The organism is Natronococcus sp. JC468, assembly GCF_012163165.1.
Taxonomy (GTDB): Archaea; Halobacteriota; Halobacteria; order Halobacteriales; family Natrialbaceae; genus Natronococcus; species Natronococcus jeotgali.
Genome location: NZ_JAAVUO010000003.1, coordinates 55,395 through 109,849, shown reverse-complemented (window position 1 = coordinate 109,849; position 54,455 = coordinate 55,395). Strand labels below are relative to the sequence as shown.

General features: G+C 67.7%; 57 protein-coding genes and 1 tRNA gene (2 of these 58 cut by a window edge). 28 read left to right on the top strand and 30 right to left on the bottom strand.

What is annotated here, in order from left to right; all coding sequences use genetic code 11:
• Together GWG54_RS03065 and glpK are read right to left on the bottom strand one after the other, a co-directional pair.
• Positions 1-252, bottom strand: the 5' end (the start) of a protein-coding gene (locus GWG54_RS03065; protein ID WP_167936374.1) for a hypothetical protein. The gene continues 822 nt to the left of window position 1, outside the view; 252 of the gene's 1,074 nt are visible here — the first part of the coding sequence; its start codon is at positions 250-252; the stop codon falls past the left edge of the window.
• A gap of 3 nt (positions 253-255) precedes the next feature.
• On the bottom strand, positions 256-1,797 hold the full coding sequence (gene glpK, locus GWG54_RS03060; RefSeq protein WP_167936373.1) for a glycerol kinase GlpK: 1,542 nt from the start codon (positions 1,795-1,797) through the stop codon (positions 256-258).
• A gap of 308 nt (positions 1,798-2,105) precedes the next feature.
• On the opposite strand from glpK, the gene glpA reads away from it, so the two are divergent.
• The 4 genes from glpA (at position 2,106) to GWG54_RS03040 (ending at position 7,719) form a co-directional block, all read left to right on the top strand.
• Positions 2,106-3,818 (top strand): anaerobic glycerol-3-phosphate dehydrogenase subunit GlpA, encoded by a 1,713-nt coding sequence (gene glpA / locus GWG54_RS03055; RefSeq protein WP_167936372.1) that lies wholly within the window; start codon positions 2,106-2,108, stop codon positions 3,816-3,818.
• Between the two features lies 1 nt (position 3,819).
• Positions 3,820-5,106, top strand: coding sequence for a glycerol-3-phosphate dehydrogenase subunit GlpB (gene glpB / locus GWG54_RS03050; RefSeq protein ID WP_167936371.1), 1,287 nt, complete (start codon positions 3,820-3,822; stop codon positions 5,104-5,106).
• Positions 5,107-5,197: 91 nt separating this feature from the next.
• On the top strand, positions 5,198-6,559 hold the full coding sequence (locus GWG54_RS03045) for an anaerobic glycerol-3-phosphate dehydrogenase subunit C (protein ID WP_209438234.1): 1,362 nt from the start codon (positions 5,198-5,200) through the stop codon (positions 6,557-6,559).
• A complete protein-coding gene (locus GWG54_RS03040) occupies positions 6,559-7,719 on the top strand; it encodes a Cdc6/Cdc18 family protein (protein ID WP_167936370.1) in 1,161 nt (386 codons plus the stop codon). Before GWG54_RS03045 ends, GWG54_RS03040 begins: the two co-directional genes overlap by 1 nt.
• Before the next feature lie 36 nt (positions 7,720-7,755).
• On the opposite strand, the gene GWG54_RS03035 is transcribed toward GWG54_RS03040, so the two are convergent.
• Complete coding sequence (locus GWG54_RS03035) at positions 7,756-10,680, bottom strand: oligosaccharyl transferase, archaeosortase A system-associated (RefSeq protein ID WP_167936369.1); 2,925 nt, start codon at positions 10,678-10,680, stop codon at positions 7,756-7,758.
• 151 nt (positions 10,681-10,831) lie between these two features.
• Here GWG54_RS03035 and aglG point away from each other — a divergent pair, with 151 nt between their 5' ends.
• On the top strand, positions 10,832-11,788 hold the full coding sequence (aglG, locus tag GWG54_RS03030) for a glucosyl-dolichyl phosphate glucuronosyltransferase (RefSeq protein WP_167936368.1): 957 nt from the start codon (positions 10,832-10,834) through the stop codon (positions 11,786-11,788).
• A gap of 147 nt (positions 11,789-11,935) precedes the next feature.
• Here aglG and GWG54_RS03025 read toward each other — a convergent pair whose 3' ends face one another.
• Positions 11,936-12,241 carry a hypothetical protein gene (locus GWG54_RS03025; RefSeq protein ID WP_209438233.1) on the bottom strand — a complete coding sequence of 102 codons (306 nt, stop codon included), beginning with the start codon at positions 12,239-12,241 and terminating at the stop codon, positions 11,936-11,938.
• 138 nt (positions 12,242-12,379) lie between these two features.
• Between GWG54_RS03025 and GWG54_RS03020 the strand changes: the two genes are divergently transcribed.
• A complete protein-coding gene (locus GWG54_RS03020; protein ID WP_167936367.1) occupies positions 12,380-13,537 on the top strand; it encodes an MFS transporter in 1,158 nt (385 codons plus the stop codon).
• A 29-nt stretch (positions 13,538-13,566) separates the two neighbouring features.
• Here GWG54_RS03020 and GWG54_RS03015 read toward each other — a convergent pair whose 3' ends face one another.
• Positions 13,567-14,049, bottom strand: a complete 483-nt coding sequence (locus GWG54_RS03015; RefSeq protein WP_167936366.1) for a hypothetical protein — start codon at positions 14,047-14,049, stop codon at positions 13,567-13,569.
• 108 nt (positions 14,050-14,157) lie between these two features.
• Complete coding sequence (locus tag GWG54_RS03010) at positions 14,158-15,075, bottom strand: glycosyltransferase family 2 protein (RefSeq protein WP_167936365.1); 918 nt, start codon at positions 15,073-15,075, stop codon at positions 14,158-14,160.
• Between the two features lie 72 nt (positions 15,076-15,147).
• Here GWG54_RS03010 and GWG54_RS03005 point away from each other — a divergent pair, with 72 nt between their 5' ends.
• From GWG54_RS03005 to aglJ, 4 genes are all read left to right on the top strand, one after another.
• Positions 15,148-16,065, top strand: coding sequence for a glycosyltransferase family 2 protein (locus tag GWG54_RS03005; protein ID WP_167936364.1), 918 nt, complete (start codon positions 15,148-15,150; stop codon positions 16,063-16,065).
• Positions 16,066-16,181: 116 nt separating this feature from the next.
• On the top strand, positions 16,182-16,913 hold the full coding sequence (gene aglF, locus GWG54_RS03000; protein WP_167936363.1) for a UTP--glucose-1-phosphate uridylyltransferase AglF: 732 nt from the start codon (positions 16,182-16,184) through the stop codon (positions 16,911-16,913).
• 957 nt (positions 16,914-17,870) lie between these two features.
• Positions 17,871-19,250 (top strand): AAA family ATPase, encoded by a 1,380-nt coding sequence (locus GWG54_RS02995; RefSeq protein ID WP_167936362.1) that lies wholly within the window; start codon positions 17,871-17,873, stop codon positions 19,248-19,250.
• Positions 19,251-19,319: 69 nt separating this feature from the next.
• Entirely contained in the window at positions 19,320-20,324 is a 1,005-nt protein-coding gene (gene aglJ, locus GWG54_RS02990) for an S-layer glycoprotein N-glycosyltransferase AglJ (RefSeq protein WP_167936361.1), read from the top strand.
• Here the strand turns inward: aglJ and GWG54_RS02985 are convergent.
• Positions 20,321-20,650 (bottom strand): hypothetical protein, encoded by a 330-nt coding sequence (locus tag GWG54_RS02985; RefSeq protein ID WP_008424129.1) that lies wholly within the window; start codon positions 20,648-20,650, stop codon positions 20,321-20,323. The genes aglJ and GWG54_RS02985 overlap by 4 nt on opposite strands.
• 112 nt (positions 20,651-20,762) lie before the next feature.
• Between GWG54_RS02985 and GWG54_RS02980 the strand changes: the two genes are divergently transcribed.
• Positions 20,763-20,972 (top strand): ribbon-helix-helix domain-containing protein, encoded by a 210-nt coding sequence (locus tag GWG54_RS02980; RefSeq protein ID WP_167936360.1) that lies wholly within the window; start codon positions 20,763-20,765, stop codon positions 20,970-20,972.
• A gap of 40 nt (positions 20,973-21,012) precedes the next feature.
• Here the strand turns inward: GWG54_RS02980 and GWG54_RS02975 are convergent, their stop codons facing one another.
• Positions 21,013-21,441: a hypothetical protein gene (locus GWG54_RS02975; protein WP_008424125.1), complete on the bottom strand. Its 429-nt coding sequence runs from the start codon at positions 21,439-21,441 to the stop codon at positions 21,013-21,015.
• A gap of 38 nt (positions 21,442-21,479) precedes the next feature.
• On the bottom strand, positions 21,480-22,163 hold the full coding sequence (locus GWG54_RS02970; RefSeq protein ID WP_167936359.1) for a hypothetical protein: 684 nt from the start codon (positions 22,161-22,163) through the stop codon (positions 21,480-21,482).
• Positions 22,164-22,351: 188 nt separating this feature from the next.
• Between GWG54_RS02970 and GWG54_RS02965 the strand changes: the two genes are divergently transcribed.
• On the top strand, positions 22,352-23,056 hold the full coding sequence (locus GWG54_RS02965; RefSeq protein WP_167936358.1) for a VOC family protein: 705 nt from the start codon (positions 22,352-22,354) through the stop codon (positions 23,054-23,056).
• Positions 23,057-23,091: 35 nt separating this feature from the next.
• Positions 23,092-23,382: a HalOD1 output domain-containing protein gene (locus GWG54_RS02960; RefSeq protein WP_167936357.1), complete on the top strand. Its 291-nt coding sequence runs from the start codon at positions 23,092-23,094 to the stop codon at positions 23,380-23,382.
• Between the two features lie 35 nt (positions 23,383-23,417).
• On the opposite strand, the gene GWG54_RS02955 is transcribed toward GWG54_RS02960, so the two are convergent.
• Complete coding sequence (locus GWG54_RS02955) at positions 23,418-23,708, bottom strand: DUF5779 family protein (protein WP_008424118.1); 291 nt, start codon at positions 23,706-23,708, stop codon at positions 23,418-23,420.
• A 119-nt stretch (positions 23,709-23,827) separates the two neighbouring features.
• On the bottom strand, positions 23,828-24,283 hold the full coding sequence (locus GWG54_RS02950) for a ferritin-like domain-containing protein (RefSeq protein WP_008424115.1): 456 nt from the start codon (positions 24,281-24,283) through the stop codon (positions 23,828-23,830).
• Positions 24,284-24,874: 591 nt separating this feature from the next.
• On the opposite strand from GWG54_RS02950, the gene GWG54_RS02945 reads away from it, so the two are divergent.
• The 7 genes from GWG54_RS02945 to leuD all read left to right on the top strand — a co-directional run bounded on the left by GWG54_RS02945 (position 24,875) and on the right by leuD (position 32,285).
• Positions 24,875-26,083, top strand: a complete 1,209-nt coding sequence (locus GWG54_RS02945; protein ID WP_209438240.1) for a LeuA family protein — start codon at positions 24,875-24,877, stop codon at positions 26,081-26,083.
• Positions 26,084-26,409: 326 nt separating this feature from the next.
• Positions 26,410-28,230 (top strand): biosynthetic-type acetolactate synthase large subunit, encoded by a 1,821-nt coding sequence (ilvB, locus tag GWG54_RS02940; RefSeq protein WP_167936356.1) that lies wholly within the window; start codon positions 26,410-26,412, stop codon positions 28,228-28,230.
• Positions 28,227-28,892 (top strand): acetolactate synthase small subunit, encoded by a 666-nt coding sequence (gene ilvN, locus GWG54_RS02935; RefSeq protein WP_167936355.1) that lies wholly within the window; start codon positions 28,227-28,229, stop codon positions 28,890-28,892. Before ilvB ends, ilvN begins: the two co-directional genes overlap by 4 nt.
• Positions 28,885-29,937, top strand: coding sequence for a ketol-acid reductoisomerase (ilvC, locus tag GWG54_RS02930; protein WP_167936354.1), 1,053 nt, complete (start codon positions 28,885-28,887; stop codon positions 29,935-29,937). The genes ilvN and ilvC overlap by 8 nt, the downstream gene beginning before the upstream one ends.
• 1 nt (position 29,938) lies before the next feature.
• A complete protein-coding gene (locus GWG54_RS02925) occupies positions 29,939-30,235 on the top strand; it encodes a hypothetical protein (protein ID WP_167936353.1) in 297 nt (98 codons plus the stop codon).
• Entirely contained in the window at positions 30,232-31,653 is a 1,422-nt protein-coding gene (gene leuC / locus GWG54_RS02920; protein ID WP_167936352.1) for a 3-isopropylmalate dehydratase large subunit, read from the top strand. The genes GWG54_RS02925 and leuC overlap by 4 nt, the downstream gene beginning before the upstream one ends.
• On the top strand, positions 31,650-32,285 hold the full coding sequence (gene leuD, locus GWG54_RS02915; RefSeq protein ID WP_167936351.1) for a 3-isopropylmalate dehydratase small subunit: 636 nt from the start codon (positions 31,650-31,652) through the stop codon (positions 32,283-32,285). Before leuC ends, leuD begins: the two co-directional genes overlap by 4 nt.
• Before the next feature lie 76 nt (positions 32,286-32,361).
• Here the strand turns inward: leuD and GWG54_RS20750 are convergent, their stop codons facing one another.
• The gene (locus GWG54_RS20750; protein ID WP_245242736.1) at positions 32,362-33,039 is read right to left on the bottom strand and encodes a hypothetical protein; all 678 of its coding nucleotides are present in this window, start codon (positions 33,037-33,039) and stop codon (positions 32,362-32,364) included.
• On the opposite strand from GWG54_RS20750, the gene GWG54_RS02910 reads away from it, so the two are divergent.
• Both GWG54_RS02910 and GWG54_RS02905 read left to right on the top strand, forming a co-directional pair.
• Complete coding sequence (locus GWG54_RS02910; RefSeq protein WP_245242735.1) at positions 32,950-34,668, top strand: S8 family serine peptidase; 1,719 nt, start codon at positions 32,950-32,952, stop codon at positions 34,666-34,668. The genes GWG54_RS20750 and GWG54_RS02910 overlap by 90 nt on opposite strands.
• 69 nt (positions 34,669-34,737) lie before the next feature.
• The gene (locus GWG54_RS02905) at positions 34,738-35,718 is read left to right on the top strand and encodes an isocitrate/isopropylmalate dehydrogenase family protein (RefSeq protein WP_167936350.1); all 981 of its coding nucleotides are present in this window, start codon (positions 34,738-34,740) and stop codon (positions 35,716-35,718) included.
• Positions 35,719-35,778: 60 nt separating this feature from the next.
• On the opposite strand, the gene GWG54_RS02900 is transcribed toward GWG54_RS02905, so the two are convergent.
• Positions 35,779-37,689 (bottom strand): polysaccharide deacetylase, encoded by a 1,911-nt coding sequence (locus GWG54_RS02900; protein ID WP_167936349.1) that lies wholly within the window; start codon positions 37,687-37,689, stop codon positions 35,779-35,781.
• A gap of 135 nt (positions 37,690-37,824) precedes the next feature.
• Positions 37,825-38,598 carry a diphthine synthase gene (gene dph5, locus GWG54_RS02895; RefSeq protein WP_167936348.1) on the bottom strand — a complete coding sequence of 258 codons (774 nt, stop codon included), beginning with the start codon at positions 38,596-38,598 and terminating at the stop codon, positions 37,825-37,827.
• Between the two features lie 87 nt (positions 38,599-38,685).
• On the opposite strand from dph5, the gene GWG54_RS02890 reads away from it, so the two are divergent.
• Positions 38,686-39,717 (top strand): class I SAM-dependent methyltransferase family protein, encoded by a 1,032-nt coding sequence (locus GWG54_RS02890; protein WP_167936347.1) that lies wholly within the window; start codon positions 38,686-38,688, stop codon positions 39,715-39,717.
• A gap of 509 nt (positions 39,718-40,226) precedes the next feature.
• Here the strand turns inward: GWG54_RS02890 and GWG54_RS02885 are convergent.
• The 3 genes from GWG54_RS02885 to GWG54_RS02875 are packed head-to-tail and all read right to left on the bottom strand — an operon-like array spanning position 40,227 to position 42,576.
• Positions 40,227-40,751, bottom strand: coding sequence for a hypothetical protein (locus tag GWG54_RS02885; protein WP_167936346.1), 525 nt, complete (start codon positions 40,749-40,751; stop codon positions 40,227-40,229).
• Positions 40,752-42,440 (bottom strand): sodium/proline symporter, encoded by a 1,689-nt coding sequence (locus tag GWG54_RS02880; protein WP_167936345.1) that lies wholly within the window; start codon positions 42,438-42,440, stop codon positions 40,752-40,754.
• Positions 42,430-42,576: a hypothetical protein gene (locus tag GWG54_RS02875; protein WP_167936344.1), complete on the bottom strand. Its 147-nt coding sequence runs from the start codon at positions 42,574-42,576 to the stop codon at positions 42,430-42,432. Before GWG54_RS02875 ends, GWG54_RS02880 begins: the two co-directional genes overlap by 11 nt.
• Positions 42,577-43,275: 699 nt before the next feature.
• On the opposite strand from GWG54_RS02875, the gene GWG54_RS02870 reads away from it, so the two are divergent.
• Positions 43,276-43,349 (top strand) — tRNA-Thr (locus tag GWG54_RS02870).
• 243 nt (positions 43,350-43,592) lie between these two features.
• Here the strand turns inward: GWG54_RS02870 and GWG54_RS02865 are convergent.
• From GWG54_RS02865 to GWG54_RS02845, 5 genes are all read right to left on the bottom strand, one after another.
• The gene (locus GWG54_RS02865; protein ID WP_167936343.1) at positions 43,593-43,868 is read right to left on the bottom strand and encodes a hypothetical protein; all 276 of its coding nucleotides are present in this window, start codon (positions 43,866-43,868) and stop codon (positions 43,593-43,595) included.
• Positions 43,869-43,965: 97 nt separating this feature from the next.
• Positions 43,966-44,670 (bottom strand): energy-coupling factor transporter transmembrane protein EcfT, encoded by a 705-nt coding sequence (locus GWG54_RS02860; protein WP_167936342.1) that lies wholly within the window; start codon positions 44,668-44,670, stop codon positions 43,966-43,968.
• On the bottom strand, positions 44,664-45,392 hold the full coding sequence (locus GWG54_RS02855) for an energy-coupling factor ABC transporter ATP-binding protein (protein WP_167936341.1): 729 nt from the start codon (positions 45,390-45,392) through the stop codon (positions 44,664-44,666). Before GWG54_RS02855 ends, GWG54_RS02860 begins: the two co-directional genes overlap by 7 nt.
• A 6-nt stretch (positions 45,393-45,398) precedes the next feature.
• Positions 45,399-45,986 (bottom strand): biotin transporter BioY, encoded by a 588-nt coding sequence (locus tag GWG54_RS02850; protein WP_167936340.1) that lies wholly within the window; start codon positions 45,984-45,986, stop codon positions 45,399-45,401.
• Between the two features lie 89 nt (positions 45,987-46,075).
• Positions 46,076-46,366, bottom strand: a complete 291-nt coding sequence (locus GWG54_RS02845) for a hypothetical protein (protein WP_167936339.1) — start codon at positions 46,364-46,366, stop codon at positions 46,076-46,078.
• A gap of 107 nt (positions 46,367-46,473) precedes the next feature.
• Between GWG54_RS02845 and GWG54_RS02840 the strand changes: the two genes are divergently transcribed.
• Positions 46,474-46,614 carry a hypothetical protein gene (locus tag GWG54_RS02840; protein ID WP_167936338.1) on the top strand — a complete coding sequence of 47 codons (141 nt, stop codon included), beginning with the start codon at positions 46,474-46,476 and terminating at the stop codon, positions 46,612-46,614.
• 3 nt (positions 46,615-46,617) lie between these two features.
• Here the strand turns inward: GWG54_RS02840 and GWG54_RS02835 are convergent, their stop codons facing one another.
• The 4 genes from GWG54_RS02835 to GWG54_RS02820 form a co-directional block, all read right to left on the bottom strand.
• On the bottom strand, positions 46,618-47,079 hold the full coding sequence (locus GWG54_RS02835; RefSeq protein WP_167936337.1) for a DUF5799 family protein: 462 nt from the start codon (positions 47,077-47,079) through the stop codon (positions 46,618-46,620).
• 75 nt (positions 47,080-47,154) lie between these two features.
• Positions 47,155-47,655: a gamma carbonic anhydrase family protein gene (locus GWG54_RS02830; protein WP_167936336.1), complete on the bottom strand. Its 501-nt coding sequence runs from the start codon at positions 47,653-47,655 to the stop codon at positions 47,155-47,157.
• A gap of 467 nt (positions 47,656-48,122) precedes the next feature.
• Positions 48,123-48,518 (bottom strand): OsmC family protein, encoded by a 396-nt coding sequence (locus GWG54_RS02825; RefSeq protein WP_008424068.1) that lies wholly within the window; start codon positions 48,516-48,518, stop codon positions 48,123-48,125.
• Positions 48,519-48,649: 131 nt separating this feature from the next.
• On the bottom strand, positions 48,650-49,378 hold the full coding sequence (locus GWG54_RS02820; RefSeq protein WP_167936335.1) for a metal-dependent hydrolase: 729 nt from the start codon (positions 49,376-49,378) through the stop codon (positions 48,650-48,652).
• Between the two features lie 159 nt (positions 49,379-49,537).
• Between GWG54_RS02820 and GWG54_RS02815 the strand changes: the two genes are divergently transcribed.
• The 3 genes from GWG54_RS02815 (at position 49,538) to GWG54_RS02805 (ending at position 52,644) form a co-directional block, all read left to right on the top strand.
• Positions 49,538-49,801 carry a hypothetical protein gene (locus tag GWG54_RS02815; protein WP_167936334.1) on the top strand — a complete coding sequence of 88 codons (264 nt, stop codon included), beginning with the start codon at positions 49,538-49,540 and terminating at the stop codon, positions 49,799-49,801.
• Positions 49,802-49,902: 101 nt separating this feature from the next.
• Entirely contained in the window at positions 49,903-52,026 is a 2,124-nt protein-coding gene (locus tag GWG54_RS02810) for a DHH family phosphoesterase (RefSeq protein ID WP_167936333.1), read from the top strand.
• A 153-nt stretch (positions 52,027-52,179) separates the two neighbouring features.
• Positions 52,180-52,644 (top strand): SHOCT domain-containing protein, encoded by a 465-nt coding sequence (locus GWG54_RS02805; protein ID WP_167936332.1) that lies wholly within the window; start codon positions 52,180-52,182, stop codon positions 52,642-52,644.
• A 38-nt stretch (positions 52,645-52,682) separates the two neighbouring features.
• Here the strand turns inward: GWG54_RS02805 and mnhG are convergent, their stop codons facing one another.
• The 4 genes in view from mnhG to GWG54_RS02785 are tightly spaced (each overlapping or abutting the next) and all read right to left on the bottom strand, a layout consistent with a single transcriptional unit that may run on beyond the window.
• Positions 52,683-53,039 (bottom strand): monovalent cation/H(+) antiporter subunit G, encoded by a 357-nt coding sequence (gene mnhG / locus GWG54_RS02800; protein ID WP_167936331.1) that lies wholly within the window; start codon positions 53,037-53,039, stop codon positions 52,683-52,685.
• Positions 53,036-53,323 (bottom strand): monovalent cation/H+ antiporter complex subunit F, encoded by a 288-nt coding sequence (locus GWG54_RS02795; RefSeq protein ID WP_008424058.1) that lies wholly within the window; start codon positions 53,321-53,323, stop codon positions 53,036-53,038. Before GWG54_RS02795 ends, mnhG begins: the two co-directional genes overlap by 4 nt.
• The gene (locus GWG54_RS02790; protein ID WP_167936330.1) at positions 53,316-53,939 is read right to left on the bottom strand and encodes a Na+/H+ antiporter subunit E; all 624 of its coding nucleotides are present in this window, start codon (positions 53,937-53,939) and stop codon (positions 53,316-53,318) included. The genes GWG54_RS02795 and GWG54_RS02790 overlap by 8 nt, the downstream gene beginning before the upstream one ends.
• Positions 53,936-54,455, bottom strand: the 3' end of a protein-coding gene (locus GWG54_RS02785) for a complex I subunit 5 family protein (RefSeq protein ID WP_167936329.1). It continues 1,097 nt past the right edge of the window; the window shows 520 of its 1,617 coding nt (coding positions 1,098-1,617); its start codon lies off the right edge, out of view — the gene reads right to left on this strand; its stop codon occupies positions 53,936-53,938. Before GWG54_RS02785 ends, GWG54_RS02790 begins: the two co-directional genes overlap by 4 nt.

The window sequence follows — 54,455 nt, the reverse complement described above, 5'->3', positions numbered from 1 at the left end:
CGCGCCGAAGCCGATCGTCCCGGTGATGCCGGTCGCGATGTCTCCGGCCGCGACGGCATCGAGCCCGCCCAGTTCTCCCTCGAGAATGGCGAGGCCCTCGCCGAGGAAGACGACGAAGCCCGTGAAGACGAACGCGGGCAGCGCGCCGAGGGCCGCCCCGAACGCACCGCCGGCGAGGGCGGCGATCAGCAGGACGACGAACGCCTCGAGCTCCATGCCGACGATCGGAACTTGCAGCAGGGTCCCGATCATGGCTCACTGCTCACCGTCCGTCGCCCAATTCCGCGCTCGATCGAGCGCATCGTCCCAGCGGTCGTACTTTCGATCGGCCTCGGCGCGATCCATCTCGGGATCGAACTCGCGGTCGATCTGCCAGTTGTCGCGCAGCCCCTCGACGTCCTCCCAGTAGTCGACGGCCAGCCCGGCGGCGTAGGCCGAGCCCAGCGCCGTCGTCTCGTCGACCTTCGGGCGGACGATCTCCGAGCCGATGATGTCCGACTGGAGCTGACAGAGGTAGTTGTTCTTGACCGCGCCGCCGTCGACCCGGAGGCTGGTCATCTCGATGCCCGAGTCGGCCTCCATCGCCTCAGCGACGTCGCGGGTCTGGTAGGCGATCGACTCGAGGGTCGCCCGGACGACGTGTTCCCGCCGGGTTCCCCGCGTCATCCCGACGATCGTGCCGCGGGCGCGCTGGTCCCAGTGGGGCGCACCCAGCCCCGTGAAGGCGGGCACGACGTAGACCCCGTCGGTCGAATCGACGCTGCGGGCCAGCTCGGCGGTCTGGGCCGGGTTGTCGATCAGCGTGAGATCCTCGAGCCACTCGATGGCCGCGCCGGTGACGAAGATCGATCCCTCGAGGGCGTACTGGACGGGTTCGCCCGAGCGCTGGAAGCCGATCGTCGTCAGCAGGCCGTGGTCGCTCTCGACGGCCTCGTCGCCGGTGTTCATCAGGAAGAACGAACCGGTGCCGTAGGTGTTCTTGGCGTCGCCGGCGTCGAAGCAGGTCTGGCCGAACAGCGCGGCCTGCTGGTCGCCCAGCGCCCCGGCGACGGGGACCTCGGCCTCGAGGAACCCGTCGGGATCGGTCGAGCCGTAGGTCTCGTCGTCGCTCGAGGGGCGGACCTCCGGAAGCATCTCCCGGGGAATGCCGAACTCCTCGAGCAGGTCGTCGTCCCACTCGAGGTCGTGGATGTTGTACAGCATCGTCCGCGAGGCGTTCGTCACCTCGGTGATGTGCTCGCCGGTGAGGTTGTAGATCAGCCAGGTGTCGATGGTCCCGAACAGCACGTCGCCCTGGGCCGCCCGGTCGTTGATGTCCGCGGGGCGGGTCCGCTCCATCTTGATCGGGTCGGCGTTCTCGAGGAGCCACTCGGCTTTCGTCGCCGAGAAGTAGGCGTCGGCCTCGAGGCCGGTCTTCTCGCGGACCGTCTCGACGAGGCCGTCCTCCTCGAGTTGCTCGACGCGGTCGGTCGTCCGTCGGTCCTGCCAGACGATGGCGTTGTGGACCGGCCTGCCGGAGTCGGCGTCCCACAGCAGCGTCGTCTCGCGCTGGTTCGTGACGCCGATGGCCTCGAGCTGGTCGGGACTGATCCCCGCCTTACCCAGTGCCGTCGTGATAACGTCTTTCGTGTTCTCCCAGATCTCTATCGGGTCGTGTTCGACCCAGCCGGGCTCCGGATAGATCTGCTCGTGTTTCTCGTAGGCGTTGGCGACGACCTGCCCGCCGTGGTCGAACACCATAAACCGCGTCCCTGTCGTTCCCTGATCGACTGCGCCGACGTACGTCTGTCCTGTCATTGGTGGTCACCCCGTCTCGCTCCGAGCGATGTCTTTACTGACGATCGCATTCTACTGGTAAACATTTCCTACGATCATTATAAACGTTGCCGAAGTTATAATATAGCTGTTACGTTAGCGTCGAAGTAATATGTACGATCCGACCTGAATCGTCTCAGTATCCGTGCGATTGTCGATATACCGTCGGAATCTCCTCGTGGAGCGGATATCGATCCGTCCCGCACCGATCGGCGGTTGGTCGGGCGTTACTGCCGGTACGAGGTCTGCGATAAAATAAAGAGACAGGAGCGCGAGGTACGGACGAAGGGATGGCACACGACACCGAGGTTCTCGTACTCGGGGGCGGCTCGACCGGCTGCGGTATCGCCAGGGATCTGGCGATGCGCGGCGTCGAGGTCACGCTCGTCGAGCGAGGCAATCTGACCGACGGGACGACGGGCCGGATGCATGGCCTGCTACACAGCGGCGGACGCTACGCGGTTTCGGATCAGGCCAGCGCGGTCGAGTGCATCGAGGAAAACGAGATCCTTCGGGAGATCGCCGGCCACTGCGTCGAGACCACCGGCGGGCTGTTCGTTCAACGCCCCGAGGACCCGGACGACTACTTCCGGGAGAAACTCGAGGGCTGTCGCGACTGCGACATCCCCGCGAGAGTCCTCTCGGGGCGGGAGGCCCGCGAGGTCGAACCCTACCTCGCGGAGGACGTCAAGCGGGCGATCCAGGTCCCCGACGGCGCGGTCGATCCGTTCCGCCTGTGCGTCGCGAACGCGGTCGACGCCGAGAACTACGGCGCGCGCATCGAGACCCACGCCGAAGTGATCGACCTGCTCCGGGAGGGAGACGACATCTACGGCGTCGAGGTGCGCCACGAGTCCGGTCCCGGCAAGCGAACCCACGGGACGCCCGGCACGACCGAGGAGATCACCGCCGAGTACGTCGTGAACGCGACGGGTGCGTGGGCCGGCCAGATCGGCGCGATGGCCGACTTAGACGTCGAGGTTCGCCCCTCGAAGGGCGTGATGACGATCATGAACGTCCGCCAGGTCGACACCGTCATCAACCGCTGCCGACCGAAGGGCGACGCCGACATCGTCGTCCCCCACGAGACGACCGCGATCCTCGGAACGACCGACGAGGAGGTCACGGACCCCGACGACTACCCCGAGGAGCAGTGGGAAGTCGACATGATGATCGACACCCTCTCCGAGCTCGTGCCGATCCTCGAGGAGGCCCGAACCATTCGCTCGTTCTGGGGCGTGCGACCGCTGTACGAGCCCCCGGGCCGGGGGACGACGGATCCCACCGACATCACGCGCGATTTCTTCCTACTCGATCACGAGGAACGGGACGGCGTCTCGGGGATGTCGAGCATCGTCGGCGGGAAGTTCACCACCTACCGGGCGATGGCCGAGGAGATCTCGAACCACGTCTGCGAGCAACTCGGGATCCGGGCCTCGTGTGCGACCGCCGAGGAACCGCTCCCGGGCAGCGAGAACCTCGCCGTCCTCGAGGAGGGGATGGACGACTTCGGACTGCGCTCGCCGATCGCCCGCCGGAGCAAACAGCGGTTGGGAAGTCGGTCGCAGGAGGTGCTCGAGACCGACGAGCCGAACCCCGTCGTCTGCCAGTGCGAGGGTGTCACGCGGGCCGAAGTGCAGGACGCGATCGACCAGTCGGGATCGGACCTGAACGCGGTTCGCATCCGCACCCGCGCGTCGATGGGCAACTGCCAGGGCGGCTTCTGCTGTCAGAACATGGCCAACGAGCTCCACCCCGAGTACGACGAGGCGACGACTCGAGAGGCCCTCGACGAACTCTTCCAGGAGCGCTGGAAGGGCGAGCGCCACGCCCTCTGGGGCGAGCAACTCTCCCAGGCGATGCTCAACTACGCCCTGCACGCGACGACGATGAACCGGGACGGCGATCCCGCGAGCAGCACGGACGACGTCGACTACGGCGCGTTCGATTCGGGCGACTCGAACGCGCGGACCCCGCCGCGTCGGCGATCGGGGGGTGACTGAGATGGCGATCAGCGACGACGTCCTCGTGATCGGCGGCGGGATCGCGGGCGCGACCGCCGCGCTCGCCGCGGCCGAGGAGGGCGCCGACGTTCGACTGGTCACCCACAAGCAGAGCACCCTCAGGAACGCGAGCGGACTGATCGACGTACTGGGGTACACCCACGAGGGCGAGGGCCCGATCGTCGACCCGTTCGAGCGACTCGAGGAACTCCCCGAGAGCCACCCCTACCGACGGGTCGGCACCGAGGCGGTTCGGGAGGCGCTTTCCTTCTTCGACGAGGTCGCCGGCGACGCCTACGCCGGCGACCACACCGACGCGAACGCCCTCGTCCCGACCCACGGCGGGACGGTCAAACCGACGGCCCGGTACCCGGTCTCGACGGCCGCGGGGCTGGCGAGCGATCCCCGAGACACGCTGCTGGTCGGCTTCGAGACGCTGACCGACTTCGACGCGCCGCTTGCGGCCTCCCACCTCGAGGCCGCGGGCGCGCCCTTCGCGGCCCGCGGGGTCACGCTGCAGTTCCCCGGCATCGTCCGGGACGACGCGAAGCTCACGCGGTACGCCCACCTGCTCGACCGCGAGGAGCCGGTTCGGACGAACGCCGGCGAGCTGTCGGCCCGTGAGGCGCTCGCCGCGATCGTCGAGCCCCACCTCGAGGGCGAGACCCGCGTCGGCTTTCCCGCGCTGTTGGGCGACGAGTTCGCCGACGAGGTGCGGGCGGACCTCGCGGACTCGCTGGGTGCCGACGTCTTCGAGGTGCCGATGGGTCCGCCGAGTTTGCCGGGGATGCGCCTCGAGGACCTGCTGTACCGGGCCCTCGAGGACGCCGGCGTACGCGTCGTCTCGGGAGTCCCGGTCGTCGGCTACGAGACGGACGACGGCGGGGCGATCGACCACGTGCTCGTCGACCGCCACGGCCAGGAGATTCCCCACGAGGCGAGCCAGTACGTCCTCGCGACGGGCGGGCTCGTCGGCAAGGGCGTTCGCAGCGAGCGCGATCGCGCCTTCGAGCCGATCTTCGACTGTCGCGTTCCCCACGCCGACGACCGCTACGACTGGTTCGTCGACGACGTCTTCGGCGAGCAACCGTACGCCCGGTTCGGCGTCGTTCCGGACCGGGAGCTGCGCCCCCTCGACGCCGACGAGGAGCCCGAGTTTTCCAACCTGCGGGCGGCGGGGGCGGTGCTGGGCGGCTACGACTACGCGGCCGAGAAATCGGGCGCTGGCGTTTCGCTCGCGACGGGGTACGTCGCGGGCGGGCGAGCCGGCGAGGAGGCGAGCAGATGAGCGCGACCGCAGCGGCGAGTACAATTGTGACGGCCGACTCGAACGACGCGAACGAGACGAACGACCGAACGCGATCTACCCAGGTGATTCGATGAGCGACGCACAACGACCGATGGACGACCACGTACCGGGCGAGGAAGAGGGGTTCGAACCGATCGAGGTGTTCCCCGAGGCCGAGGAGATGGACCTCCGGCCGGGCGCCGACAACTGTTACAAGTGCTCGACCTGCGACACGAACTGTCCCGTCGCCGAGGTCGACGACGAGTTCCCCGGGCCGAAGTTCCAGGGCCCCGAGCAGTGGCGGCTCAAGCGCCAGTCCGACCACGACATCGACGACTCGGTGATGAAGTGTTCGAACTGTATGCGCTGTGACAGCGCCTGTCCCTCCGAGGTACCCCTCTCGCAGATGCACAACACCGCGCGGGCGGAGTACGTCGAGGAGAACATGAGCAAGCTCTCCCGGGAGTACTGGCGCAACCGGATGCTCTCGAACTACCGGAAGCTGGCCCCGCTGGCCGCGACCTTCCCCCGGACCGCGAACTTCGTGATGGGGCTGTCGGTCACGCAGTGGATGGGCGAGAAGGTGATGGGGATCGCGAGCGAGCGGGAGTTCCCCGAGTTCGCGACCCAGACGTTCCGCGGGTGGTGGGCCGAGCGCGGCGGCAACGACACCTCGAGGGAGCGAGCGCGGGCCGCGCGGGCCGAGCGCGGCGAGGACGTCGAGAACCCCCACAAGCGGATCGCGTACTTCCACGGCTGCTACTCGAACTACAACACGCCGGAGGTCGCGAAGGCGCTCGTCCGGGTCTACGAACACCTCGGCTACGAGGTGATGGTGCCCGAGCAGGCCTGTTCGGGGACGCCGATGTTCGCCAACGGGATGCTCGAGGACGCCCGTCGGGCCGCCGAGACCAACGTCCGGGAGCTCGCCGAGGCCATCGAGAACGGCGCCGACATCGTCGCCTCCTGTAGCTCGTGTTCGATGTCGATCCGCCAGGAGTACCCCGAGCTGTTCGACTTCGAGGGCACCGAAGACGTCGCCGCCAATACCTGGGACGCCGTCGAGTACCTCCGCGTCCACGAGGATCTGAAAGGCGAACTCGAGGGGACCGCCGTCGACGGGGAGTTCGCCTACCACGCGCCGTGTCACGCCCGCAACCAGGGACTGGACGGCCAGACCGTCGAGGTGCTGAGCGCGATCGACGGGATCGACGTCGAGGACGTCGGCGACTCCTGTTCGGGCATCTCGGGAACGTACGGCTGGAAGGAGGAGAACTACGACACCTCCATGAAGATCGGCGAGGAGATGTTCGAGCACATGGAGGACGCGGAAGCGACGACCGGTCTCACGGAGTGCCCGACCTGTTCGATGCAGATGGGCCACGGCACCGGCTACGAGATCACCCACACCCTCGAGGTACTCGAGGCCGCGCTCGTCGGCCCGGAGCGATAATGAACCTCGCGGAGCGCATCGCACGACGGCGATCCGCACACCGGACGGACGGGATCGTCGTCAACCGCAACCACCTCAGCCCGGTCGTCCACCGCTCGGAACCGATCGGACGGGGGCCCGTCCTCGAGCAGTTGCTCGACGCCCTCGAGCCGGTGTTCGACGGCGAGCTTCCCGACTCCGCTGCGGTCGTCGGCCCCGCCGGCGCCGGCACGTCGGCGATCGTCACGGCGCTGTTCGACGCGCTGAACGCCCGGCTGGGCGAGCCCACGCGATCGATCGGGACGACGACCAGAGCCGGCAGCTCCGGGGCCGTGACCTGGTTCGTCTACGTCGACGCGCGCCGGGTCGGGAGCCCCTTCGCGTTCTATCGGGCGGTGCTCTCGATGGTCTCGAACGACGCGGTCCCCGAGAGCGGTGTCGGCACCGACGCCCTCCGAGAGCGGCTCCGAACCCGCTTCTCGCGGCCCGATCGGCGGGCCGTCGTCGCGATCGACCACCACGACGAGCCCGAGACGCTCTCGTACGGTCGCGTGCGCGAGCTCGTCGAACCGGTCGACGACGCCGTCACGACGGTCGCCGTTGGCCAGACCGAGCCCGAGGACTGGACGGGGACGACGGTGACGGTACCGGCCTACCGCCACCACGAGCTCGCCGACGTCGTCACCGACCGCACCTCGACTGGGTTGACCGCGGGGACGCTCGACCACGAGACCGTCCGCGAGGTCGCGATCTGGGCCGACGGCAACGCCCACGACGCGCTCGCAGCGCTGTTCGGAGCGACGCTGCTGGCCGTCGAGGACGGCGCGGACCGAATCGAGCGATCGCACCTCGAGGCGGCGATGGAAGACGTTCCCGAGCCCGGCGTCCACGTCGACCGCGCGCTCTCGCTGTCGGAGACCCGCCAGCGGGTGCTGTGCGGGCTGATCGACGTCGACGCCGCCGACCGCCCGATCCGGGAGGTCGCCGCGGAGATCGCGGAGCGGTCGGGGCTCACCGCCGGGACGGTCAAGCGGTTCCTGTACGAACTCGCCGACAGAGGGGTCATCGAGCGGGTCCCGCTGTCGACGAGCGGGAGCGGGCGACGTCCGAGCACGGTCGTCCCCCGGTTTCCGACGATCGCGTTCCGGGCGCTCGCCTCGCCCGACGGCGATCCTCGGTAGGCCGTCCGATAGCGGGGCGGCGAGGCGTCGCCGAACTCAGTCCGCCGCCTGGGCAACCCTGGCGGCGTCGCTTTCGTTTTCGGCGGGTTCCTCGCTCGCGCCCGCGCTCTCGTTCGTGGCAGGTTCGTCACTCGCGCCCTCGTCGGCGGTCTCGTCGCCGGCCGTTTCGTTGCCGTTCGCCTCGGCGTCGTCCCCGCTCGCCGACTCGTCCTCAAGGGTCGTCTCCTGGAGGTCGATCTCGACGGCGTCGCCCTCGACCACGGCGGTTTCGGGGACCGCGGTTTCGGCCCGGTAGTCGGTGTCGCCGTCGACGGTCACGGTGTAGTTCTCGACCGCCTCGACGCTGCTGTCGGTGTACCCGTCCTCGACGCCGAGTTCGTCGTCGGTCGCGTACGGAACCGTGAGCTCGAAGCTGCCGTTCTCGTCGACCTCGACCTCCTGCTCGTAGGTGAACGTGCCGCGGTCGGCGCCGGAGTCGACCTCGAGTTCGGCGGTCGCGGTCGCGTTCTCCCCGACGGGGCCGTCGACGCTTCCAGTGATCGTCGCCCCCTCGACGCGCTCGTAGGTCTTGACCGCCGAGCCGGTTCGCTGGTCGATAATCTCTGCGTTCGGGCTCGCCTCGATCTGGGAGATGGTTTGCGAGCCGGCCATCCGGTTGACCACGACCTGCGGTTGACCGTTCTGGTCCGTCGCCACCTGATCCGTCTCGGGGTTCATCAGCGCGTAGCTGACGAAGCCGACCGTCCGCGCGTCGTTCTCGTGGACGAGCCGGTAGTGTTCGAGCCCCGCGGCGTCGTCGAAGTACAGCCGGGAGATCATCGTGTCGTCGTAGGGGACCGAGCCGAGCCGCTCGTCGACTTCGTCGCGATCGATCGGCTCGGTGGCGTCGACGTTCTGGGGCGTGACGTAGTGGCCGTAGCCGGGGCCCGACCAGGTGGCGATCGCGCTGAACTTCCCGCCGGCCATCTGGTCGTCGATCATCACGTACCGCATCTGTTCGGTGGCGTTCTCCTCGACCCCTGCCTCGAGTTCCTCGGTCGGTCGGACGTTGTCGCCGTCGTCCAGCGGGGACTCGCCGGCTGCGACGTTCTCGAGGATCAGCTCGGCCTCGCGCTCGGATTCGGCGGTGAGAAACGCCGAGGCGGTCTCGGCGTTCTGCTGGAACGGGTTCGCGTGGGGGATCCGCTCGCCCTGGGTCGTGATCAGGTGGCCGTAGTCCCACCAGGACATCACGCCGTAGGCGCCTGCGGGGTAGTCGAAGTCGCCGCCCTCGGGGTAGTCGTAGGTACCGGAGTACTCGAGTTCGCTGGCATTGTCGGCGCCGCCGTAGTTACCGGGCTCGGGGGTGTTCGACTCGAGCCAGTCGTTCGACGCCTCCCACGTCATCGCGTCGGGATGCGGTCCCGTCGCCTGGCCGCGGTCGATCACGGACCCGCCGTCGGCCGCGACGACCGGGAGCAGCGGCGCGAACAGCAGCAGGACGACCACGAGCAAGATGATGACCTGGTAGGTCTCGATCCCGCGCAGCGACCGCGCACTCCGCTGAAGGTCGAGGTCGAACAGCCGCACGACGTCGGCGACGAAGGCGGCGTTGACGACGGCGACCGCGAGCACGAGGTAGTACGAGAACCGAACCTGGGTCGCCGCCATACTGATCAGGAACAGCGACCAGACGAGGATCAGCGTGTACTCCGCGCGGTACTCGCGGCCGAACAGCGGCCGGGCGAGCAGCAGGACCAGCCCGACCAGCATCGTGTAGAAGGCGGTGCCGAACTCGCCGAAGACGTGATCGGCGAAGTTCTCGGGCGGCTGGGCCTCCTGGATCGTCAGCGTTCCCGCGTCCTGGTTGAACGGCAGCAGTCGACCCGTGAGGTTGCCGACGAGGGTGGTGTAGAAATCCGGCAACACGAGCCACATGGCGGCGAACGCGGCGAGGACGAGTCCGAGGATCGCGACCGGGTAGAGGCGACGGTCGAATCCGCGGGCGTTCCATCGGCGGGCGAGCCACGCCATGAACAGGCAACCGACGGCCACGAGCGCCGCGGTTGCGGGCTGGAGGGAGCCGAAGCTCGTGACGCTCGTCCCCGGCGCCTCGATCAGCAGGGCCGTCCCGATCGCGGTTACGCCGAGGGCGACGGCGCCGACGAACGCGACGTGGTCGGGGGAGACGCCGCGGACGTAGTCCAGACAGAGCTGCACGGCGAAAAAGACCGCGAAGATGCCGATCAGGACGACGCCCGACGGCCAGATCCAGATGTACAGCGTGAGCGCGATCCCCGCCAGCGCGGCGTAGACCGCCGGCGATCGGAGGGTGTCCCAGTCCCCGTCGGCGACGAGTTCGTAGATCGGCTGGTCGCGCTCGGCGACCCGCAGTGCGACCATCATCGCGAGCACGGCGATCGCCATGAACAGGACCTCGCCGACGTGGTGATCGAGCTGGCCGACGGTCGATCGCACGAAGAACTGCCCCGGCGCGAGCGCGAGCACGACGACGGCGACGAGGCCGCCGACGGTGCCCCCCAGGCGCCGACCGGCGTAGAAGACGGGGATCGCGACCAGCGCCGCCATCGCCGGCACCGAGAGCAGCGACACCGCGTAGAGCGTGCTCTGTGACGGATCGCCGAGCCCGACAATCATCGCGGCGGTCACGATAAGCTGGTCGAACAGGGTGCCGAACTGGCCGACGTAGCTGCCGGAGGGAAATCCGGTCCAGATATCGTACGGCATCGTGAACGGGTAGTTCTCGGCCGTCCACTGCACGGTTCGCCAGTGGTACCAGGAGTCGACGCCCGCGAGCGCGGGCGTTCCATCCTCGGTAACGAAGGCCCCGTACGACTGGATCCGCGTCCAGAAAATAAACAGCATGGCGACCCCGAGAACGGGGACGTAGTACCACTTCGCCCAGGAGCCGAGGACGGACGATCCCGTCCGCTCCTCGGTTCGCTCGGTCTCCGTACTCATTAGGTTCCACGAGAGGTAAGCCACGAATAAGCTTTCCCATATCACCCAGATCATTTAACTATCACATTCAGTGATTGTTTTGTTCGAGCGAAGCTCGAGCGCGGTCGACGACGGCAAGGTTTATCCTTCGGAGATCGAAACCGAACGTCCGATGAAGGTCTCCGCGGTCGTCTGCACGTACGCGATGGAGCGCTACGACGTCTTCTCGGAGTGCGTCGACAGCGTGCTCGCCCAGACCTACGAGCCGCTCGAGGTCGTCGTCGTCGTCGACGGCAACGAGGCCGTCTTCGAGCGCGTCCGCGAGGAGTACGGGGACCGCGAGGGCGTCGTCCTCCACTGCAACGACGAGAACCGGGGGATCTCCTACAGCCGCACGCGGGGCGCCGAGATCGCAAGCGGCGAGGTCGTCGCCTTCATCGACGACGACGCCGTCGCCGAACCCGACTGGATCGCAGAGCTGGCCCGGGTCTACGAGGAGACCGACGCGATCGCCGTCGGCGGCCACGCCAAACCCGACTGGGTCACCGAGAAACCCGACTTCTTCCCCGCGGAGTTCTACTGGCTCGTCGGCTGCGACGAGCGGGGGATGGGCGATCACATGGAGGAGCTTCGCAACACCTACGGCTCGAACATCTCCTTCCGGCGGGACGTCTTTCTCAGCGTGGGCGGCTACGACGAGAACACGGGCCGAAAGGGCGACCGTCACATCCAGGCCCACGAGGCCCCGGTCTGCATCCGGATGGCCAACCGGTACGGCAAGGGCGTAATCTACAACACCGACGCCGTCGTCAACCACAAGCTGTTCGACTACCGCGGCGACTTCCGGTGGCTCGTCTTCCGGTCGTTCTGGCAGGGGTACTCGAAACGCATCATGGATCTCCTGTTGCCCGAGGCCGCGGGCGACAAGAACGAGTATCTGCAACAGCTCATGCTCGAGTTCGTCCCCTCGCGACTTCGGGAACTCGCCCGCGAGCCCTCGGGCGCGAAGGCCAAACAGCTGGTCGCGATTTTCGTGTTTACGGCCGCGGTTGGCTTTGGCTATCTCTACGGACTCGTCCAGTCGGACGACGCGCTCGTTCGAGCGGACGACGAGGCAGCGACCGCCTGAGACGGCTCGAGACGGATCGACGGAGCGGGAAGTGCCGCGAGGGCCCCGAGAACGAGCGGGACGAGGAACGTTCGAAAGCGATCACAGGAGGATGACCGCGACGGCGGGATCGTCGTCCGTTGGAATCGAAACGCGTCGCTGGCGTCGTTATCGGTCGTTACGCACCCGATCGCTCGTTCTGACCTGGATCTCGAGCTTGTTCGTTCCGCTGATCCAGTCGACGTACCCCTGAAGACGGTCGGCCGACTGCAGGGCCTCGATCGTGTCGTACTCCTCGCGGAGCTGTTCGTTCGTGAACAGGGCGTGAATCTGTTCGTGACAGGGGCGACAGAGCATCACCGTCGGACTCGTGGCCCGTTCCTCGGGGCGGAGGTGGTGCTCCTGAACGACCTGGGGATCGTCGATCCGCTCGTGGGGGACGACCCGTCGACAGAGCGCACACGTCGTCGGCATCGGCTTTAGGGGTTCGGCGACCAAAACGGCTCGCACCGATTCGAAACCGCACTCGTTGATCGTGGGTCGGTGCGCTCGAGTCGCGCGCGGGCGGACCGACTTCGGAACGCTTGAGGCGACCCGTTAGAAACACCGACCGTGACTCGCGCCAAACTGTTCGCGTCTCTCTGCGGACTCGTCTTCCTGGTCAATCTCGCCAGGGTCGTCTTCGCGCCGCTTCTGGACGTCTTCATCGGGGAGTTCGGGATCGGGGAGGCGACCGCGGGCCTCATCGTGACCCTCGGGTGGGTCGGAAGCGCCGCGCCCCGGCTCCCGACGGGGTGGATCCTGACGAAGGTGCCCCGTCACCTCGTCGTCCTCGTCTCGGGGCTCGTCCTCGCGGTCGCCTCGAGCATCGCCGCGACTGCGACGACGGTCGAGCACCTCATGGTCGGAGCCTTCCTCATGGGGATCGCCTCCGGGATCTACTTCGTCTCGGCGAACCCGCTGTTGAGCGAACTGTACCCGGACCGCATCGGTCGGATCATCGGCATCCACGGCGCCGCCAGCCAGGTCGCCGCGGTGATCGCCGCGCCGTTCGTCGCGCTCACCGTCCTCGTCGACTGGCGGCTCTCGCTGTGGGCGATCGCGGTCGGCGCGGCGGCGATCACGGTCGCGACGTGGATCGCGGCGAGGACGACCGAACTCCCGACCGCGGGAGAGGCCGACCGCGACTTCGTCGCCGGCGCGCTCTCGGAGTGGAAGCTGATCGTGACCGCGCTGGCGATCGTCGGCGCGGCGTCGTTCGTCTGGCAGGGGCTGTTCAACTTCTACGAACTGTACATGCAGTCGAAGGGCCTCTCGGACTGGGCGGCGGGGATGATGCTGACGATCATCTTCGCGGCGGGCGTTCCCGCCTTTTACTTCGGCGGCGACCTCGCCGACCGCTTTCCCCACGTCCCGTACCTGCTCGGGATCGTCGGCGCGTTCGCGGCGAGCCTGTTCGCACTGACGCGGGCGGAGGGACTGCTCGCGCTGGTCGTCCTCTCGGCGGTCGTCGGGTTCGTCATCCACACCCTCTTTCCGGCGATCGACACCTTCCTTCTCGACACGCTCCCCGACTCGACGCGGGGCAGCGCCTACGCCGTCTTCAGCTCCACCTGGATGCTGATGCAGGCGCTCGGCTCGTCGGCCCTCGGCTCGCTCGTCGAGCGGGGGTTCGCCTACGACGCGGTGTTCGCGAGCGGCGCGGCCGCGCTGGCCGCGATCGCCCTCGTTCTCGTCGTCCTCGAGCGGGCGGGGCGACTGCCGGGGTAGTCGTTCTCGAGGCGGGCACCCCGCGTCGCTCAGTCGATTTCGGCGTACCGGACGTCGACCCGGATCTCGTCGCCGGTCTCCGGATCGACCAGCGGAACCGCCTCGACGAGACTCGTGCGGACGCACTCTCGCCAGGCCTCCACGGCGGTCTCGTGGTACTCCGCGACGGTCGCCTCGTCGACGTCCGCGCCGCGGTCGCTGCGGGCGATCGATCGCGACTCCGCCCGCGAGGGCGCGGGGATGCGGGTGCGCTCGGGGTCGTACTCGCCGCGGACGTTGACGAACGCCTCCGGGCCGAGGTCGACCGCGGGGGCGTCCGCTCGGTTCGACTCGCCCCCGGAAGCGAACCGGGCGGCCGTCGCTTCGGTCTCGAACGGCGCCGAGACGCGGAGGACGTGGCGTCCGTCGTCGTCGGCGTCACGGTTGCGCTCGAACGTCTCGATGACGGTCTCGGGATCGACGACGAGGGTTTCGATCCGTTCGACCGTCGGACGGGACTCGGTGCTTGTCATCTCCCTCGGAGAGGTGTTCCGCACCGAGTTATAGTCCGGGGTCGGCGCGGCTCTTGACGGGCGAGGACGCGGTCGTCCGCCGCCGCGATCGGACGACGGCACCGGCGATCACGCGGGTTCGAGGTCGGGGATTCCCCGATCGTTCGGCTCGCGCGTGCGCTCGCCGACGAGGTGCTCGCCGAAGATGTACTCGCCGAGGTAGCCGATGCCACGGACACCCGTCAGCGCGGTCTCGAGCGCGCCGAAGGGGAGGCGCTCCCGCGCCTCGAGGTCGGGGTCGGGGCGTTTCACCCCCGACGGCCGGGGCGGAACGCCGGTCGGCCCGTACCGGTTGGGGTAGTACCGCTGGAGCTGACAGAGCCCCCGTCCCACGCGGCGATCCTTCGCGACGAGCGCGCGCAGCGACTCCCGGGCCGGGTGGGTGGCGGTGACGTCGGCCGCGAAGTGCAGGTCGTACCCCGCCTCGTCGACGCGGTTGCCGAACTCCTTGTCGCCGCCGGAGGTGAGCCGGGGATCGAAGAGGCCGACGTCGGCGAAGACCTCACGGCGGACGAACAGACAGCAAGTCGGAGCGAAGCGGTGGTGCTCGAGGTAGCGCTCGATCGGAAAGCCGGAGTGATCGTCGTAGCGAGCCGCGACTGAGGGGTCGTCGGGCGTCGCGAGTTCGACGTTACAGCCCATGTAGTCGGCCTCGGTCGCTCGAAACGTCTCCAGGGCGTCGTCGAGCCACCCTTCGGAAACGGTCACGTCGGCGTCGACGAAGGCGACGACGTCGCCGTCGCTCCTTCGAACGCCGGCGTTGCGGGCCGCGTATGAGGACTGAATCCCGTCCTCGAGCAGAACGGTGCCGTCGAACCGATCCGCGAGGTAGTCGCGGGCGCGCTCGCGGGTCCCGTCGGTCGACCCGTTATCGACGACCGTGTACTCCCAGTCGACGTCCGTCGAGAGCGCCTCGAGGGAGTCGATCGTCGCCCGGAGCCCCGGGAAGTCGTTGTAAACCGGCGTGATGATCGAAACGGTCGCCATCAGTTATATTAATATTGTATTCATTGGTCAAAAAGACTTTCATCGCTGAGGTCCCGATCGGGGACACCACGGATGTCCGCGACCAGCATCGTCATCCCGACGTACAACCGCGCGCCCGTCCTCGGTCGAGCGATCGACAGCGCGCTCGCCCAGACCCACGACGACCTCGAGGTGATCGTCGTCGACGACGGCTCGACCGACGGTACCGACGCGGTCGTCGACGCGTACGACGACGATCGACTGGCGTACGTCGCGACCGGGACGAACGGCGGAGCGAACGCCGCCCGGAACCGTGGCATCGAGCGGGCGACGGGCGAGTTCGTCTCCTTTCTCGACTCCGACGACGAGCTGGCGCCGACCCACGTCGAACGGGCGCTCGAGGCGTTCCGGGCGGGTTCGAGTCGCGTCGGCGGCGTCTACACCGCCTACCGGAAGCGCCGCGACGGCGACGTCTACGACCGGACTCGAGCGTGCGAGCGGGTGACTCTCGAGGATCTCGGACGGGGGAATCCGATCGGCGGCTTCTCGGCGACGACGTTCCCGATCGACGCCTTCGACACCGTCGGAACCCTCGACGAAGACCTTCCCGCGGCCCAGGACTACGAGTTCTACCTCCGGCTCCTGGCGTCGGAGGAGTTCGACGAGATCCGCGGCGTTTCGGACGCGCTCGTGGATCGCCACACCGACGGCGAGCGGATCGGAACCGACCCCGAGCGAAAGCTCGAGGGATACCGCCGGGTGCTCGAGCGACACGGTCGGCGCATCCGCCGCCGGCGGCGAGCCGAGTTCGCGGCCAACGTCGCGTTCGTCCACGCCGAGAACGGTCGGCGGGAACCGGCTGCCCGCTACCTCGAGCGCGCGATCGCGATCGACCCCTGGAACGGTCGCCACTACGTCTACTACTGTGCGGCCGGCGTCAGCTGCCGGGCGCTGCTGGCCGTCCGCGACGCGAAGAGCCGCCTCGCGGTGTACGCGAACCGGCTCGGGTGACGGGTGGAGTATTCTGCCGCGAGGGTGGAGCTCTCGGCGCTGGCGCGGCGGCGGAGCGTGCGTGCGGGTTCGGGGCGCGGCCAAGCTATTTGTCAGTTCGCGGCGCCCGTTCGAACATGCAAGCCGTCGTGTTGGCCGCCGGGAAGGGGACGCGCCTCCGACCGCTCACCGAGGACAAGCCCAAGGCCCTCGTCGAGGTCGACGGCAAACCGCTCGTCGAGGACGTCTTCGACAACCTGCTCGCGATCGGAGTCGACGAGCTGATCGTCGTCGTCGGCTACCGGAAGGAACAGCTCATCGAGCGCTACGGCGACGCCTACGAGGGCGTCCCGATCACCTACGCCCACCAGCGCGAACAGCTCGGACTCGCCCACGCGATCCTCCGGGCCGAATCCCACATCGACGACGACTTCGTGCTCATGCTCGGAGACAACGTCTTCCGGGGAAACCTCGGGGACGTCGTCAATCGCCAGCGCGAGCAGCGCGCGGACGCGGCCTTCCTCGTCGAGGAGGTTCCCGACGAGGAGGCCTCACGGTACGGCGTGCTCGACACTAACGGGTACGGCGAGATCGTCGAGGTCGTCGAGAAGCCCGACGATCCGCCGTCGAATCTGGTGATGACCGGCTTCTACACGTTCACCCCCGCGATCTTCCACGCCTGCCACCTCGTCCAGCCCTCCGACCGCGGCGAGTACGAGCTTCCCGACGCGATCGACCTGCTCATTCAGTCGGGTCGGACCATCGATGCGATCCCGATGGACGGCTGGCGGATCGACGTCGGCTACCCCGAGGACCGCGAGGAGGCCGAACGACGCCTGCGAGAAACCGACGCGTTGCGTTCCGAGTGACCGCGGCGTTCCCGTTCCGAGCGACCGCGACGTTCCGACTCGAGAAACCGACGTGTTCGACGCGAGACGGCGAGGCGCCCCGGCGTCGCTTCCGGTGCGTCGGTCACGGCTGCGAGCGTCGATCGCCGCCGACAACTGGTCGGTCCCGGACCGACACCCCCACACCGGATTTCAGATGAAATCGCTCGAGCGGGGGGCGGGGGAGGGGGCGGATCGCGGCCGACTCGAGCGACGGGATGAGGGGATAAAACGGGACGAGAGTCCGTTAGATTGCATATCGAGAGCGCTATGACGGTAGTCACTGCAGTAGCTCTGATACTTTATTATATATTTTACTCTAGTGGTAATCTAGTAGTAGTAGGGTAATGAGAGAAACAGAGCAAAGCCCGTCTAGGAGGAGTAAGTGTGTGCCCGACTGTGACTCGTCACCTCTTTATAATCTATCTCGTTCCACTCGGCGCGAGAGGAGAAGTCGGGTCGTTCGAACGCCGGTTCGAGGGAGCGGTCGGCACGGCCGGTTCGAGGGATAAGTCAGCGCAGTCAGTTCACCGTTCGGACACCGAATTTCAGATGATATCCCACGATCGGGCACTGAACCCGTCGAAACCGACGGCTGACGAATCTTCCCGCTCTCGCCTCGAGTGCTTCTCGTCTCTCCCCTCACCTTCCCTCGCGACGATTTCATCTGAAATCCGGTGTGGGGGTGAGTTCGCGGCTGCCTCGTTTCCGAGTCATTTCATCTGAAATCCGGTGTGGGTGGGGGAGGAGGAACGCTCCGTCGATCCGCAGCGATTCATCTGAAATCCGGTGTGGGGATCGCAACCAGTGTGCGGACCGACCGTCGCGAGCGTCGACCGAACCGCGGGTGGAACCCGGACGAATCCGGCGCCACACCGTCCGGGCGTCCCCCGTCTGCGGAAGGAAAGAGCTAAGGAAAATTCATCTGAAAGACGGTGTATGCCTTTGCACGCGGAGGGGACGGGGACGCTCGGCGAGTACGCCGCCGAGCACGGCGCGGTCGCCCACTCCCGCTCCAAGTCTCGCGACGATCCGCTCTCGGTGCTGGACGAGGAGGATCGGATCTTCGCGAACGAGGACCTGCTACGGATCGACCACGTCCCCGATCAGAACAAGATCGTCGGTCGGAACAACCAGATCGAGACCGTCGCTCGGCGGCTCAAACCGACGATCACCGGCGGAACGGGCAAGGGGACGCTGCTGCTCGGAAAGTCGGGATCCGGAAAGACCCTCGTCACCCGCTACGTCAGCCGCGAGGTGGTCGAGCGGGGGCGGGAAAACGATGTTCGAATCGGCCGTGCGGTGATCGACTGCGCCCAGCGCCGCTCGGAGGTCCAGACCGTCATCCACCTCGCGAAGAGCCTGAACGAGCCCGAGAGGACGGGGATCACGATCCCCCACTCCGGAATCGCGACGGGCGCGTACTACGATCGACTCTGGTCGGTCATCGACGAACTGTACGACGCGATCATCGTCGTCTTAGACGAGATCGATCGGCTCGCGCCGCCCGACGACGTCGAGAACGTCCCGCCCGAGGAGGCCAACGACAGCAAACTCCTGATGCAGCTCTCGCGGGCGGGCGAGGAAAACGACGTCGACGCGAGCATCACCGTCATCGGAATCAGCAACGATCTGAAGTACGGCGACCGACTCGACACCCGCGTCGAGAGCTCCTTCTCGCCCGACGAGATCGTCTTCCCGGCCTACGACGCCAACCAGCTCGGCGACATCCTCGAGCGCCGTCGCGACGCCTACCGCGAGGACGTGCTGACCGACGACGTCATCCCGCTGTGTTCGGCCTTTTCGGCCCAGGAACACGGCGACGCCCGCCGGGCGATCGACCTCTTCCGGCTCGCGGGCGAGGTCGCCAGGGACAACGACGCCGCCCGGGTCACGGAGAGTCACGTCCGGGTCGCCAACGACGACGCCGAGGTGACCCGGATTCAGGACCTCATTCGTGGCTGTCCGACCCAGGCGAAGATCGCGATCGCGGCGCTTGCGACCATGGACGAGTTCTCCGAGCGCTCGGCGTTCAAGGCGACCGAGATGTACCGCGTCTACCGGGCCTTCGCCGAGGCCATCGACGCCAACGTCCTCGGCAAGAAACGCATCACCGACCAGCTCCGGGAGTACGAGACGCTGAAGATCATCAACATGACCAGAACCAGCGACGGCTACCGCGAGGGGACCTACCTCCAGCTGTCGCTGCTCGACGACTCGAGCCTGTTGCTCCAGACGATCGGCCTCGACGAGCGCTGTGCGAACATTCCGATCGATGGACGGATGCGCCAGCACATCGTCTCGATCGTGGGACCGTAGCGTCGACCGACTATTTTGTAACCGATACGACCAGCATATTTTTGTCTCATGGCCCGGAATTCACGACCGATGGAGCATGACGGGGTTCGCGCGACGGCGATCGAGCGGGAGGCGTTCCTGTCGATGAGCGATCGCACGCGCGACATTTCTGCGGACGACGTCTGTATCCTCGTCCCGACGCTGAACGAGGCGGCGACGATTGGTGACGTGATCGACGGCTTCCGCGAACAGGGGTACTCGAACGTCGTCGTCGTCGACGGCGACTCCGACGACGGGACGCGCTCGATCGCCAGCGACCACGGCGCGGAAGTGTTCACCCAGACCGGCGACGGGAAGGGACAGGCCGTCCGGGAGGCACTCGAGTACGTCACCGTCCCGTACGTGCTGATGGTCGACGGCGACGGCACCTACGATCCGGCCGACGCCGATCGCATGCTCGAGCCCCTCTCGAGGGGGTACGACCACGTCATCGGAAACCGCTTCGCGAACATGGACGACGACGCGATGGCGGCCCTGAACGGGTTCGGAAACCGGCTTATCAACCGCTCGTTTCGGCTGATCCACGGCGCGGAGTACGAGGACATCCTCTCGGGCTACCGGGCGTTTACGACCGACTCGTTCGAGCGGCTCTCGCTGGACGCCGACGGGTTCACAATCGAGACCGAACTCGCCGTCGAGTGCGTCAAACACGGGATCGACACGGCCGTCGTTCCGATCAGCTACAGGGCCCGTCCGGAGGCCTCGGAGACGAACCTCAACCCCCTCCGTGACGGCGGCACGATCGTGCTGACGCTGTACTCGCTGGCGAAGACCAACAATCCGCTGTTTTACTTCGGCAGCTTCGGCGCGGCGAGTATCGTCTCCGGCGGCGTCGTCGCGACGTACGTGCTCTGGGAGTGGATCCAGTACGGAATCGGCCACGAGATCCTGGCGCTGGTGTCGGCGGCCGCCGTGCTGCTCGGGGTGCAGCTGGTCATGTTCGGCGTGCTCTCGGATATGCTCGTGACGCTGCACCGCGAACAGCGCCGTCGACTCGAGCAGATCACGCGCGACGAGCGGGGCCGCGACGACTAGAACGGCAGCATCGAGCGAACCTGCTGAACGACGCCGTTGGAGTGCTGGCGGCGGTACTCCTCGAACGGCTCGTGAAGCGCGTTCAGTAGCTGTTGGCGCGAATCGAACCGCTCCCGGTTCGTCTCCGCGAGCACCTCCCCGAGCGCAACGTCGTTTCCGTGAACGTCGTAGGGGATTCGCTCGTGGCCGAGCTCGGCGTCGACGTCGTCAGCGGTCGCCGGAAACGATAGCTCGGAGTCTCTGAGGCGGGCGTCGAGGGCGGCGATGCCGAAGTCGACGCTTTCCGGGTCGTCGTTGTCGTCGTTGGATGGTGGCCGGACTCCCATACGCGGTACGTAGCACGCCGCAGATCAAAACCGCTGCGGAGACGCTCGCCGGACCCGCGACGTTCCCAGCGAACGGCGATACGTCTTTGGGGCCCGCGCCGGAGTATCCGGTATGGCCGAGTACACCACGGTTTCGATTCCGAAGGATCTGGCCGACCGCGTCGACGAGACGATCGAGGGGACGAGCTTCCAGAGCACCAGCGATCTGGTCCGGTTCCTGCTGCGGAGCATCGTTATCCAGCACCAGCGACGGGGCGAGCTGACCGAGGCCGAGTTCGAGGAGATCGCCGAACAGCTCCGCGGACTGGGCTACCTCGAGTAGCCGATGCCGCTCCGGGACGGCGCGGCTCTCGAAAGCGCCGTTACTCCCGGTCGCGAAGCGACCCCTCCGGCGCCCGCGCGTCGAGGATCTCGAGGGGTTGCCGGTCGCCGACCCGATCGAAGGCGGCGAACGACGCCTCCTCGAGCGTCCACGGCGGAACGGCGACGAAGACCACCTCGGCGAGGTCGTCGCGTTTGGTCACCTCGAGTTCGCCGACGGGATGGGAAACGAACTGGCCCTGGGCCTGTCGGGCCGGCGTCGAGAGGTCGACGCCGAACACCGCGTTGACCGCGTTGCCGGGATCGGGAAGGAAGAAGTCCGTAAAGACCGGCGCCTCGGGCGGAAGCTCCGCGGCCCCCTCGAGCCGTCCCGCCGGCGTCACCGAGACGCCGGTCCGAACCGGGTTCGGATCGGCGTTGCTGGCGAGCTCGAGTAACACCTCGATCAGGGCACGGGTAGCGTAGACCACGGAGGTCGTACGCGCGCCTTGCAGTTAGCTGTATGGCCTCAGAACGGCAGCAGCTTCCACCCCGCTTTGGCGTACACCAGCGGCGCCCGGGTGCGGGACCGGGCCAGCGCCTCCTCGAGGGCCGCCGTCGCGTCGGTCAGGACGCCGGCGCCGTGCCCGACGAGCACCCGATCGGGGGCGAGATCGCCGAGCGCGTTCCGGGGCGGGAGCGCTCGCCGCATCGGGTGGACCCCGAGGCGCTCGCCCCCGGCGAGGAAGTAGTCGGCTGTGCCGACCGACTCCGGGACGACGAGGGTTCCCCGCTCGGGGTCGTAGAGCGCGACTTCCTGCCAGAATCGGCTATCGACGACCGTCCGCGCCTTGATCCCGGTGTCCGCGAGCTCGTCGCCGAAGCGAACGACGGGCGCCTCGAGCTCCTCGGAGACGCCCTCGAAAAAGGCGGGGAGGTAAACGGGGACCCCGTGACGGTCGGCGACCACGGCGGCGTCGCGCTTGTGGCGATCGAGCGCGACGACGACGCCGCGGACCTCGCCCAGCCCCGCGAGCACGTCGTCGATCCCGGGAGCGTCGACGGGGTCGATCACCCAGACGTCGCCGTCCAGCTCGAGGGCGTGGCTGGCCCGCTGCATCTCCTCGTCGGGATGGGCGATCCAGCCGGCGCCGCCGTCGAACCGATCGATCTCGGCGAACTCACTCGCGCGCTCGTCGACCCGAAATGGCATACGCGACGGTACGCTCGCTCGGCTCATAAACCTGGACGAACCCGCCGATTCCGCCGGTTCGGTGCCGAGCGCTCGCTGCCGATCCGTACCCGACGGCGGTCTCGGTGGCGCTTGGTGCTCCGTCGGTATCGGGCGTCGGCGTTCGACGCGGCGACGCTTCTATGCCGCCGGCCGGAGTAGGGGCGACCATGCTCACCGGTCTCTCCTGGCTCGCGCTCGAGGTCAAACACCTCGAGCCCGCGCGGCGGTTCTACGCGGAGACGCTGTCGCTTCCCGTCCGCGAAGACGGCGCCGACGAGTGCGTCCTCGCCGCGGGCGAGACCGACCTCGTTCTCCGGCGACCGGAGGCGGTTCCCCGCGGCGGACTCCATACCCACTACGCCCTCTCGATCCCCGCCGACGAGTACGACGAGTGGTGGGACCGCCTGAGCGAGGAGTACGACCTCGAGGAGGCCCGATTCGGCTCCTCGCGGTCGCTGTACCTCTACGACCCCGACGGCAACTGCGTCGAACTCGGCCAGCGCGACGTCGCGGGACCGGGGATCGACGGGCTCTTCGAGGTCGTCCTCGAGGTCGAATCGCTCGAGCGCGCCCGGGAGTTCTACGAGACGCTCGGCTTCCGGACCGTCGACGTCGGCGCCGACCGCAAGCGAGTGCGGCTGAACGGACCGATGGCCCTCGAGCTCTGGGAGCCCCACCTCGGCATCGCCGACGGCCGCGGCGGCGTCCACGTCGACCTCGGCTTCGAGACCGACGATCCGGGTGCGGCCCTCGAGGCGGTCGCGAACCGCGTCGGCCGGGTCGAGCGCGACGCCGGCGACGAGGTCGTGGTTCGGGATCCGGACGGCCACTGGCTGACGTTCCGCCAGCCCGGGCCTGCAACTGAACGGTGAACTACCTTCGTGTCCGTCGCCGGTATCGTTCCACTATGACCGACGAACCCCGACGCGACGGCGGCGACGTCGTCCACCGAACCTTCGACGTCGAGGAAGCTGACCCGAACGTGAGCGTCGCCCGAACCGTCGCCGAACTCGAGGGGGTCGACACCGACGAGTTGACGCCGCTGTACGACTGCATCGACCACCTCCTCGAACACGTCTTCTCGGATCCGCCCGTCCCCGCTGCGGAAGCCGAGGTCGCGTTCTCCTACGAGGGGTACCGGATCACCGTCGCACAGGACGGACGCGCCGCCTTCAGGAAGCGAGGAAGCGGGGAGTAGCCGTCCGTCGGGGTTCGCGCCGCACTCTCGGTCGACTACAGCCGATCGGCGTCGACGTCGATCCCCGGCGGCGTGACCACCAGGAACCCGCGGAAGTGAACGAGGTTGCCGCCCGACTCCTTGACGTCGCGTGCGAAACCGGACGCCAGCTCGTTAACTTCGCCCTCGACGCAGAGGACGAGGACGTTTCCCGTCGAGACCGCCTCGAGCCACTCGTCGGCGGGCGTCGTCCCGTCGAGGACGCCCAGGACGATTTCGCCGTCGAGCTCGAACTCCTCGTCGATGCGCTCCTCGACGGTTCGCAGGTCGAGATCGAAATCGCTCATACGGGTCCCCTCGAAGCGCGGCGAGAAAAACGTTCGCTTCGGCCGTCTCGCGCGGAGCGCCCCACGCCGGTTTCGGCGAAACCGGGTCGCCCGGGTTGAACCGGGAACGATAGCGCGCCTCAATCCTGCGGGAACTCCTTTCTGAACCCCCGGAACTCGGTGCGGTGGGCTTCCTCGTCGGCGAGGATCGTCACCGCGACGTCCTCCGTGACCGGGTCGTCGGCCTCGCGGGCGGCCTCGAGCAGCGAGCGGTACGTCTCCAGGGCGTCCTCCTCAGCCTCGAGGACGCCGTCGATCACCGACTCGACGTCGGTGGTGTCCTCGGGGGGCTGCAGACTCGACTGGCCGGCCTCGAACGACTCCGATCCCGGCGGGGAGCGATCGAGCTGTTTCAGCCGGTTCCCGAGCAACCGCGCGTGCTCGAGCTCCTCGTCGACGTCGGCCTCGAGGCTCGATTTGACCTCCTCGGCGTGGACCCCGTCGAGGACGATGGCGTTGGTCAGGTAGTTCATCACGGTCTCGAGTTCGTCGGTGTACGCCTCCCGCAGGAGGCTGGTCACTTCGTCTGAGGTCATGCCCGCCGCCCTACCACGGCGGGGGGTTTAGTTCTCACACGCCCGAAACCCTCGGCAACCGGCTTCGGTTCCCCGGTGCTTTCGGGGGTAGGAGTCGCGGCCGATCCCGCCGTCGCCTCGAGCGAGCACCGGCCGCCGGTGGTCGCGACCGCGACGCGTCGCGTGCTGGACGATCGGCCGGTCGCGCCGTCCCGAAATCGCCCAGGTACTCGCAGGCGGGGACTACCTGCCGCCGCGGTTCAGCTACTACGGCGAAGTTATTGGACAATCTGTAACCGCTCGTCGCTATTTCCGACCGTTAGTGACCGACTGTTCATCGGCGAGCGCGCGCCAGCGGATCCAATTTAATTCCAGTCTAAAAAGTACGAATTTTACGAGGGAATCGACGCGTTCCGACGACGGGCCGAGCCGAGGACGGTATGATAATAGGATCTACGTTCGATATTAGGCCGTTGATGTCTTGCGGTTTTCGCCGTCGACTCGAGAACGGGTCAGGTTGTTACTTCGTGTCACCGCTGCTGCCAGCGTCAAGTTTATATACGTCGTCGATCCTCGGATCGGATACAATGTCTTCACAAGGCAACCCGACCTCTGACACCAGTCAGGGGGGTCGAGTTCTTCCAGGGCACGTTAGATTCCACTGACGAAATCGAGTCAGCACGTGTCTTCGATACGACGCTGCGGGACGGCGAACAGTCGCCCGGCACGTCGTTCTCCTACGACGACAAGCGCGAGATCGCCTCCGTCCTGGACGAGATGGGTACCCACGTCATCGAGGCCGGGTTCCCCGTCAACTCCGAGGCCGAGTTCGAGGCGGTCCGGGATATCGCGTCCTCGACGTCGACGACGACCTGCGGGCTGGCCCGCGTCGTCGACGACGACATCGACGCCGCACTGGATTCCGGTGTCGAGATGGTGCACACGTTCGTCAGCACCAGCGACGTCCAGATCGAGGATTCGATGCACGCGACCCGGGAGGACGTAGTACAGCGCGCCGTCGAGTCGGTCGAGCGGATCACGGAGGCGGGGGCGACCTGCATGTTCTCGCCGATGGACGCGACCCGGACGGACGAGGCGTTCCTGATCGAGGTCATCGAGGCGGTCTCCGAGGCGGGAACCGACTGGATCAACATCCCGGACACCTGCGGCGTCGCCACGCCGAACCGGTTCCGGGCGATGATCGAGAAGGTCTGTGCCCACACCGACGCGCGGGTCGACGTCCACACCCACGACGACTTCGGGCTGGCGACCGCCAACGCCCTGTCGGGGATCGAGGCGGGCGCCGACCAGGCGCAGGTCTCGGTCAACTCGATCGGCGAGCGGGCCGGCAACGCCGCCTACGAGGAGTTCGTGATGGCCGTCGAGTCGGTCTACCAGTGCGACACGGGGATCGACACGACCCGCATCGTGGAACTGTCCGAGATCGTCGAGGAGAAGAGCTCGATCGAGACGCCGGGGAACAAACCCGTCGTCGGCGACAACGCCTTCTCCCACGAGAGCGGGATCCACGCCGCGGGCGTCATCGAGAACTCCGACACCTTCGAACCCGGCGTGATGACCCCCGAGATGGTCGGCGCGACGCGTCGGCTGGTCATGGGGAAACACACCGGGACCCACTCGGTCCGCGAGCGCTTAGAGGAGCGCGGGTACGAGCCCACCGACGACGAGGTGCGGACGGTAACGCGCCGCGTCAAGGACTACGGCGCCGAGAAGCGCCGCATCACGGTCGACGACCTGGAGCGGTTCGCCGAGGAAGCCGGCGTCGAACGCCGGCAGGAGCGAGAGGAGGTGCAGATCTGAGGGATGGCCCCCTCGTTCGCTACCGGCCGGGAGCCCCGGCTATCGCGACGGCGTTCCCGCCAGCGTTGCCCGGGACGAAACTATTATGATCGTTCCCGCACCTACGAGTCGAGTGATGACGGATCGCGCTCGAGCATCGGTTCGCACTCGCGATACCGACGGCAGCGCGCTCGCTCGCATTCGTATTGTAGGGGCCCACTAGCCCCTCACCAACTCCCTCCTCGATCCCGGCCCGTATCCGTCGCACCGACCGCCGAGCGACCAGCAACTTACCAGATGACACCAGCAAGCGCACCGGACCGCCGAGAGGCGACAGGAGGTAATCGATGAGCGAACGCGCACCACCGGTTACCGCGACCGAGGAACAGCACGACGACCAAGAGACACGGGAGGAACCGCCGGAGTCGGCTCCGACTGAGGACGTCACCGACGACGCGACGACTGACGCCGAACCGACCCCGGTCACGACCGGCGCCGAGTCCGTCGTCCGCGCGCTCGAGAACGCGGGCGTCAAACACGCCTTCGGCGTGCAAGGCGGCGCGATCATGCCCGTCTACGACGCGCTGTACGACTCCGAGATCCACCACGTGACGATGGCCCACGAGCAAGGGGCGTCCCACGCGGCCGACGCCTATGGCATCGTCTCCGGGGAGCCGGGCATCTGCCTGGCGACCTCGGGGCCGGGGGCGACGAACCTCGTCACCGGGCTGGCCGACGCCGACATGGACTCGGATCCCGTCGTCGCGCTGACCGGGCAAGTTCCCACGGAGTTCGTCGGCAACGACGCCTTCCAGGAGACCGACACCACGGGCGTCACGATGCCGGTCACGAAGACCAACACGTTCTCGAGCGAGCCCGACCGCGTCGGCACGGACGTCAGCGAGGCGTTCGCGCTCGCCAGCGAGGGCCGGCCCGGGCCGACGCTCGTCGATCTGCCCAAGGACGTCACCAACGCCGAGACCGACCGCGAACCCGACGAGCCGCGAACGCCCGACACCTACGAGGTCCAGCAGCGAGCCGACCCCGAGTTCGTCGACGCCGCGGCCGAGCGCGTCGAGGGTTCACAGCGTCCCGTCATGCTGCTCGGCGGCGGCGTCATCAAGGCCGAGGCCAGCGAGGTCTGTCGCGAGTTCGCCATCGAACACGAGATTCCGGTCGTCACGACGATGCCCGGGATCGGCGCGTTCCCCGAGGACCACGAGCTCTCGATGGAGATGGCCGGCATGCACGGCACCGGGTACGCCAACATGGCGGTCACCCACTGCGACACGATGATCGCCGTCGGCACCCGGTTCGACGACCGGCTCACCGGCGGCATCGAGACGTTCGCGCCCGACGCGGAGATCATCCACGTCGATATCGACCCCGCCGAGATCAGCAAGAACATCCACGCGGACTACCCGCTGGTCGGCGACGCCGACACCGTCGTCTCCCAGCTCGCCGACGCCGTCGAGGAGTCGCCACAGGCGACGAAATGGCGCGCCCAGTGCCAGCAGTGGAAATCCGACTACTCGATGGCCTACGAGGCGCCCGAGGACGAGCCAGTCAAACCGCAGTTCGTCGTCGAGGCCTTAGACGAGGCCACCAGCGACCGCGCGGTCGTCACCACCGGCGTCGGCCAACACCAGATGTGGGCCTGCCAGTACTGGACCTACACCGAGCCCCGCACGTGGGTCTCGAGCCACGGCCTGGGCGCGATGGGGTACGGCCTGCCGGCGGCGATCGGCGCCCGCTTTGCGGCCGACGACGACCAGGAGGTCGTCTGCATCGACGGCGACGGCTCGTTCCTGATGACCTTACAGGGACTGTCGGTCGCCGTCCGCGAGAACCTGGATATCACGGTCGCCGTCCTCAACAACGAGTACATCGGGATGGTCCGCCAGTGGCAGGACGCCTTCTTCGACGGGCGCCACTCCGCCTCCGATTACGGCTGGATGCCCGAGTTCGACACGCTCGCCGAGGCCTTCGGCGCGGAAGGGTTCCGGATCGACGACTACGACGAGGTCGCCGACACCATCGACGCCGCGCTCGCCTACGACGGCCCCTCCGTGATCGACGTCCACATCGATCCGCAGGCGAACGTCTACCCGATGGTTCCCAGCGGCGGCGACAACGGTCAGTTCGCGCTGACGGAGGACCAGCTATGACACGAGAGCAGGGCCTCGACGGCCCCTCTCCCGACGAGCGACCGACCCCCGCGGGTCGGCGCAACAAACAGGGGATCCGCATCGACCCGGAGGTCGAGGCGCGACACGAGCCCCGACGGACCGTCATCTCGGCGCTGGTCGAACACGAACCCGGCGTGCTCGCCGAGGTCTCGGGACTGTTCTCGAGACGCCAGTTCAACATCGAGAGCCTGACCGTCGGACCGACCGACGAGGACGGGCGCGCCCGGATCACGCTCGTCGTCGAGGAGCCCGATCCCGGGATCGACCAGATCAAAAAGCAGCTGCGGAAGCTGTTGCCGGCGATCGCGGTCCGGGAGCTCGAGCCAGACGCGATGCGTCGCGAGCTCGCGCTCGTGAAGGTCAACGCCGAACGGCCCGACCAGGTCGCCGCCGTCGCGGACATGTACGACGCCAAGACCGTCGACTCGAGTCCCGAGACGGCCACCTTCGAGATCACGGGCGCCCGCCAGAAGATCGAGGCCGCGATCGAGACGTTCTCCCAGTTCGGCATCCGCGAGATTGCCCGAACCGGGACGACGGCGCTGGCCCGCGGTACCGACGACACCGCGGCGCCGACCCCGCCAGAATCGTCCGCCAGCGAGGCGAACCAGCAGTACACCCAACCAGCAGACGATGACTGACGACGAATTCACCACCGAGATCTACTACGAATCGGACGCAGACCAATCGCAGCTCGACGACGTAACGGTCGCCGTGCGGGGCCAGGGAAGCCGGGGCCACGCTCACGCGCTGACCCCCCACGACAGGGGCGCCGACGGGGTCGCCGGCCCCCGCGAGGACCCCCCCCCGCGTTCGGCCGCCGAAGCCGACGGACTCGAGGTCACGACGCCCGTCGAGGCGGCCGCACAGGCCGATATCGTCTCGATGCTCGTCCCGGACACGGTCCAGCCCCACGTCTACGAGCAGATCGAGGACGAACTCGAGGCCGGCGACACGCTGCAGTTCGCCCACGGCTTCAACATCCACTACAACCAGATCCAGCCCGCCGAGGACGTCGACGTGACGATGATCGCGCCCAAGACGCCCGGCCACCTGCTCCGGCGCAACTACGAGAACGGCGAGGGCACCCCCGGGCTGCTGGCGGTCTACCAGGACGCGACCGGCGACGCCAAGGCCGAGGCGCTCGCCTACGCCCAGGCGATCGGCTGTACGCGGGCCGGCGTCGTCGAGACGACGTTCCGCGAGGAGACCGAGACCGACCTCTTCGGCGAGCAGGCCGTCCTCTGTGGCGGCATCGCCGAGCTGATCAAGGTCGGCTACGAGACGCTGGTCGACGCGGGCTACAGCCCGGAGATGGCCTACTTCGAGTGTCTCAACGAGATGAAGCTCATCGTCGACCTGATGTACGAGGACGGACTCGGCGCGATGTGGGACTCGGTGTCCGACACCGCCGAGTACGGCGGCCTCACCCGCGGCGAGCGGGTCATCGACGACCAGGCCCGACAGAACATGGAGGAGGTTCTCGAGGAGGTCCAGAACGGCGAGTTCGCGACCGAGTGGGTCGCCGAGAACCAGGCCAACCGGCCCGTCTACACGCAGCTCAACCAGGCCGAGAAGGACCACGAGATCGAGGAAGTCGGCGAGCGCCTCCGCGCGCTGTTCGCCTGGCAGGAAGAACAGGAATCGGAAACCGAGGACGAGCGAGAGAAAGTGCAAGCGGATTAGCATGAACCGAACGAACGACACGAACGCGGACGACGACTCGATGCGCGCGGTCAACCACACCAACCCCTACACGGGCGAGACGGCCGGCCGGCTGTTCAGCCGCGGCCCGACGGTCGTGGCCGACGGCGGTCGACGAAACGGCGACGACGAGAACCCCGCCGCGACGGATCCGCGGTCGGAGTCCGACCGCACGATGAAGCGAGTCGACCACACGCCGCCACAGGGCACCGACGACGCCAACGACGTCTTCGAGCGGGGCAACGAACACGACCGCGACCGAGGAGCAACCGACGTATGAGTGAGGGGACGCTGTACGACAAGGTCTGGGACCACCACAAGGTGACGACGCTGCCGACCGGGCAGGACCAGCTGTTCGTCGGCCTCCACCTCATCCACGAGGTCACCAGCCCGCAGGCGTTCGGGATGTTGCGGGAACGGGACCTCGAGGTCGCCTACCCCGAACTCACCCACGCGACGGTCGATCACATCGTCCCGACGGCCGACCAGTCCCGCCCCTACGAGGAGGACGCGGCCGAGGAGATGATGAGCGAACTCGAGCGCAACGTCCGCGAGGCGGGGATCGACTTCTCCGACCCGAACAGCGGCGATCAGGGGATCGTCCACGTCGTCGGCCCGGAGCAGGGCCTGACCCAGCCCGGGAAGACGATCGTCTGTGGCGACTCCCACACCTCGACCCACGGCGCCTTCGGCGCGCTCGCCTTTGGCATCGGTACCAGCCAGATCCGGGACGTGCTCGCGACGGGTACCCTCGCGTTCGAGAAGCAGAAGGTTCGCAAGATCGAGGTCGACGGCGAACTCGGCGACGGCGTCGAGGCCAAGGACGTCATCCTCGAGATCATCCGTCGACTCGGAACCGAAGGCGGCGTCGGCTACGTCTACGAGTACGCCGGCTCCGCCATCGAGTCGCTGGGGATGGAAGGTCGGATGTCGATCTGTAACATGTCGATCGAAGGTGGCGCCCGCGCGGGCTACGTTAACCCCGACGAGACCACCTACGAGTGGCTCGAGGGGACGGACTACTTCCAGGACAACCCCGAGAAGTTCGAGGAGCTCAAGCCGTACTGGGAGTCGATTCGGTCGGACGAGACGGCAGAGTACGACGACGTCGTCCGCATCGACGCCGACGAGCTCGAACCGGTCGTCACCTGGGGGACGACCCCGGGCCAGGGGATCGGCATTACCGATCCGATCCCGGAACCCGAGGCGTTGCCCGCGGACAAGCAAGACACCGCACGGCGCGCCCAGGAACACATGCGCGTCGAGCCCGGCGAGACGATGGAGGGTTACGACATCGACGTCGCCTTCCTCGGCTCGTGTACCAACGCCCGGCTGCCCGACCTGCGCCGCGCGGCCCGGATCGTCGAGGGTCGAGAGGTCCACGACGACGTCCGCGCGCTCGTCGTCCCCGGCAGCCAGCGCGTTCAGGAGGCCGCCGAGGAGGAAGGGCTCAAAGATGTCTTCGAGGAGGCCGGCTTCGAGTGGCGAAACGCCGGCTGCTCGATGTGTCTGGGTATGAACGAGGACCAGCTCGAGGGTGACGAGGCCTGTGCCTCCTCCTCGAACCGGAACTTCGTCGGTCGCCAGGGCAGCAAGGACGGACGGACCGTCCTGATGAACCCGCGGATGGTCGCTGCGGCGGCGATCACCGGGGAAGTTTCCGACGTGCGCGATCTGAAGGAGGTGACGCTGGCATGAGTGACGACGTAGAGATCCCCGAGGTCGACTCCGTCTCGGGCTCCGGCGTTCCGATCCGGGGCAACGACATCGACACCGACCAGATCATCCCGGCGCGCTTTATGAAGGTCGTCACCTTCGACGGGCTGGGCGAGTTCGCCTTCTTCGATCTGCGGTTCGACGAGAACGACGATCCCAAGGACCACCCGTTCAACGAGGAGCGGTTCCAGGACTCCTCGGTGATGGTGGTCAACTCGAACTTCGGCTGTGGCTCCTCGCGCGAGCACGCTCCCCAGGCGCTGATGCGCTGGGGGATCGACGCGATCATCGGCGAGAGCTTCGCGGAGATCTTCGCGGGCAACTGCCTCGCGCTCGGCATTCCGACCGTCACGGCCGACGCCGAGACGATCGAGGAACTCCAGGACTGGGTCGACGAGAACCCCGACGGCGACCTCGAGATCGACGTCGAGGCCGAGACGGTCACCTACGGTTCGGAGACGATCGACGTCACCGTCGACGACGCCCAGCGGAAGGCATTGGTTGAGGGCGTCTGGGACACGACGGCGCTGATGAAGTCCAACGCGGGCGCGGTCCGGGACACCGCCCGCGAACTGCCCTACGTCGAGGCCGAAGCGATTCCCGAAGCCGAGTAGCTCGCGTTCGACTTCGCGGTCGGCCCTCGCAGTTTTATTTCTTTTTCTATCAGATGAAAATTCTGCCCTATCATATTTAGTATATTGAATATATATATATATATATATATATATATATATATATATATGCTACAGTAATGCCTCGGGACTCGGTAGCCGACCGTTTCGCGGACCGCGCGGTAGCCGGGGCGCTCGCGCTCGTACTGGTTCTCGGCTTGCTTTCGGGCGCAGCCGTCGGCGCGCCCGGCGATCCGGGCGGATCGGCCGTCGGGGACGGCGGGCAGACGGCCGCGCCGATCGATCCGGCGCTCGAAAGCAAGCCGAGGGCAACGTCATCGTCCTCGTCCGCCTCGAATCGCCGCCGCTCGACGCGGACGACGACCTCGATGCCCGGAAGGCCCGGGTCGAGGCGAGCCACGAACGGTTCGCGCGGTCGGTCGGCGCGAGCGACGCCGTTACCGTCGAGCGGGAGTTCTGGCTCGTCGCCGCGGCGGTCGCGACGGTCGATACGGATCGGATCGATCTCGAGGCGATCGCCGGCGCCGACGGCGTCGTCGCGGTCGACGCCGACGAGACGGTCTCCGCGGCGACCGATCGGGAGGCGAGCGGCGCCGACGCCGGGACCACGACCGCGCCCGACGGCCCGTCGACCGGGCTCGAGCAGATGGACGTTCCCGAGGCCTGGGAGACCTACGGGACGAGGGGCGAGGGCGCGTCGGTCGCCGTCCTCGACTCGGGCGTCGACGGCGACCACCCGGACCTCGAGGTCGACGAGTGGAAGGACTTCGGCGCCGATCCCTCGTCCGAGCCGATCGCGTACGACGACCACGGGACCCACGTGTCGGGACTCGTCGCCGGGGGCAACGAGAGCGGGGCCGCGATCGGCGTCGCTCCCGGCGCCGACCTCTACCACGGCGCCGTCATGACCGACTGCAGCGACGGCGACTGCGTCGGCTACGAGCGCGACATCATCGCGGGACTCGAGTGGGCCGTCGAGAGCGGCGCGGACGTCGTCGTGTTGAGCCTGGGCGTCGACGGGTACGACACCGGGCTGCTCGATGCGATCCGGAACGCCAACGTCGCCGGGACGCCGGTCGTCAGCTCGATCGGGAACCAGGGCGCCGAAACGTCGACGTCGCCGGGCAACCTCCACGATACGACCAGCGTCGGCGCGGTCGGTCGATCGGGTACCGTCCCCGAGTTCTCGAGCAGCGAGGTGATCGAAACCGACGCGACGTGGGGCGAGACGGCGCCCGAGCGCTGGCCCGGCTCGTACGCGGTCCCGACCCTCGTCGCGCCCGGCGTCGACGTCACGAGCACGGCTCCCGGGGGCGGCTACGAGGTCAAAAGCGGCACCAGCATGGCCGCACCCGCCGCCGCCGGCGCGATGGCACTCGTCCAGTCGGCGACCGACCGACCCCTCGACGCCGCGGAGCTCGAGGCCGCGCTGACCGAGACCGCGGTTGACGCCGACGGCGAGCGCGGCGGCAACGGGATCGTCGACGTGCCGGCGGCGATCGAGCGGGCCGGCACGCACGCAACTCTCGAGGGAACCGTCGTCGACGACGTCATCGGCGAACCGCTCGAGGACACCACCGTGACGGCCACTGCCGGCGACGACGGCCACGAGACGACGACCGACGACGACGGCCGGTTCGAGTTCGAGGGACTCGAAGCGAACCGCGAGTACGAACTCGTTGCCGAGCGCTCGGGCTACGAACCGTCGTCCGCGACGGCGTCGGCGCCGACCGACGGCTCGGCCGCGGTCGATCTCTCTCTCGCCGGCAGCGGAACGATCGACGTCGCGCTTGAGGACGGGCGGATCGGGACGGCGATCGACGGCGGAACGGTCGCCGCGACGGGACCGACCGGTTCGTACCCGGGCGAGCGAACCGCCGACGGGTACCGGATCGACGGGGTCCCCGTCGGCAACGAGTACGTGCTCGAGGCCGACGCCCCGGGCTACGTCGGACGCGAGCGGACGGTCGTCGTCTCGGATTCGGAACCACGAGCGGAGTTGTTCGAACTGGTGGGCGATTCGCCCCTCGAGGTCGTCGTGGAGGCCGAGGACGGAACCCCGGTCGAGAACGCTACCGTCGTCGTCGAATCGCCGTCCGGAGCGACGATCGAGCTGCCGGAGCGAACGGCCGCGGACGGGACCGTCGCGACGACGGTCGCCGGAGCCGGCGACCGCTACACGGTTGCGGTGTCCGGGCCCGGATTCGACCGCGTCGTCGTGGAGACCGGGCCGATCGAGGGAGAAACGGTCGAAACGCTGGTCGTCTCGTCCTCGGAGAGCGGCTCGAGGGCGCCGAACCCGGCCGTCCTCGCCGCGATCGGCGCGCTCGTCGCGGTCGGCGTCGCGCGGCTGGCGCGGTCCTGAGCCGCTCCGCGGCGGGCAGATCTCGTGGTATTCGATACCCTCTTTTTCCCCGGCGCGCGAGAGTCCGTCATGACTCACGAGATCGCCGTCGTGCCCGGTGACGGAATCGGGCGGGAGGTCACGCCTGCAGCGATCGACGTACTGAACGCCCTCGAGATCGACTTCGAATTCGTCGAAGCCGAGGCCGGCGACGCGGTCGCCGAGGAGACCGGAGCGCCACTCCCCGAGGAGACCTACGACCTCGCGGCCTCGGCGGACGCGACGCTGTTCGGCGCGGCCGGCGAGACCGCCGCCGACGTCATCCTGCCGCTCCGGGAGGCCGTCGGCTCGTTCGTCAACGTCCGTCCCGCGAGGGCGTATCCCGGCGTCGACGCCGTCCGTCCGGAGACGGACCTGGTCTTCCTCCGTGAGAACACCGAGGGCGTCTACGCGGGCCACGAGGATCGACTCACCGACGACGTCGCGACCCTCACCCGCGTGACGACGGAGACGGCCTCCCGACGGCTCGCGGAGTTCGCCTGCGAGTACGCCCGGGACGGCGACCACGACGGCTTCACGATCGCTCACAAGGCCAACGTGATGCGCGAGACCGACGGCCTCTTCCGCGAGACGGTCGCCGACGTCGCCGCCGACGAAGGCGTCGCGACCGACGAAGTGTTGATGGACGCGTTCGCGACGGAGATCTGTCTCGATCCCGAACAGTTCGACGTCGTCGTCTGCCCGAACCTCGCGGGCGATGTCCTCTCGGACCTCGCCGCGGGACTGGTCGGCGGACTCGGCCTGCTCCCCTCCGCGAACGTCGGCCCCGACCGGGCGCTGTTCGAGCCCGTCCACGGCACCGCACCCGACATCGCCGGCGAGGGCGTCGCGAACCCGGCCGCGGCGATCCTCTCGGCCGCGATGATGCTCGAGTACCTCGAGTACGACGAGGCGGCGGCCGCGGTCCGAACGGCCGTCGAAGCGACGCTCGAGGACGGCCCGCGAACTGCGGATCTCGGGGGCGACGCGAAAACGGAGGACGTGACGAACGCGATCATCGAGCGGCTGTAGCGCGGAACCCTTTTCTTCCGGGGGTAGAACACGCGTCCGCCCGACGATCCGACGAGCGGATCAGGACGAGTCGGCGCTGAGCGTCCAGTCGCCGTTGGCCTCGACGTTGATCCAGACCGTTCCGCCGGCGGCGTAGGATCGGGAGTTGTCGAACGACCCGGTCTTGTTGACGATCTGCTCCCGGCTGCCGTCGGCGCCGTAGCCGTCGACGATGAACGTGCCGTCACCGTCGTGAGTCGGCGAGAGGGAGACGCCGCCCTCGGTCCAGAGCGGGCCCACGTACCCCGAGCCGCTGCCGGAGCGTTCGACCGGAAGCTCCTCGAGGTCGTCGGCGTGTACCGCCGGCTGGGAGACTTCGATCGACCAGGAGCCGTCGGCCTCGACGGCGAACTCCGCGGTGCCGCCGCCGACGGTCGCGACCGATTCGCCAGTCGTCGATCCGGATGCCGCCGTCAGAACGTCGCCGTCGAGCTCGACGACGAAGTCGCCGTTGCCCTCGTGGGAGAACTCCGCGACGACGAGTCCCTCGTCGAGTTCGACGGTCTCGATCCCGGAGCCGTCGCCGTCGAGCTCGTGAGACTGGCCCGCCTCGAAGATGGACCCTTCGGGTCGCTCGGCGCCCCCGTCGGTCCCGCCGTCGGCGCCCTCTCCGCCGTAGGAGCCGTCGACGAGGTCCGAGGGCGTGATGACGTCGAGCCCCCGGTTCTCGAGGTGGTTGAGCAGGTGCTCGAACTCGTCGAGGGTCATCTCGTCACCCTCGGGCTCGTCCGTGTCCACGATCTCCTGCATTCGCAGGACTGTGAGCTGGTTGTACTGGTCGGCGAGGTTGACGTGGCGTCGGACGCCGCTGTGGAGCGAGGGCCCCCAGACGTGTGAAAGCATGTGCTGTGCGGTCGGGGGCATGATGTTCGGACACGAGCCGAACAGGTACGCGGTGTCGTAGACGTCCCTGACGACCTCGTGGGTCGTCTGGTCCATCCGATCGTCAGGGACCACCAGGTGGCGCGCGCCGTTCTCGAAACCGCGCTCCTCGAGCGTCGCCTTGGCATTCTCGAGGACCGTGCGCTGTCGGTCCTTCGGCATGTCCGACAGCGGCATCGTCACACCCGGGTTCGAACAGATGTCCCACCCGCGGTCGCGAAGCTCCTGTAGCTGGGTGACGTCCATCCTGCCCTCGGCGCCGATCGCCTGGGGGTTGATCGGAACGGCCGCGGCCCAGCCGCGTTCCTCGAGCATGTTCGCGGCGATATCGTACTGGGAGTCGTATCCCCCCTGAAGGAGGAGGATGGCCTTCCCGTTGTCGACGGAGTCGGTCTTGCGGAGGTCGTCGACGACCAGCTTGATCGGCCGCCCGTCGTTGGTCGCGAGGATGTTGATCGCGGTGACGTTCGACAGGTCCGGCTCGTCGGCCGGTTTGTGCTCGTATCCGCAGTCGAGCCGGAGCCAACCGGTGTACTCGTCGGGCAGGAGCCGGACGGTCGTGAGTCGGCTCTGCCGTCCCGGCGCGATGAACTCGACGACGATCCGGTTCGCGCCCTCGGGTTTCGCCGCGAACGAGACGTCGCCGTCGGTGAGATCGATCCCGTCCGAGAAGTAGACGGTCAGTCCCGCCGACTCGCCGCTCTCGTCCTCGACGACGGCGGCCTGGGACCCCCGTCGCGCCTCGTCGGCCGACATCGAGAGCTCCCCGGTACGCCGCGTCGGTTCCTCCTCGAAGTCCGCCAGCAGCTCTCCTTCGTCGATCGCCGGCCACAGCGTCTCTCCTCCGCTGTTCCCACCGTCGTCGGAGTCGTTGCCGTTTCCGGAGTCGCCACCGTTCCCCCCGTTGGAGTCGTTGCCGTTTCCGGAGTCGCCGCTCTCCTCCTCGGAGAGGAAGTCCGTACAGCCGGCGAGGGTCGCCGACGATGCACCGACGGCGGCCAGCAGCCGTCGCCTCGACGATCCGTATCCTGCGTTGTTGCCGTTATCCATGTGTGATCTGAACTTTCCGTACCTGTATACTTGTTAATAGAGGTACTAAATACTCTTCCCGAAATGACTGTGTCCGGAATCGATCTGTATCCGGGTCTTATCCGATCGCTAATCTCCGCCCCCGCTAGCGGTTTCCTACGCGACGTCGAGGGCGTCCTCCTCGGCTCCGGCGAGTTCGACGAGCGCGTCGGCCTCGAGGAGGTGACACTCGCCGGGGACGACCAGCAGGTGCAGCGGGTCGCCGAACGACCGCTCTGCGAGCTCGCGCATCCGTCCCGCCGCGACGAGCGGGTCCGGGCTGCCGGCTCGCGCGACGACGACGCCGACGAGTTCGGGGTAGACGTCGGCCAGGAGTTCGGCGCCGGTGTCCGCAGTCATGTACTCGCCGCGCTCGGCCTTAATATCCAGATAAACGACGGTGTGGAGGCCGTCGGCGCGGTTCGCGTCGATCGTCTCGGTGACGCTCGCCGGCAACCCGTCCGCGCCGTGGGCGTACGGAAACGGGAGCGTCGTCGCCTTTCCGAACCGGTAGTTCTGCAGTCCCGTCAGCGAGCTGGCGGCCGTCTGGGCGGTTACGCCGTGGATCACCCGCGTCCCGATCCCCCGGTCGTGAGCCCGCAACCGGAGGTCGACGTGGGTCGTCGAGATCATCGTGTCGCCCGCGGTCAGGAAGGCGACGTCCTCGCTCTCGGCCGCGGCGAGCATGTCCTCGGGTTCCTGCTCGACGCCCGCCCGATCGCGGACCTCGATCGAGACGTCGTGTGCGTCCTCGAGTTCTTCGACGGTCGTTCCGAGCAGCTCGCTGGTGTAGAACTCGGCATAGGCCTGGTCGGCCTGTCGCAGCGCCTCGCTGCCCTCGACGGTGATCGACCGCTCGTCGTAGAGCCCGAGCCCGATGAAGGTGAGCATGGCCGTCGGTAGCGCGAGCGGCCGCTATAACCTTTCGAGTCCGCGGGGAAGCGTCAGCGTTAGGAGCCGCGGTCGGCGAGTGGTGGTATGGAGGTGCCGTGTGTCCGCGTCGAGCGCGAGGAGGGGGAGCGAACACGAGCGACCCTCGCCGAGGCGGACCTGATCGACGACGACTACGAAATATCCGTCGCGGACGGCTGGCTCTACGTTCCGGTGACCGATCCCGACGCGGTCCCCGACGAGTACGAGACGGTCGAGCGAGCCGTCGACGAGCGCCGAACGCAGACGACTCCCGCCGATCTACTGTCGTTCGAACCGTCCTACGAACGCCTCGGGCGAGCCGCCCTGCTCGACGAGGACGATCCGGATCGCGCGCGGGCGATCGCCGAGGCGATCCTCGAGTCGGACCTCCCCGTCGAAACGGTCCTGAACAAGGCATCGAAGGTCAAAGGCGAGACGCGGGTTCGGGACTGGGAGCTGCTCGCGGGCGAGGGCACCGAAGTCGTCCACCGCGAGTACGGCTGCGAGTTCGCGCTGGATCTCGCCGAGGTGTACTTCTCGCCCCGGCTGGCGACCGAACGCCACCGGGTCGCCGAGCAAGTTGGTAGCGAGGCACAACGCGCTTCGGAACGCGCGAGCGGGCAGAGCCCGCGAGCGTCGTCGGAGCGAGCGTTCGACATGTTCGCCGGCGTCGGCCCGTTCGTGATCCCGTTCGCGAAACGCGGCGCCGACTGCGTCGGCGTCGACGTCAACGAGACCGCGATCGACTACCTCCGGGAGAACGCCCACCGAAACGGCGTCGAGGACCGCGTCACGGCGATCTGCGACGATGTCCGCGAGGTCGCCCCCGACTACGAGAACTGGGCCGACAGGATCGTAATGAACCTGCCCCACAGCGCCGACGCCTTTCTCGAGTCGGCGGTCACGGCCGCGGGCGACGACTGCACGCTGCACTACTACGACATCCAGCACGAGGACGACCCGTTCGGCCCCGGCGAGCGCGCGATCCGCGAGGCCGCTGAGCCCGAGTACGAGGTGACCGTCGAGACCCGACACACGGTCAGGTCGTACGCCCCCCACGAACTGAACGTCTGTCTGGACGTTCGCCTCGAGCGATAGCGGCGCTCGAGCGGGCGCGTTCGCGCTGATCGCGCTCGGACCTGCCGAACCACTCCACCGAAAGGTATCATTCACTAGAGAATGACCGAATAGGGATACGAATCCCGTCACGCTACATCGAACCCCGACACGTTACCCGTCGCGCCCGATTCGGAAACGCGGCGTGTACCCCGGTAGCGACCCCTCTAGTTCCCGTCGACGGAAGCCAGCACTGACTCTCGAGGCAGCCGTGCCGAACGTTCCGTTCGAAAGCCAGAACGGGTACAGTATCTGACCCTCTTCCGCGATTACGTGCCGGTATTTCACTTCTACGCTGTATTATCCGTCAAACCCGCTCTTTCAATATCACAATGTCTTCGCACGAGACGTCCTCTCGATACAGGTAATATATCCATCACTATTGCAGAATTGACAGTGTTCGGATGAGTTTCTTCGAGCGATAACGGGACGATACCGACGGCCTCGAGATCCCGACTTCGTCTCGAGCGAGTCGGGTCGTCGGTGCGGGGTCAGTCCTCGAGCGGCGATTCGGTGGCGCGGACGCTGTCGACGATGACGTCGCCCTCGGGTCGGGACGCGAGCCAGTACAGCTTGTAGGCGTCGACGGAGCGCTCGAAACGCACGTCCGGCGTGGAGCTAACGGCGACCTTTCGGAGTGTCCAGTTGAACACGGCGTCCTCGGCCTTCTCGCGGGACTGGTCGTCGGAGAGCTCCGACGGGATGACGAGAACGTCGTCGACCGTTCGGTCCGTCGTTTCCGGAACCGTATCCGCACGAACCGCGAGTCGGCGGGAGCGGTCGACGCTGACGACGTACTCGATTTCGCGATCCGCGATCAGCGGTCGGTCGACGGTGGCGACCGCGTCGTAGATCCGATACGGGTACGCGACGGCGCCGACGCGACCGATCGAGTCGACGTCGCCGCGGGCCACCGTCGGGCTGATCACGGGCAGGTCCGCGCGCTCGCGGCGACCGCAGTCGCTCTCGAGGGACGCGGGCGCAGCCTGCCGTCCGGGGCGGTGCGCGTCGGTCATCTACTCGTCGCCCTCCTCCCAGTAGCCGCTGGCGGCGACGTGTGCGCGAACGTTGTCGGTCTCCGTGACCGCTTTCGGGTCTACGTCGCGGCCGCCGTCGGTGACGTACTCCGGGGCCCCCGTCGGGGTATCGCCGCTCGAGATCGCCGAGAGCGGTTTGTCGAACACGTCGAAGTGGTCGTCGACGCCTTCCGGCGGGCGCGTGGCCAGGGAGACGGCGATCAGCGTCGTCGTCGAGAGCACAAACGCCGGGAACAGACCGTACACCCCGACGAGACCGGAGAGAAACGGCGACCCCTCGACCGCTCCCGAGAGCCCGACCGCGTCGACGACGGTCGACAGCTGGGTCCACAGGATCATCGTCGCCGTGCCGACGATCATGCTCGCGACGGCGCCCTCGGCGGTGGTGCGTTTCCACCACAGCGCGGCGATAAGCGTCGGACCGATGGCCGCTCCGAGACCGCCCCAGGCGTAGTCGAGAACGAGCGTGTAGATCGGCGTGTTTCTCGCCAGGTACGCGAAGGCGATGCTCGCCGAGCCGAGCCCGAGCGTCACGAACTGGGAGTACCGAACGAGTTTCGCCTGGCTCGCGTTCGGATTGACGTACCCGTGGTAGACGTCCTCGACGATGGCGCTGGTCGCGACCAGCAGCTGGGAGTCCGCGCTGGACATCATCGCGGCGAGGGCCGCCGCCAGGATGATCCCTGCGACGGCGCCCGGGAAGAACTCGAGCGTGAGCATCGGCATGACGTTGTTCGGATCGTCGATACCGCCCTGACCGAAGGCGACCAGCGCGTACAGTCCGACGAACCCGGCGCCGATGTAGGCGACGAACATGAACAGCTGGGCGATCAGCGCCGCGAGGCGGATGTTCTTCACTTCGTCGATCCCCATGAACCGGACCATCACGTGCGGGTTTCCGGGGATACCGAGCCCGATGGCGGCGTAGCTGATGATGCCGAAGATCGCGGCCCAGCCGGTCATGCCGGCCGTGACGCTCGCGTACGAACTCCCCGCGGCCGCGAGCTCGTCGAAGGGAAGCCCGTAGTTGGCGTACGCGATCACCGGCAGGAGCACGAACGCGAGCAGGATGATCGCGCCCTGGAAGTAGTCGGACCACGCGACGGCGAAGTAGCCGCCGAGGATCGTGTAGCCGACGACGATGACTCCGCCCGCGAGGATCCCGACCAGCGTCTCGACGCCGGTGAGGACCTCCAGCAGCGTCCCCGCGGCGACGATCTGGGCCCCCACGTAGCCGCCCTCGAAGATCATCAGGACGAACGCGGAGACCCCCTTGACGCGTCCGGTGTCGTCCTGCAGGCGCGTCTCGAAGAAGGTCGGCAGCGTGACCGCTTTGACGATCTCCGTGTACTTCCGGAGGCGTTTCGCGAGCCCGGCCCACGCGAACAGATCGGCGGGAATCATCCCGAGACCGTTGTAGAAGGCCATCACGCCCGTTCCGAACGCGTCGCTAGGGACGCCGAGCGTGAGCCAGCCGCTCATCTCCGATGCTCGCTCGGAGAATCCCGTGACGACGGGACCGATGCTTCGCCCGCCGATGACGTAGTCGTCGACGGAGTCCATGAGTCGCGAGGAGTAGAGTCCGATACCGAGGAGAACGAGGAGGTACGTCGCGAACGCCCCGAGGACCCAGACCCCGGCCGAGCCGGCGATTCCGTTACCGGCCATGCTCCGCCTCCTCGTAGCGCCGACGGAGTCGCTTCTCCCGTCGTCCCTCCCACACGTAGTACACGCCAAGCATCACTAGATACACCGCGAACGGTCCGAACAACCAGACCAGGTTGACGGAACTGCTCTCGAGCATTACCGTCGTGTGATCACTATCCTTGTATAAGGATACCGGATCACTCTCTTTTGGCGGAGAACGCGACGAGACGATCGTTCTGGAGAAAACCGACGCGCTGTCGACCGAACTGTTATCGAGTTACTTACAATCATATGTTTGTAATTATTCATAACTCTATCCGCGTAGCTCGAGCCATCGAGAGACCGAATTCTGTCGCTACTCCGTCCGACGGGATCGGTTCGAACTTCAACCTATCATGTCCTATCTCTATATTGAAAGAATATACTTTATCAGCTACTGGTACCGTCCACTACAGAGGCGAATACCGTCCTAGCGTCTCCACATACGGGATAACGCGTCGATAAGCCAGTACGAATTCGACCCCTGGCTACACTACCAGGATTATCGGACGATCGGATCGCTCTCTCTATCAACTCCCTCGAATACGGAGTATATACGTCCTTCACCCGATCTCGTCTCTCCGACTATCGGTTACCCGGAAACCGTCCCGATTGAGACTTCACAACAGATTAGATATATATTACGAGAATAGACAGATTACGAATGTTTCCACAGTGTCGGATGGGGAACGCATCCATCTACACAGAGACACCCACTCGCCGACTCGAGAGTCATGTGAACTTGTTTCAGGACCGAATCGATTCGCAATCCTTATGACTGGTATCGGCCTTATCCGTAATTGCACGCTACGAGTGTGCCGGTGTAGCTCAGACTGGCAGAGCGAATCCTTCGTAAGGATTAGGTCGAGGGTTCAAATCCCTCCACCGGCTTTTCCTCTCTAACCTGTTCCTTCGGGCGAGTCGAACGTGCGTTCTGACCGCTCAGAGCAGGGTACGGCCGTGCTGTAGTCCTCTTCGTCACGGATCACCGACTCTCGTGTGCGATTTCTTCTCGGCACGTGAAGGAGTCTCGCTGCGCTCGACGTTCGGCACCGTTACAGAATCGGCGCCCGGCTCGGAACCGCGATACTCCGGGATTCCGACTCCGGTAGTGGGTGTTCACGCAGCGTTCCGTCAGCGGGTTCGCCGGGCGACGTACTCGTCGCGACCGATCTTCTCGAGGGCGTCGGACGGGAGACGGAGCAGGTCGCTGCGGCGCTTCGGGAGGACGCCGTCCATCACGGCCCCGCTCGCGTAGTCGACCGACCACTCGAGGTCGACTAGCGAGACGTCGCTCACCTCGAGGACCCGACCGACGGCGGTTCCCGGTTCGGGGTCGAGCTCCCGCCTGATCGCGTCGGGAAGTTGCTCCGAACGGACGCGAACCATGTCACCGGGGCGCAGCTCCATTCGTGTGTGCCGTCGTTCCGGGACGGGTTAATGATTCCGGCCCGGCCAATACTTCGGTTACCGACCGCTCGAGGGCCCAGTACGGGCTTCGCGGCGGTCACAGGAACGCCGTCGCCGCCAGCGCGAGGGCGAGTCCCAGCGCGGGTACGTCCCGCCGGGAGAACGCGAGTTCGGGCAGCGTCGGGTTCCACGAAAAACACCTGGCTCGCAGCGCGAGCGAGAGTCGGTCGGCACGGGCGAACGTCCGTGAGAGCCCGTTCATCGCGATCGTCGTCGCGCGCTCGCGGGCGCTCCGTTCGGTGCCGAGACGCGCGGCCATCGCGTCGCGGATCGTCCGGAGATCCGAGCGCACGACCGGCAGGAATCGGAACACGAGCGCGACGCCGACGCCGAGCAGCTGGCCGGGCTTTCCCGGAACCGTCCGCTGGATCGCCGCCCGGGAGTCACGGACCGGCGTGGTCCGGACGTAGACGGCGCTGACGAGTAACACGAGCAACACCCGGTAACTCGCCAGCGCGGTGGCCAGCCCCGCCTCGAGGTCGACCCACGGCGGACCGATCGTTGCGGCCGCGACGAGGGGGCCGACCGCGAGGATCGCGAGCGCGAACCGGTAGGCGTACAGCGTCCGCAGCGGCCGCACCCGCGCGAGGCCGAGCGCGGCGAGCGCGAACGCGGTGAGCCCGGCCAGCGCCCGCGGCGTCGCGTGCGCGAGGGCGGTCGCCGCGAATCCGATCTGAACCGCCAGCTTGGCCCGGGGGTCGAGCGCGTGGACGACCGTGTCGCCGGGTCCGTAGGTCAGCATCGGCTATCGGGCCGCTCGCGCGCTCGCGGCACCCGAACGGGGAGTCCCTCGAGGGAGTCGACGGCGCGAGCGGGCGGGTCGTCGACGACGATGCGGCCGTCGGTCATCGCGATCACGCGGTCGGCGAGCCCGAGGACGTCCCGGAGGTCGTGGGTCGCGAGCAACACCCCGGTTCCGTCGGCGGCCAGCGCCTCGAGTCGGTCGAGCACGGATCGGCGCGCGGGCTCGTCCAGTCCGGTGAAAGGTTCGTCGAGCACCAGATGGGTCGGCTCCATCGCGAGCGCGCCCGCGATGGCGACCCGGGACTGCTCGCCGCCCGAGAGCGTGTCGATCCGCTCGTCGGCGCGTCCTCGCAGGTTCACCGCCTCGAGGGCCGCTGCGACGCGGCGGTCGATCTCGGCGCGCTCGAGGCCGAGGTTCTCCGGGCCGAAGGCGACGTCGTCGCCGACGGTCGCGGCGACGAACTGGTCGCGGGGGTGCTGGAAGACCATCCCGACGCTCGTGCGCGCGGCGATCGGATCCGCGGCGACGTCGGCGCCGTCGACCAGCACCGATCCCTCGTCGGGCGTCAGGAGGCCGTTGCAGTGTCGCAGCAGGGTCGTCTTCCCGCTGCCGTTAGCCCCCGCGAGGACGACGAACTGCCCGTCGGGGATCGATCGGGAGACGCCCTCGAGGATCGGGACGTCCGCGAAGCCGAAGGAGACGGAACGGAACTCGATCATGACGGGTCAGGCGTCGAGCGTGTCGATTCGACCGCTCTCGACGATCGCGACCGCGGCGACAATCTTCAGGATCTCGCCGGGGATAAACAGCAGGGCGCCGACGGTAACCGCCTCCCAGAGCTCGAGCTCGAGCAGCCAGGCCATGTAGCCGACGCCCATCGCGTAGATGAGGACGGTCGCGGTGACGAGCGCGGCGACGACCAGTGCCGTCGAAACCTCGGCGGGATCGCGCAGGTCGGTGCCGCGGTGGACGACCAGCCCGATCAGGCCCGCCGCTATGGGGTACGACCAGAGGTAGCCGGCCGACTCGGCGACGAGGACGCCGAGCCCGCCGCTCATCCCGGCGAACACCGGGAGTCCGATCCCGCCGGCGGCGAGATAGAGTAGTATCGAGGCGGGCCCCCAGACGGGTCCGAGTAACAGCCCCGCCAGAAAGACAAATAGGACCTGTAGCGTGATCGGCGCCGGCGAGAACGGGATCGGGATCGCGATCGGCGCCGCCGCCCCCAGCAGCGTCGCCAACAGCGCCGCGCGGGCGAACGCGCCGACGACGCCGGCGTCGACGAGGTCGACGTCGCTTCGTTCGGTTGCCATACGTCACGACTCACGTAAACCGTGATCAAAACTTCGGTTTACGGGGGCGTCGGCGATCGCCGACGCCAGAACGGAACGGTCCCCGACGGTCAGTGCTGGTGTCCGGTCGCCTCGGCGAAGGTCTGTCCGAACCGCTCCTCGAACAGCTCCATGATCCGTTCCTCCTGGGCCTCGAGCTCCGGATCCGTCCCCTCGCCGTGGTGGACGAAGTGGTGGGCGCGGCTGGCGAACGACAGCAGGGCGATGTCGCCGACGGTCTCGGCCGAGTCCTGGTCGCCCTCCGCGAGGAGGTCGACGAGTCCGGCGGGGAGCGTCACCTCGTCGGTCGCACCGTCGTCGGTCGAAATCGTGAGCGTGATCGTGTCGACGTCGTCGGTCATACTCCGACCGACGGGGGGCGTACCTAAAGGTGCTGTGACTCGCCAACTCGAGTGACATGGTACCGATCCCCGAGATGCTTTTGGCCCTCGGTGACGAACCGGGAGGTATGCCTACCGTCGAACTCGAGGCGGAGACGATCGAACGGCTGGACGGGCTGCGCGTCGAGGACGAGTCCTACGACGAGCTCGTCACCGAGCTGATCAACATCTACGAGACGAGCGAGCTCACGCTCTTTCACGCGGGCTAACGGTCAGCCGTCGGCCGCAGCCCGACGGACCGAGTCCCACCGCCCCTTCGACTCGAGCTGGGTCTGAAGCTCCTGGGCGTACTCCTGGGTGAGCTGTTCGGCCGCCCGGAGCTTTTCCTCCCGGTCGTCGCCCCCGTCCCCGCCGAGCCCGAGCGCGCCGAGGATCGAATCGAGGACGCCGCCCGACGAGCCTGTGGGGCCGCCACCGCCGCCCTGGCCGCCCATCGCGCCCATCTGCCGGTCGACGTTCTCGAGTTCGGGGATGATCTGGTCGACCTTCTCGGTGTCGGCGACGATCCGGGCCCGGTCGGGGTCGTCGGCGTCCTCGATCTCGAACTCCGTGGCCGTCATGATCAGGCTCCACTGCTGGCTCGAGAACCGCGAATCCTGGACGCGCTGTGAGAACTCCTGATCGACGGTCATCCGTTCGCCGACGATCCGGTCCGTCCACGAGGTGTCGCTCATGGCCGTCGATTGCGCGGGTGCGCGTATCAGCGTTTCCCCGTCGGGCGTCGCTCCTCGAGGGGTCGGGGCGCCGAGTCAGTCGAGTCGCTCCGAGCCCTCGGCGTGGCGGGTCGCGAGCTCGACGTACCGGTCGGCGGTCTCCTCGAGGTGGGGGTCGTCGATCTCGGTTTTCGGTTCCGCGGGCGCCCCGGCGACGAGCGTCGCGGGCTCGACCACAGTGCCCTCCGTGACGACGCTCCCGGCCGCGACCACGGCACCCTCCCCGATCCGGGCGCCGTCGAGGACGACGGCGTTCATCCCGATCAGCGCGCGCTCGCCGACGGTCGCGTCGTGGACGATCGCGCTGTGGCCGACGGTGGCGTAGGCTTCGAGTTCGGCGTCCTCGTGGAGGACGGCGTTGTCCTGGACGTTCGCGCCCTCGCCGACGACGATCCGACCGTGATCGCCCCGGAGGGTGACGTTCGGCCAGACGCTGGCGTCGGCCTCGACGACGACGTCGCCGATGACGACCGCGCTCTCGTCGACGCGGGCCGAGTCGGCGACCCGCGGTTCCGTGCCTTCGAACGAGCGAAGCATGGCGACTACCTCTCGCGACCGGGGCTTGAATCTACCGTCGATCGGACCGACCACGGCCCGTTCCTCGTCGCCGATCGTATAAATACCAATGTATGTTGGCGGTACCTCTAATACGGTATCCCCACTACTGAGAAGTAGGCAGCGGTCGGACGTACCGAAACACATCCGTAGCCCGCTGCCGTGCATCGAAGGCCCCCATCTTCGAGTCAGGAAGTCTACCCCGCTTCCGTCCCCGGAGATCACCTTCGACGTGGAGGGTTCGACCCCGCTTCCGTTCACCCCAAGACAGTCACCGTGATCAGGGGGGTCAGAATCGCTTCCGTACTGCGGCTTCCTTCCCTTTCCGCTCGCTTCGAACAGCGACGGGACCGTCGACCGATTCCGCCGTACCGCAGTCGGACGGCCGGCTCGCGGATGTACCGACGAACGATCCGCCCGCGACGCCGACGAAAAAACCGGTCTCGACGTTAGAAGGCGCCGCCCTCGAAGTCGGTGTCGGCGTGAAGGCTGTCCTTCAGGGCGTCGTGGACCTTACAGAGCTCGAACGCTCGGTCGATAACCTCCTGGCCGGTATCGTCGTCGACGTCGGCCTCGACGCGGATGTCGAAGTGGACCGACTCGAGCTTGTCGTCGTCGTTGAGCTCGCCCGTCGATTCGATCTCGATCCGACCGAGGTCGCCGGCGTCGCGCTGCTGACCTCCGACGCGAAGCGCGGGCACGTAGCAGGACGCGTACGCCGCAAGCAGGCTCTCGAGGGTGTCCGGCGCCTCCTCGCCCTCGGCGTCGATCGTCGTCTCGAACTCGCCGATCTCGTTCGTCGCGCTGAACCCCTCCTCGGAGACGGTGGTGACTTGTTTCGACATTGCAGTGGTGACAACCACAGCGGGAGCCGTAAACGTTGTTCTCGCCGTCAACATCGTCCGGTTCGAGAAACGAACGCGGTCGTCCGCGCTCGAACTAAGTTCGACGGCGATCCCGGCGCGGTCGTTCCGGTTCAGCTCTCGAGTTCGAACGGCTCGTCGGCCTCGGGGACGTGGACCTCGGCGTCGCTGCCCGTGGCGGCGACCTCACTCTCGAACTCCTCGGGGTCCTGCTCGATCGGCGGGAACGTATCGTAGTGCTGGGGGAACGCGCGGTCGACGTCGAGCCAGTCGACGGCGACGGCGGCCTGCCAGGGTCCCATCGTAAAGTGGTCGCCCATCGGTACCGCCGCGGCGTCGGGCTCGAGGTACGGACCGATCACCTCGCGCATCTCGGTCATCAGCGAGGTGTCGCCCGCGTGGTAGAACGTCGTCGACTCCTCGTCGGCGACCTGGGTCGGCTTCGTATCGGAGATCACGAAGCCAGTGGGCATCCCCGCGTCGACGTCGTACTCGGTCATGATGCCGTTGGTGTGATCGGCCCGGACCATCGTGACGAACGCGTCGTCACACTCGACGGTCCCGCCGAGGTTCATCCCCATCCCGCCGACGGCGTCCTCGAAACCGAACTCCTCCTCGCAGTAGGAGGCGAGCTCGGGGGTCGCGACCAGCGTCGCGTCGCTGAACTCGCCCGCGTCGGCGATGTGGTCGGCGTGGCCGTGCGTGAGCAGGACGTAGTCGGGGTCGTCGACCTCGGCGGGCTCGAGGTCCGTCTTCGGGTTGTCGAAGAACGGGTCGATCAGTAGGTCGGTGTCGCCGACCGTGACGTACCACGTCGAGTGGCCGTACCAGGTGAGTTCCATAGCAGGCCAACGGTTGGGCGGAGATCGCCTTAAAATTGACCGCATGAACCGTCCTGCGGCGCTCGCGAGCGCCCGTTTCGGCGTCGAACCCCGTCGGCGAACCGGCAACCCGCGACCCGATGCCGTGGCGTTTTTTGTCCGGGGTTCCTACGGCGGGGTATGCTCTCGCTTTCGCTCGAGGAGTTCATGGTCGAACTGAACGAGGGATCGATCAAGAACGTCGGCCCGACGAACAAGTCCGCGACGGTCAAGCTGTTCGACGTCGAGGAGGCCGAGGCCCGCGAGTTCGGCGACAAGCGGGTCAAGCTGGTCTTCGAGGACGAGGACGGCAACGAGGTCCAGGTGTCGCTGTTCCCCGAGGACGTCCGGAAGATCGTCGACGACGTCGAGGCCCTCGAGGACGATTCCCCGGTCTTCGAGTGAGCGACGGGCGATTCGGGGCGGGTTCGGCCGACGAATCGGTCGGTGCCGCCCCGACCGCATTCCGACAACCGTTTTAGGGCGAAACTGCTTGGTTCGTGTAGATGGGTAACTGTATCATCTGCGGCACGTCTGTCGACGGCGAGATCTGCCAGAGTCACGAGGAGGACGCGGTCTTCGAGTTCCGCGGCACCGCGCCCTCGCAGCTCACCCCCGGTCGCTACTACCGGGGCACCGTCGACGGCTACGCCGATTTCGGCGTGTTCGTCGATATCGGCGACCACGTAACCGGTCTGTTGCACAGAAGCGAACTGGACAAGCGACTCGAGAGCCTCGACTGGGAGCCCGGCGACGAGGTGTTCGTCCAGGTGCTCGACGTTCGGGACAACGGTAACGTCGATCTGGGCTGGTCGATCCGCCAGCGCGAACGCGAGTTCCGCGGTCACCTGGTCGAGACGGCCGACGACGAGTTCCTCCCCGAGGAGCTCGAGGACGACGGCGACGACGGTTCCGACGACGATTCGGCCGACGACTCCGACGCCGAGCCCGAACCTGCGCCCGAGACCGCCGCGAGCGCCGACGATACCGGCCCGAGCGACGAGGCGAGCCCGTCGACGGGCGGCGCCGAGACGGTCGCGGCCGAGAGCGGTTCCGTCGCCGCGGAAACCGCGGTGTCGACCCCGGCGACCGACGACGCCGCCGACGCCGAACCCGAGGCCGAGCCCGCGCTCAAGCGCACGACGATCGACGCGATCGGCAACCAGGTCGGCAGCGTCGTTCGCCTCGAGGGCGAGATCACCGGCGTCCGCCAGACCTCCGGTCCGACGGTCTTCGAACTGCGCGACGAGACCGCCACCGTCGAGTGCGCGGCCTTCGAGGAGGCCGGCGTCCGGGCCTACCCCGACGTCGACGTCGAGGACGTCGTCGCCCTCGAGGGCGAGATCGAGCGCCACCACGGCGACCTGCAGGTCGAGACCGAGACCCTCGAGATCCTCGAGGGCGAGGCCCGCGAGACCGTCGTCGACCGCCTCGAGAGCGCGATCGAGCGCGAGGCCCGACCGGCCGACGTCGCCCCGCTGGCCGACCACGACGCGGTCGCGGCCGTCGAGTCCGAGATCGGCGACGCCGCGACGGCGATCCGCCGCGCGGTCATGGAGGCCCGTCCCGTCGTCGTGCGCCACGCCGCGACCGCCGACGGCTACGTCGCCGGCGCCGCCATCGAGCGCGCCGCGCTCCCGCTGATCCGCGAGAAACACACCCGCGAGGACGCCGAGTACCACTACTTCGAGCGCCGCCCGCTCGAGGGACGGGTCTACGACATGGACGCCGCGACCGACGACGTCACCTCGATGCTCGAGGCCCGCGACCGCCACGACGAGCAGCTCCCGCTGGTCGTGCTCGTCGGCGCCGGCTCGACCGTCGAGTCCGTCGACGGCTACGAGCTGCTCTCGCTGTACGGCGCCGAGGCGCTGGTCGTCGACGACAGCCGCGCCGACGAGGAGGTCGTCGACGCGGTGACCGCCGCCGTCGCGCCCTCGCTGGCCGGCGCCGACGTCGCCGACGCGACCTCGACCGCCCTCGCGGCGAACGTCGCCGCCCACGTCAACGACGACGTCCGCGCCGACCTCGAGCACCTGCCGGCGGTCAGCTACTGGGAGGACGCCCCCGAGACGTACCTCGAGCTCGCCGCCGAGGCCGGCTACGACGAGACCGATATCTCCGAGCGCCGCGAGGCCGTCGCGCTCGAGGCGTTCTACCAGAGCTACAAGGACAAACGCGAGCTCATCGCCGACCTGCTGTTCGACGGCAACGCCGACCTCGCGGCCCACGTCTCCGAGCAGTTCCGCGACAAGCTCGAGACCGAGCTCGAGACCGCCCGCGAGAACCGCACGACTCGGGAGGTCGACGGGCTGACCGTGACGGTGCTCGACACCGACGCGTTCACCCACCGCTACGACTTCCCGACGACGATCCTGCTGCTCGACGCGCTCCACCGCCGCGAGCGCGAGGAGTCGGCCGCCACGCTCGGCGTCGGCGACGACGAACTCCACGTTCGCACGACCGAACGGGTCGACGTCCGCGACCTCGGGAGTGCGATCGCCGAACGCGTGCCCAACGGCGGGGTTCACGTCGTCGGCGGCCGGGACGGCCACGTCGAGTTCCTGCCCGGCGAACGCGACGCCGTCCAAGAGGCCGCCCTCGAGGCCCTCGGCGAGACGCTCGCGTAATCGCGCCCTTCTCCGTCGTCGGCAGAACCGGCCAGTGGCGACGCTCGTTCTCGGCCCGCCGGCGAACGGGCAGGAAGTACTTTGACCGTTCCGCACACAGGAGTCCACGTAAGTTACCCACGACTGAAGTCGTGGGCTTCCTCCTCGAATCATGTGAGCGACGATCCGAGGACCCGGTTACGCGAGAACGCGACGGAGGTCGCGACGATGGGAGTCACCGGGCTCTGGCTCGCGCTCCTGTTCCTTCCGGGCGGCGACGGCCTCTGGCTCCCGGTCTTGCTGTTCGGATACGTGGTCGTCGTTCCGCTGGTGGCGCTGCTGTTCGGCGACGAGGCGGATCGACGCGAGCGGTGGGACGGCTGGTGGAGCGACTCGAGTTCGACCGACGAAGCACAATCCGACGCCGCCGACGCGGCCCCCTCGACGCCGATCGACGGCCGGGACGCCCTCGAGACGCTCCGGGATCGCTACGCGGCGGGCGAGTTGACCGACGACCAGTTCGAGCGGAAACTCGACCGACTGCTCGAGACCGAGACCCTCGAGGACGCCGAGCGCTGGCGTCGCGGAGGCGCGCGGCGAGATCACGGTGTCGACCGGGAGCTCGAGCGAGACCCGTGAGCGAGGCGCCCGGGCGGCGAGCGCCCGTTCACGCGCGGTCAGTCGTCCGAGTGCTCGTCGTCCGCCGACTCGTCCGTCGACGGCGGCTCGGGCCAGACGACGCTTCCCGTGAACGGGACGCCGCTGCGCTGGGCGGCGCGGGCGATCATGTGGGCGCCGGTCGGTACGGTCAACAGCAGGAAAGCGATTCCGATGAGCGCGGTGAGCCCCTCCGCACCCGGACCGAACTGGACGAAGCCGGCCAGGAAGATCGCGGCCGTCCCGAGCGTCGTCGGCTTGCTCGTCGCGTGCATCCGGTTGTAGACGTTCGGGAACCGGAGCAGGCCGATCGTGCCCACCGTCAGGAAGAAGACCCCGACGACCACGAGCGCGACGACGGCGATCGCTCGGATCATTCGATGATCTCCCCCTCGGTGACGAACTTCGCGACGACGACGGTCGCGATGAAGCCGATGATCGCGAGCACCAAGCTCACCGTGACGAACAGCCCCCGGCCCGTCTGGAGCGCGAACAGCACGGCGATCGCGACGACGTTCGTGGCGATGGCGTCGAGCGCGACGACCCGATCCGGCGTCGTCGGCCCCCGGATGACCCGGTAGCTACAGAGCACGCAGAGCCCGGCGACGAGGATCAGCGCCGCGCGGACCGTCCATTCGAGGAAGGCGGGATCCTCACTCATCGTCGCTCGACCTCCGTTCGGACTCCGGCTCGACGCCCCGCTCCCGGGCCCGGTCCTCGGCCTCGCGTCCGGTGACGATGTCCGGTTCCGGGTCGGTCGGCGACCGACGTTCGTCGAAGATCTCGAGGGCGTAGTCCTCCCAGCTCCGGATCGGCGCGGCGACGTCGGCGGGGGCGCGGCCGTCGATCACGTGGACGTACAGCGCGTTCGCGTCGCCATCGTGGTCCAGGGTGACCGTCCCCGGCGTGATCGTGATGCTGTTGGCGATGACCGTGACCGCGGCGGCGGACTCGACGCGCAGCGGCACCAGGATCACGTCGGGCTCGATCGGCATCCCCGGCGACAGCACCCGGTAGGCCACGTCGACGTTCGCGCGGACGAGCTCCCACCCGAACGCGGCGAGATAGCCCGCGACAGCCGGCGAGACCCCCAGCAGTCGGCCGAGATCGATGCGGTCGACGTAGAGCCGACGGAAGAGGAAGGCGATCGGGAGCCCGACGGCCAGCCCCCCGAGGAACTGTCCGAGCAGCGTCGTCGGCTCGAGGGTGCTCCCCCGGACGAAGACCCACAGCACGCCGAAGGCCACGCCCGCGACGGGCCAGGAGCGAACGCTCACTCGAGTTCACCTCCGGGATCGACCGCCTCGACGTACCCCTCCGCGTCGAGCGCGGCCTCCGCGGCGAGTTCGGCGAACCGGTAGACGGGTTCGAAGCCAACGCCGACGGCGAGGATCGCCCCCGCGAGCGCGAGGACGACGGCGACCTGCACCGGGTCGACGGTCGCCTCGTCGACTGCCGGGGTTTGGGCCCCCCAGAAGCTCCGGTTCCACACCCGCGTCGCGTACGCGATCGTCAGCAACGAGCCACCCAGCAGCAGTCCGAGTACCGGCGCCGATCCCGCTCGAGCCGCGGCGTCGAACACGAGGAACTTCCCGAAGAAGCCCGACAGTGGGGGGATGCCCACGAGCGCGAGCGAGCCGACGAAGAAGGCGATCGCGAGCGGCGGTGACCGCCCCGCCAGCCCGCCCAGTTCGGCGAGGCGGCTCGTTCCGGTGGCGCTCCGGACGGCGCCGACCGCGAGGAAGAGCAGCCCCTTCGCCAGCGTGTGGTTGAGCGCGTAGACGAGCGTGGCG

What these genes read in the sequence shown, in the direction of transcription:
- GWG54_RS02830 (WP_167936336.1), bottom strand. Translation starts at nt 47,655, where the DNA reads ATGCTTCGCTCGTTCGAAGGCACGGAACCGCGGGTCGCCGACTCGGCC.
- GWG54_RS02905 (WP_167936350.1), top strand. Translation starts at nt 34,738, where the DNA reads ATGACTCACGAGATCGCCGTCGTGCCCGGTGACGGAATCGGGCGGGAG.
- GWG54_RS02875 (WP_167936344.1), bottom strand. Translation starts at nt 42,576, where the DNA reads ATGCTCGAGAGCAGTTCCGTCAACCTGGTCTGGTTGTTCGGACCGTTC.
- GWG54_RS02955 (WP_008424118.1), bottom strand. Translation starts at nt 23,708, where the DNA reads ATGAGCGATTTCGATCTCGACCTGCGAACCGTCGAGGAGCGCATCGAC.
- GWG54_RS02820 (WP_167936335.1), bottom strand. Translation starts at nt 49,378, where the DNA reads ATGGAACTCACCTGGTACGGCCACTCGACGTGGTACGTCACGGTCGGC.
- GWG54_RS03005 (WP_167936364.1), top strand. Translation starts at nt 15,148, where the DNA reads ATGTCCGCGACCAGCATCGTCATCCCGACGTACAACCGCGCGCCCGTC.
- GWG54_RS03015 (WP_167936366.1), bottom strand. Translation starts at nt 14,049, where the DNA reads ATGACAAGCACCGAGTCCCGTCCGACGGTCGAACGGATCGAAACCCTC.
- glpB (WP_167936371.1), top strand. Translation starts at nt 3,820, where the DNA reads ATGGCGATCAGCGACGACGTCCTCGTGATCGGCGGCGGGATCGCGGGC.
- GWG54_RS02815 (WP_167936334.1), top strand. Translation starts at nt 49,538, where the DNA reads ATGCTCTCGCTTTCGCTCGAGGAGTTCATGGTCGAACTGAACGAGGGA.
- glpA (WP_167936372.1), top strand. Translation starts at nt 2,106, where the DNA reads ATGGCACACGACACCGAGGTTCTCGTACTCGGGGGCGGCTCGACCGGC.
- GWG54_RS02950 (WP_008424115.1), bottom strand. Translation starts at nt 24,283, where the DNA reads ATGACCTCAGACGAAGTGACCAGCCTCCTGCGGGAGGCGTACACCGAC.
- GWG54_RS03045 (WP_209438234.1), top strand. Translation starts at nt 5,198, where the DNA reads ATGAGCGACGCACAACGACCGATGGACGACCACGTACCGGGCGAGGAA.
- GWG54_RS03035 (WP_167936369.1), bottom strand. Translation starts at nt 10,680, where the DNA reads ATGAGTACGGAGACCGAGCGAACCGAGGAGCGGACGGGATCGTCCGTC.
- GWG54_RS02890 (WP_167936347.1), top strand. Translation starts at nt 38,686, where the DNA reads ATGGAGGTGCCGTGTGTCCGCGTCGAGCGCGAGGAGGGGGAGCGAACA.
- GWG54_RS02910 (WP_245242735.1), top strand. Translation starts at nt 32,950, where the DNA reads ATGGACGTTCCCGAGGCCTGGGAGACCTACGGGACGAGGGGCGAGGGC.
- GWG54_RS02985 (WP_008424129.1), bottom strand. Translation starts at nt 20,650, where the DNA reads ATGGGAGTCCGGCCACCATCCAACGACGACAACGACGACCCGGAAAGC.
- GWG54_RS02840 (WP_167936338.1), top strand. Translation starts at nt 46,474, where the DNA reads ATGCCTACCGTCGAACTCGAGGCGGAGACGATCGAACGGCTGGACGGG.
- GWG54_RS02925 (WP_167936353.1), top strand. Translation starts at nt 29,939, where the DNA reads ATGAACCGAACGAACGACACGAACGCGGACGACGACTCGATGCGCGCG.
- GWG54_RS02860 (WP_167936342.1), bottom strand. Translation starts at nt 44,670, where the DNA reads ATGCTGACCTACGGACCCGGCGACACGGTCGTCCACGCGCTCGACCCC.
- GWG54_RS02795 (WP_008424058.1), bottom strand. Translation starts at nt 53,323, where the DNA reads ATGAGTGAGGATCCCGCCTTCCTCGAATGGACGGTCCGCGCGGCGCTG.
- GWG54_RS02980 (WP_167936360.1), top strand. Translation starts at nt 20,763, where the DNA reads ATGGCCGAGTACACCACGGTTTCGATTCCGAAGGATCTGGCCGACCGC.
- GWG54_RS02885 (WP_167936346.1), bottom strand. Translation starts at nt 40,751, where the DNA reads ATGACCGACGCGCACCGCCCCGGACGGCAGGCTGCGCCCGCGTCCCTC.
- GWG54_RS02965 (WP_167936358.1), top strand. Translation starts at nt 22,352, where the DNA reads ATGCTCACCGGTCTCTCCTGGCTCGCGCTCGAGGTCAAACACCTCGAG.
- GWG54_RS02850 (WP_167936340.1), bottom strand. Translation starts at nt 45,986, where the DNA reads ATGGCAACCGAACGAAGCGACGTCGACCTCGTCGACGCCGGCGTCGTC.
- aglJ (WP_167936361.1), top strand. Translation starts at nt 19,320, where the DNA reads ATGGAGCATGACGGGGTTCGCGCGACGGCGATCGAGCGGGAGGCGTTC.
- GWG54_RS02845 (WP_167936339.1), bottom strand. Translation starts at nt 46,366, where the DNA reads ATGACCGACGACGTCGACACGATCACGCTCACGATTTCGACCGACGAC.
- ilvN (WP_167936355.1), top strand. Translation starts at nt 28,227, where the DNA reads ATGACACGAGAGCAGGGCCTCGACGGCCCCTCTCCCGACGAGCGACCG.
- GWG54_RS02810 (WP_167936333.1), top strand. Translation starts at nt 49,903, where the DNA reads ATGGGTAACTGTATCATCTGCGGCACGTCTGTCGACGGCGAGATCTGC.
- GWG54_RS03025 (WP_209438233.1), bottom strand. Translation starts at nt 12,241, where the DNA reads ATGCCGACGACGTGTGCGCTCTGTCGACGGGTCGTCCCCCACGAGCGG.
- GWG54_RS02825 (WP_008424068.1), bottom strand. Translation starts at nt 48,518, where the DNA reads ATGTCGAAACAAGTCACCACCGTCTCCGAGGAGGGGTTCAGCGCGACG.
- GWG54_RS02995 (WP_167936362.1), top strand. Translation starts at nt 17,871, where the DNA reads ATGCCTTTGCACGCGGAGGGGACGGGGACGCTCGGCGAGTACGCCGCC.
- GWG54_RS02855 (WP_167936341.1), bottom strand. Translation starts at nt 45,392, where the DNA reads ATGATCGAGTTCCGTTCCGTCTCCTTCGGCTTCGCGGACGTCCCGATC.
- GWG54_RS02880 (WP_167936345.1), bottom strand. Translation starts at nt 42,440, where the DNA reads ATGGCCGGTAACGGAATCGCCGGCTCGGCCGGGGTCTGGGTCCTCGGG.
- leuC (WP_167936352.1), top strand. Translation starts at nt 30,232, where the DNA reads ATGAGTGAGGGGACGCTGTACGACAAGGTCTGGGACCACCACAAGGTG.
- ilvC (WP_167936354.1), top strand. Translation starts at nt 28,885, where the DNA reads ATGACTGACGACGAATTCACCACCGAGATCTACTACGAATCGGACGCA.
- glpK (WP_167936373.1), bottom strand. Translation starts at nt 1,797, where the DNA reads ATGACAGGACAGACGTACGTCGGCGCAGTCGATCAGGGAACGACAGGG.
- mnhG (WP_167936331.1), bottom strand. Translation starts at nt 53,039, where the DNA reads ATGATCCGAGCGATCGCCGTCGTCGCGCTCGTGGTCGTCGGGGTCTTC.
- leuD (WP_167936351.1), top strand. Translation starts at nt 31,650, where the DNA reads ATGAGTGACGACGTAGAGATCCCCGAGGTCGACTCCGTCTCGGGCTCC.
- GWG54_RS02970 (WP_167936359.1), bottom strand. Translation starts at nt 22,163, where the DNA reads ATGCCATTTCGGGTCGACGAGCGCGCGAGTGAGTTCGCCGAGATCGAT.
- GWG54_RS03010 (WP_167936365.1), bottom strand. Translation starts at nt 15,075, where the DNA reads ATGGCGACCGTTTCGATCATCACGCCGGTTTACAACGACTTCCCGGGG.
- GWG54_RS02835 (WP_167936337.1), bottom strand. Translation starts at nt 47,079, where the DNA reads ATGAGCGACACCTCGTGGACGGACCGGATCGTCGGCGAACGGATGACC.
- GWG54_RS02900 (WP_167936349.1), bottom strand. Translation starts at nt 37,689, where the DNA reads ATGGATAACGGCAACAACGCAGGATACGGATCGTCGAGGCGACGGCTG.
- ilvB (WP_167936356.1), top strand. Translation starts at nt 26,410, where the DNA reads ATGAGCGAACGCGCACCACCGGTTACCGCGACCGAGGAACAGCACGAC.
- GWG54_RS02960 (WP_167936357.1), top strand. Translation starts at nt 23,092, where the DNA reads ATGACCGACGAACCCCGACGCGACGGCGGCGACGTCGTCCACCGAACC.
- GWG54_RS02865 (WP_167936343.1), bottom strand. Translation starts at nt 43,868, where the DNA reads ATGGAGCTGCGCCCCGGTGACATGGTTCGCGTCCGTTCGGAGCAACTT.
- GWG54_RS03040 (WP_167936370.1), top strand. Translation starts at nt 6,559, where the DNA reads ATGAACCTCGCGGAGCGCATCGCACGACGGCGATCCGCACACCGGACG.
- dph5 (WP_167936348.1), bottom strand. Translation starts at nt 38,598, where the DNA reads ATGCTCACCTTCATCGGGCTCGGGCTCTACGACGAGCGGTCGATCACC.
- aglG (WP_167936368.1), top strand. Translation starts at nt 10,832, where the DNA reads ATGAAGGTCTCCGCGGTCGTCTGCACGTACGCGATGGAGCGCTACGAC.
- aglF (WP_167936363.1), top strand. Translation starts at nt 16,182, where the DNA reads ATGCAAGCCGTCGTGTTGGCCGCCGGGAAGGGGACGCGCCTCCGACCG.